This is a genomic window from Streptomyces sp. NPDC126503, from assembly GCF_040302405.1.
GTDB lineage: Bacteria > Actinomycetota > Actinomycetes > Streptomycetales > Streptomycetaceae > Streptomyces > Streptomyces gulbargensis.
This window is the reverse complement of record NZ_JBEORS010000013.1, coordinates 1-54,086: the sequence shown is the minus strand read 5'-3', so window position 1 is coordinate 54,086 and position 54,086 is coordinate 1. Positions and strand designations below refer to the sequence as shown.

60 protein-coding genes and 1 rRNA gene are annotated in these 54,086 nt (G+C 72.6%); 33 read left to right on the top strand and 28 right to left on the bottom strand.

The genetic code is table 11. From position 1 onward, the window contains the following. Positions 1-128: 128 nt before the first annotated feature. On the bottom strand, positions 129-758 hold the full coding sequence (locus ABTY40_RS18440; protein ID WP_345278892.1) for an RsiG family protein: 630 nt from the start codon (positions 756-758) through the stop codon (positions 129-131). Between the two features lie 127 nt (positions 759-885). Here ABTY40_RS18440 and dtd point away from each other — a divergent pair, with 127 nt between their 5' ends. Beyond that, complete coding sequence (gene dtd / locus ABTY40_RS18435; RefSeq protein WP_309050907.1) at positions 886-1,311, top strand: D-aminoacyl-tRNA deacylase; 426 nt, start codon at positions 886-888, stop codon at positions 1,309-1,311. 81 nt (positions 1,312-1,392) lie between these two features. Here the strand turns inward: dtd and ygfZ are convergent, their stop codons facing one another. The 6 genes from ygfZ to ABTY40_RS18405 all read right to left on the bottom strand — a co-directional run bounded on the left by ygfZ (position 1,393) and on the right by ABTY40_RS18405 (position 6,145). Next, positions 1,393-2,358 carry a CAF17-like 4Fe-4S cluster assembly/insertion protein YgfZ gene (gene ygfZ / locus ABTY40_RS18430; RefSeq protein WP_352060471.1) on the bottom strand — a complete coding sequence of 322 codons (966 nt, stop codon included), beginning with the start codon at positions 2,356-2,358 and terminating at the stop codon, positions 1,393-1,395. Between the two features lie 10 nt (positions 2,359-2,368). Next, entirely contained in the window at positions 2,369-2,863 is a 495-nt protein-coding gene (locus tag ABTY40_RS18425) for a Fur family transcriptional regulator (RefSeq protein WP_352060470.1), read from the bottom strand. A 63-nt stretch (positions 2,864-2,926) separates the two neighbouring features. Further along, entirely contained in the window at positions 2,927-3,499 is a 573-nt protein-coding gene (locus ABTY40_RS18420) for a heme-binding beta-barrel domain-containing protein (RefSeq protein ID WP_309050910.1), read from the bottom strand. A gap of 224 nt (positions 3,500-3,723) precedes the next feature. Further along, positions 3,724-4,575, bottom strand: a complete 852-nt coding sequence (locus tag ABTY40_RS18415) for a hypothetical protein (protein WP_352060469.1) — start codon at positions 4,573-4,575, stop codon at positions 3,724-3,726. Next, the gene (locus ABTY40_RS18410; RefSeq protein ID WP_352060468.1) at positions 4,572-5,381 is read right to left on the bottom strand and encodes a hypothetical protein; all 810 of its coding nucleotides are present in this window, start codon (positions 5,379-5,381) and stop codon (positions 4,572-4,574) included. Before ABTY40_RS18410 ends, ABTY40_RS18415 begins: the two co-directional genes overlap by 4 nt. Continuing rightward, positions 5,378-6,145, bottom strand: coding sequence for a hypothetical protein (locus ABTY40_RS18405; protein ID WP_352060467.1), 768 nt, complete (start codon positions 6,143-6,145; stop codon positions 5,378-5,380). The genes ABTY40_RS18410 and ABTY40_RS18405 overlap by 4 nt, the downstream gene beginning before the upstream one ends. Positions 6,146-6,297: 152 nt before the next feature. On the opposite strand from ABTY40_RS18405, the gene ABTY40_RS18400 reads away from it, so the two are divergent. Next, positions 6,298-6,660, top strand: coding sequence for a DsrE family protein (locus ABTY40_RS18400; RefSeq protein ID WP_345278900.1), 363 nt, complete (start codon positions 6,298-6,300; stop codon positions 6,658-6,660). Positions 6,661-6,675: 15 nt separating this feature from the next. On the opposite strand, the gene ABTY40_RS18395 is transcribed toward ABTY40_RS18400, so the two are convergent. From ABTY40_RS18395 to ABTY40_RS18360, 8 genes are all read right to left on the bottom strand, one after another. Next, complete coding sequence (locus ABTY40_RS18395) at positions 6,676-7,011, bottom strand: DUF3099 domain-containing protein (protein ID WP_502990618.1); 336 nt, start codon at positions 7,009-7,011, stop codon at positions 6,676-6,678. A 61-nt stretch (positions 7,012-7,072) separates the two neighbouring features. Further along, a complete protein-coding gene (locus ABTY40_RS18390; RefSeq protein WP_309050912.1) occupies positions 7,073-7,363 on the bottom strand; it encodes a DUF1416 domain-containing protein in 291 nt (96 codons plus the stop codon). 45 nt (positions 7,364-7,408) lie between these two features. After that, positions 7,409-8,254, bottom strand: coding sequence for a sulfurtransferase (locus tag ABTY40_RS18385; protein WP_345278904.1), 846 nt, complete (start codon positions 8,252-8,254; stop codon positions 7,409-7,411). A gap of 163 nt (positions 8,255-8,417) precedes the next feature. Beyond that, positions 8,418-8,498, bottom strand: a complete 81-nt coding sequence (locus ABTY40_RS18380) for a putative leader peptide (RefSeq protein WP_350497993.1) — start codon at positions 8,496-8,498, stop codon at positions 8,418-8,420. Positions 8,499-8,684: 186 nt separating this feature from the next. Beyond that, the gene (locus tag ABTY40_RS18375) at positions 8,685-9,371 is read right to left on the bottom strand and encodes an LmeA family phospholipid-binding protein (protein WP_352060466.1); all 687 of its coding nucleotides are present in this window, start codon (positions 9,369-9,371) and stop codon (positions 8,685-8,687) included. Positions 9,372-9,525: 154 nt separating this feature from the next. After that, positions 9,526-10,806, bottom strand: a complete 1,281-nt coding sequence (locus tag ABTY40_RS18370; protein WP_352060465.1) for a hypothetical protein — start codon at positions 10,804-10,806, stop codon at positions 9,526-9,528. A gap of 10 nt (positions 10,807-10,816) precedes the next feature. Next, positions 10,817-11,071, bottom strand: coding sequence for a MoaD/ThiS family protein (locus ABTY40_RS18365; protein WP_345278910.1), 255 nt, complete (start codon positions 11,069-11,071; stop codon positions 10,817-10,819). Positions 11,072-11,116: 45 nt separating this feature from the next. Further along, positions 11,117-11,992 carry an alpha/beta hydrolase family protein gene (locus ABTY40_RS18360; protein ID WP_352060464.1) on the bottom strand — a complete coding sequence of 292 codons (876 nt, stop codon included), beginning with the start codon at positions 11,990-11,992 and terminating at the stop codon, positions 11,117-11,119. A gap of 223 nt (positions 11,993-12,215) precedes the next feature. On the opposite strand from ABTY40_RS18360, the gene ABTY40_RS18355 reads away from it, so the two are divergent. Beyond that, positions 12,216-13,055 carry a response regulator transcription factor gene (locus ABTY40_RS18355; protein ID WP_352060463.1) on the top strand — a complete coding sequence of 280 codons (840 nt, stop codon included), beginning with the start codon at positions 12,216-12,218 and terminating at the stop codon, positions 13,053-13,055. A 24-nt stretch (positions 13,056-13,079) separates the two neighbouring features. Next, positions 13,080-14,108, top strand: coding sequence for a LacI family DNA-binding transcriptional regulator (locus tag ABTY40_RS18350; RefSeq protein ID WP_345278916.1), 1,029 nt, complete (start codon positions 13,080-13,082; stop codon positions 14,106-14,108). Between the two features lie 57 nt (positions 14,109-14,165). Here ABTY40_RS18350 and ABTY40_RS18345 read toward each other — a convergent pair whose 3' ends face one another. Then, the gene (locus ABTY40_RS18345; protein ID WP_352060462.1) at positions 14,166-14,513 is read right to left on the bottom strand and encodes an FG-GAP repeat domain-containing protein; all 348 of its coding nucleotides are present in this window, start codon (positions 14,511-14,513) and stop codon (positions 14,166-14,168) included. Between the two features lie 262 nt (positions 14,514-14,775). On the opposite strand from ABTY40_RS18345, the gene ABTY40_RS18340 reads away from it, so the two are divergent. The 4 genes from ABTY40_RS18340 (at position 14,776) to ABTY40_RS18325 (ending at position 19,031) form a co-directional block, all read left to right on the top strand. Continuing rightward, positions 14,776-15,852, top strand: coding sequence for a S1C family serine protease (locus ABTY40_RS18340; RefSeq protein ID WP_352060461.1), 1,077 nt, complete (start codon positions 14,776-14,778; stop codon positions 15,850-15,852). A gap of 32 nt (positions 15,853-15,884) precedes the next feature. Further along, positions 15,885-16,619, top strand: a complete 735-nt coding sequence (locus tag ABTY40_RS18335) for a response regulator transcription factor (protein ID WP_352060460.1) — start codon at positions 15,885-15,887, stop codon at positions 16,617-16,619. Continuing rightward, on the top strand, positions 16,616-18,028 hold the full coding sequence (locus ABTY40_RS18330) for a sensor histidine kinase (RefSeq protein ID WP_352060459.1): 1,413 nt from the start codon (positions 16,616-16,618) through the stop codon (positions 18,026-18,028). Before ABTY40_RS18335 ends, ABTY40_RS18330 begins: the two co-directional genes overlap by 4 nt. Positions 18,029-18,161: 133 nt before the next feature. Next, positions 18,162-19,031: a nucleotidyltransferase domain-containing protein gene (locus ABTY40_RS18325; protein ID WP_352060458.1), complete on the top strand. Its 870-nt coding sequence runs from the start codon at positions 18,162-18,164 to the stop codon at positions 19,029-19,031. Here the strand turns inward: ABTY40_RS18325 and ABTY40_RS18320 are convergent. Together ABTY40_RS18320 and ABTY40_RS18315 are read right to left on the bottom strand one after the other, a co-directional pair. Next, the gene (locus ABTY40_RS18320) at positions 18,996-19,850 is read right to left on the bottom strand and encodes a phosphatidylinositol-specific phospholipase C (RefSeq protein ID WP_352060457.1); all 855 of its coding nucleotides are present in this window, start codon (positions 19,848-19,850) and stop codon (positions 18,996-18,998) included. The two genes, ABTY40_RS18325 and ABTY40_RS18320, sit on opposite strands and share 36 nt — an antisense overlap. A gap of 91 nt (positions 19,851-19,941) precedes the next feature. Continuing rightward, complete coding sequence (locus tag ABTY40_RS18315; protein WP_352060456.1) at positions 19,942-21,768, bottom strand: bifunctional metallophosphatase/5'-nucleotidase; 1,827 nt, start codon at positions 21,766-21,768, stop codon at positions 19,942-19,944. Between the two features lie 149 nt (positions 21,769-21,917). Between ABTY40_RS18315 and mshD the strand changes: the two genes are divergently transcribed. From mshD to pstB, 11 genes are all read left to right on the top strand, one after another. Next, entirely contained in the window at positions 21,918-22,844 is a 927-nt protein-coding gene (mshD, locus tag ABTY40_RS18310; RefSeq protein WP_352060455.1) for a mycothiol synthase, read from the top strand. A 101-nt stretch (positions 22,845-22,945) separates the two neighbouring features. Further along, the gene (locus ABTY40_RS18305) at positions 22,946-23,338 is read left to right on the top strand and encodes a GntR family transcriptional regulator (protein ID WP_352060454.1); all 393 of its coding nucleotides are present in this window, start codon (positions 22,946-22,948) and stop codon (positions 23,336-23,338) included. Beyond that, on the top strand, positions 23,335-24,174 hold the full coding sequence (locus tag ABTY40_RS18300; protein WP_352060453.1) for an ATP-binding cassette domain-containing protein: 840 nt from the start codon (positions 23,335-23,337) through the stop codon (positions 24,172-24,174). The genes ABTY40_RS18305 and ABTY40_RS18300 overlap by 4 nt, the downstream gene beginning before the upstream one ends. Continuing rightward, positions 24,171-25,151 carry an ABC-2 membrane transporter-related protein gene (locus ABTY40_RS18295; RefSeq protein WP_352060452.1) on the top strand — a complete coding sequence of 327 codons (981 nt, stop codon included), beginning with the start codon at positions 24,171-24,173 and terminating at the stop codon, positions 25,149-25,151. The genes ABTY40_RS18300 and ABTY40_RS18295 overlap by 4 nt, the downstream gene beginning before the upstream one ends. A 237-nt stretch (positions 25,152-25,388) precedes the next feature. Then, positions 25,389-27,632, top strand: coding sequence for an RNA degradosome polyphosphate kinase (locus tag ABTY40_RS18290; protein ID WP_352060451.1), 2,244 nt, complete (start codon positions 25,389-25,391; stop codon positions 27,630-27,632). Continuing rightward, positions 27,619-28,605 (top strand): CHAD domain-containing protein, encoded by a 987-nt coding sequence (locus ABTY40_RS18285; RefSeq protein WP_386336761.1) that lies wholly within the window; start codon positions 27,619-27,621, stop codon positions 28,603-28,605. Before ABTY40_RS18290 ends, ABTY40_RS18285 begins: the two co-directional genes overlap by 14 nt. Then, complete coding sequence (locus tag ABTY40_RS18280) at positions 28,602-29,084, top strand: NUDIX hydrolase (protein WP_502990614.1); 483 nt, start codon at positions 28,602-28,604, stop codon at positions 29,082-29,084. The genes ABTY40_RS18285 and ABTY40_RS18280 overlap by 4 nt, the downstream gene beginning before the upstream one ends. Positions 29,085-29,283: 199 nt before the next feature. Next, complete coding sequence (gene pstS / locus ABTY40_RS18275; protein ID WP_352060450.1) at positions 29,284-30,423, top strand: phosphate ABC transporter substrate-binding protein PstS; 1,140 nt, start codon at positions 29,284-29,286, stop codon at positions 30,421-30,423. 111 nt (positions 30,424-30,534) lie between these two features. Further along, the gene (gene pstC / locus ABTY40_RS18270; protein ID WP_352060449.1) at positions 30,535-31,509 is read left to right on the top strand and encodes a phosphate ABC transporter permease subunit PstC; all 975 of its coding nucleotides are present in this window, start codon (positions 30,535-30,537) and stop codon (positions 31,507-31,509) included. Next, positions 31,506-32,579, top strand: coding sequence for a phosphate ABC transporter permease PstA (gene pstA, locus ABTY40_RS18265; RefSeq protein ID WP_352060448.1), 1,074 nt, complete (start codon positions 31,506-31,508; stop codon positions 32,577-32,579). The genes pstC and pstA overlap by 4 nt, the downstream gene beginning before the upstream one ends. Before the next feature lie 25 nt (positions 32,580-32,604). Further along, positions 32,605-33,381, top strand: a complete 777-nt coding sequence (gene pstB, locus ABTY40_RS18260) for a phosphate ABC transporter ATP-binding protein PstB (protein ID WP_309049555.1) — start codon at positions 32,605-32,607, stop codon at positions 33,379-33,381. A gap of 331 nt (positions 33,382-33,712) precedes the next feature. Here pstB and ABTY40_RS18255 read toward each other — a convergent pair whose 3' ends face one another. Then, a complete protein-coding gene (locus ABTY40_RS18255) occupies positions 33,713-34,711 on the bottom strand; it encodes an inorganic phosphate transporter (protein WP_345278958.1) in 999 nt (332 codons plus the stop codon). Positions 34,712-34,716: 5 nt separating this feature from the next. Beyond that, the gene (locus ABTY40_RS18250; protein ID WP_309049553.1) at positions 34,717-35,337 is read right to left on the bottom strand and encodes a DUF47 domain-containing protein; all 621 of its coding nucleotides are present in this window, start codon (positions 35,335-35,337) and stop codon (positions 34,717-34,719) included. Positions 35,338-35,529: 192 nt separating this feature from the next. Here ABTY40_RS18250 and ABTY40_RS18245 point away from each other — a divergent pair, with 192 nt between their 5' ends. Next, complete coding sequence (locus tag ABTY40_RS18245; RefSeq protein ID WP_352060447.1) at positions 35,530-35,907, top strand: metal-sensitive transcriptional regulator; 378 nt, start codon at positions 35,530-35,532, stop codon at positions 35,905-35,907. A gap of 34 nt (positions 35,908-35,941) precedes the next feature. On the opposite strand, the gene ABTY40_RS18240 is transcribed toward ABTY40_RS18245, so the two are convergent. Further along, positions 35,942-36,133, bottom strand: coding sequence for a hypothetical protein (locus tag ABTY40_RS18240; protein ID WP_352060446.1), 192 nt, complete (start codon positions 36,131-36,133; stop codon positions 35,942-35,944). Positions 36,134-36,263: 130 nt separating this feature from the next. Further along, complete coding sequence (locus ABTY40_RS18235; RefSeq protein ID WP_352060445.1) at positions 36,264-37,103, bottom strand: SCO4651 family lipoprotein; 840 nt, start codon at positions 37,101-37,103, stop codon at positions 36,264-36,266. A 131-nt stretch (positions 37,104-37,234) separates the two neighbouring features. On the opposite strand from ABTY40_RS18235, the gene ABTY40_RS18230 reads away from it, so the two are divergent. Continuing rightward, complete coding sequence (locus tag ABTY40_RS18230; RefSeq protein WP_345278965.1) at positions 37,235-37,429, top strand: hypothetical protein; 195 nt, start codon at positions 37,235-37,237, stop codon at positions 37,427-37,429. Positions 37,430-37,451: 22 nt separating this feature from the next. Here the strand turns inward: ABTY40_RS18230 and ABTY40_RS18225 are convergent, their stop codons facing one another. From ABTY40_RS18225 to ABTY40_RS18215, 3 genes are all read right to left on the bottom strand, one after another. Further along, complete coding sequence (locus tag ABTY40_RS18225) at positions 37,452-38,168, bottom strand: phosphatase PAP2 family protein (protein WP_352060444.1); 717 nt, start codon at positions 38,166-38,168, stop codon at positions 37,452-37,454. 222 nt (positions 38,169-38,390) lie between these two features. Then, positions 38,391-39,392, bottom strand: coding sequence for a C40 family peptidase (locus tag ABTY40_RS18220; protein WP_345279053.1), 1,002 nt, complete (start codon positions 39,390-39,392; stop codon positions 38,391-38,393). A gap of 237 nt (positions 39,393-39,629) precedes the next feature. Further along, positions 39,630-40,553, bottom strand: a complete 924-nt coding sequence (locus tag ABTY40_RS18215; RefSeq protein ID WP_352060443.1) for an NAD(P)-dependent oxidoreductase — start codon at positions 40,551-40,553, stop codon at positions 39,630-39,632. Positions 40,554-40,691: 138 nt separating this feature from the next. Between ABTY40_RS18215 and ABTY40_RS18210 the strand changes: the two genes are divergently transcribed. The 7 genes from ABTY40_RS18210 to ABTY40_RS18180 all read left to right on the top strand — a co-directional run bounded on the left by ABTY40_RS18210 (position 40,692) and on the right by ABTY40_RS18180 (position 48,672). Further along, positions 40,692-41,273, top strand: a complete 582-nt coding sequence (locus tag ABTY40_RS18210; RefSeq protein WP_352060442.1) for a TetR/AcrR family transcriptional regulator — start codon at positions 40,692-40,694, stop codon at positions 41,271-41,273. Between the two features lie 261 nt (positions 41,274-41,534). After that, positions 41,535-41,843 carry a DUF8827 family protein gene (locus ABTY40_RS18205; RefSeq protein WP_024757447.1) on the top strand — a complete coding sequence of 103 codons (309 nt, stop codon included), beginning with the start codon at positions 41,535-41,537 and terminating at the stop codon, positions 41,841-41,843. 113 nt (positions 41,844-41,956) lie between these two features. After that, positions 41,957-42,802, top strand: coding sequence for a DUF8175 domain-containg protein (locus ABTY40_RS18200; protein WP_352060441.1), 846 nt, complete (start codon positions 41,957-41,959; stop codon positions 42,800-42,802). Continuing rightward, positions 42,792-44,135 carry a hypothetical protein gene (locus tag ABTY40_RS18195; RefSeq protein WP_352060440.1) on the top strand — a complete coding sequence of 448 codons (1,344 nt, stop codon included), beginning with the start codon at positions 42,792-42,794 and terminating at the stop codon, positions 44,133-44,135. The genes ABTY40_RS18200 and ABTY40_RS18195 overlap by 11 nt, the downstream gene beginning before the upstream one ends. Continuing rightward, positions 44,132-45,685, top strand: a complete 1,554-nt coding sequence (locus ABTY40_RS18190; RefSeq protein WP_352060439.1) for an SCO6880 family protein — start codon at positions 44,132-44,134, stop codon at positions 45,683-45,685. Before ABTY40_RS18195 ends, ABTY40_RS18190 begins: the two co-directional genes overlap by 4 nt. Before the next feature lie 20 nt (positions 45,686-45,705). Beyond that, positions 45,706-47,106 carry an ATP-binding protein gene (locus ABTY40_RS18185; RefSeq protein ID WP_352060438.1) on the top strand — a complete coding sequence of 467 codons (1,401 nt, stop codon included), beginning with the start codon at positions 45,706-45,708 and terminating at the stop codon, positions 47,104-47,106. Further along, positions 47,107-48,672, top strand: a complete 1,566-nt coding sequence (locus ABTY40_RS18180) for a type IV secretory system conjugative DNA transfer family protein (protein WP_352060437.1) — start codon at positions 47,107-47,109, stop codon at positions 48,670-48,672. Here the strand turns inward: ABTY40_RS18180 and ABTY40_RS18175 are convergent. Then, the gene (locus ABTY40_RS18175; RefSeq protein WP_352060436.1) at positions 48,662-49,111 is read right to left on the bottom strand and encodes a YybH family protein; all 450 of its coding nucleotides are present in this window, start codon (positions 49,109-49,111) and stop codon (positions 48,662-48,664) included. The genes ABTY40_RS18180 and ABTY40_RS18175 overlap by 11 nt on opposite strands. Positions 49,112-49,173: 62 nt before the next feature. Between ABTY40_RS18175 and ABTY40_RS18170 the strand changes: the two genes are divergently transcribed. Continuing rightward, positions 49,174-49,593 (top strand): winged helix-turn-helix transcriptional regulator, encoded by a 420-nt coding sequence (locus ABTY40_RS18170; protein ID WP_352060435.1) that lies wholly within the window; start codon positions 49,174-49,176, stop codon positions 49,591-49,593. Here the strand turns inward: ABTY40_RS18170 and ABTY40_RS18165 are convergent. After that, positions 49,590-50,153 carry a GNAT family N-acetyltransferase gene (locus tag ABTY40_RS18165; RefSeq protein WP_345278986.1) on the bottom strand — a complete coding sequence of 188 codons (564 nt, stop codon included), beginning with the start codon at positions 50,151-50,153 and terminating at the stop codon, positions 49,590-49,592. The genes ABTY40_RS18170 and ABTY40_RS18165 overlap by 4 nt on opposite strands. A gap of 127 nt (positions 50,154-50,280) precedes the next feature. On the opposite strand from ABTY40_RS18165, the gene ABTY40_RS18160 reads away from it, so the two are divergent. From ABTY40_RS18160 to ABTY40_RS18145, 4 genes are read left to right on the top strand one after another with little or no spacing between them, the layout of a single operon-like run. Next, the gene (locus ABTY40_RS18160) at positions 50,281-51,195 is read left to right on the top strand and encodes an ABC transporter ATP-binding protein (protein WP_352060434.1); all 915 of its coding nucleotides are present in this window, start codon (positions 50,281-50,283) and stop codon (positions 51,193-51,195) included. Continuing rightward, positions 51,192-51,950, top strand: a complete 759-nt coding sequence (locus ABTY40_RS18155; protein WP_352060433.1) for an ABC transporter permease — start codon at positions 51,192-51,194, stop codon at positions 51,948-51,950. The genes ABTY40_RS18160 and ABTY40_RS18155 overlap by 4 nt, the downstream gene beginning before the upstream one ends. 13 nt (positions 51,951-51,963) lie before the next feature. Then, positions 51,964-53,220, top strand: a complete 1,257-nt coding sequence (locus ABTY40_RS18150; protein WP_352060432.1) for a sensor histidine kinase — start codon at positions 51,964-51,966, stop codon at positions 53,218-53,220. Beyond that, complete coding sequence (locus ABTY40_RS18145) at positions 53,217-53,885, top strand: response regulator (RefSeq protein WP_352060431.1); 669 nt, start codon at positions 53,217-53,219, stop codon at positions 53,883-53,885. Before ABTY40_RS18150 ends, ABTY40_RS18145 begins: the two co-directional genes overlap by 4 nt. A 108-nt stretch (positions 53,886-53,993) precedes the next feature. Here ABTY40_RS18145 and rrf read toward each other — a convergent pair. Beyond that, positions 53,994-54,086, bottom strand: a 5S ribosomal RNA gene (rrf, locus tag ABTY40_RS18140); the annotation flags it as partial.

Sequence of the window (54,086 nt, the reverse complement as noted above, 5' to 3'; positions counted from 1 at the left end):
CCGCCCGAGGGCGGGGCGCGCGCCGGGACCTGAGGCGGCGTCGGACGCCGGGAGGGGAGCCGTACGGACGGACCCGAGGCCCCGGACGGAAGCCGCCCGAGCCACCGACCTCACGCGCCCCGCCGGCCTCACGCCAGCAGGTCGTCGACCTGGGCCTCGCCCTCCCGGTAGCGGCGGGCGATCTCCGCCCCGCAGTCGTCGGCGGTCCGCTGGAGGGACTGCCGGCGGCGGGAGATCTGCTGCTCGTACCCGGCGAGCCGGCCCATCGCCGCGTGCAGTTCCTCGTCCGTCCGCGCCGACAGGTCCGACAGCTCGACCTCCGACAGCATCTCGGTCGCGAGCCGCCGGTACTCCTCGCCCCGGGGCGTCGACAGCGTGACGTGCCGGGCGGAACTGCGGTGCCGGGACGGCACGTCGGCCAGGATCTCGGAGAGCCGGTCGAGCACCGGGGCCTCGGGGTCCGCGCGCCGGCCCGGCGCCTCCGGATCGGCGCGCCGCGCCAGCTCCGCCCGCAGGATGTCGATCCGGCCCTGGAGCATCCTCCGCACATAGCTGAGATCGGCCTCGTCGCCCTGCGCCTCCCGGCGCAGCGCCCGCAGCTCCGGCAGCCGGAGCGTGCCGAGGTCCGGCCGCGCCGCCCCGTCCGGCGGTGCCGGCTCGGCGCTGCGCTGCGCGGGCGGCCGTACGACGGAGGAACCGCCGACGCGGGTGAGCGGTACGGGACCGGACGACATCGGCCCGCTGCCAGGTGCACTCATGAGAATCGTCCCCTCGACCGGTGCGGGGGCGCACCGCCTGACACGCATGGTGCCACCCGCACCCGGGGCGGTGCAGTCGCTCTGCACCCGTTCGGCCCTCCCCAAGTCAGTCGGTAGGTTGGTGCGCATGAGAGCGGTGGTGCAGAGGGTGGACGGCGCGAGCGTCGTCGTCGCAGGGGAGACGGTGGGTGAGATCACCGGTGAGGGGCTGTGCGTCCTGGTCGGGGTGACCCATGACGACACTCCGGAAAAGGCCGCCCAATTGGCCAGAAAACTCTGGTCCGTCCGGGTATTGGAGGGCGAGAAGTCCTGCTCCGACGTGAACGCCCCGCTGCTCGTGATCTCCCAGTTCACCCTCTACGGAGACGCCCGCAAGGGCCGCAGGCCCACCTGGAACGCCGCCGCCCCCGGCCCCGTCGCCGAGCCGCTCGTGGACGAGGTGGTGGCCCGGCTGCGCGACCTGGGCGCGCACGTGGAGACGGGCCGCTTCGGAGCGGACATGCGCGTCTCGCTCACGAACCACGGCCCGTTCACGGTGCTTCTGGAGGTCTGAGCCCCGGGGACCGGGACTCAGGGCTTCGTTCTCCGGGGGATCGGGCGGCTCAGGGCTTCGATCCCCGGGGAATCAGGCGGCTCAGGGCTCGACGACGGTCTCCTGCGCCGCCGCCGTGTTCCCGGCGACCAGCGGCGCGTCGACCGGTACGTTCCGCTTGACCAGGGCCAGGGCGATGGGGCCCAGCTCGTGGTGGCGGACGGCGCTCGTCACGAAACCGAGCTGCCGCCCCTCGGGGCCGTCGGCGGCCAGCCGTACGGGCGTGCCGGGCGCCGGCAGCAGCACCTCGCTGCCGTCCAGGTGCAGGAAGACCAGGCGGCGCGGCGGCTTCCCGAGGTTCTGCACCCGGGCGACCGTCTCCTGCCCCCGGTAGCAGCCCTTCTGGAGGTGCACGGCGCTGCCGATGAGGCCGATCTCGTGCGGGATGGTGCGGTGGTCGGTCTCGAAGCCGAGCCGCGGCCGGTGCCCCTCCACGCGCAGCGCCTCGTACGCGAGGATGCCGGCGGCCGGGCCGTGCTCGGCCGCGAAGGCCTCCAGACCGGCGCGGGGCAGGAACACGTCCCTGCCGTACGCGGTCTCCCGTACGGCCACGCCCCCGGGCACCTCGGTGACCGAACCCGCCGGCAGGTGGACGACGGCGGTCTCGTCCGTCCGGTCGGCGACCTCGACCCGGTAGAAGAACTTCATGGACTCCAGGTAGGCGATCAGCTCGCCCTGGGTGCCGGGCTCCACGTGCGCCCACACCGTCTCGCCGTCGTCGACGAGGTACAGGGCGTGCTCGATGTGCCCGTTCGCGGAGAGGATCAGCGCCTCGGTGGCCCGGCCCGGCGGCAGGTCGCTCACGTGCTGGGTGAGCAGCAGGTGCAGCCAACTCAGCCGGTCGTCGCCGGAGACGGTGACGACGCCCCGGTGGGAGAGGTCGACGAATCCGGTGCCGTCGGCGAGGGCACGCTGCTCGCGGAACAGGTCGCCGTAGTGGGCGGCGACGCCTTCGTCACGGCCTTCGGCGGGGACGGCGCCGGGCAGGGACAGCAGAGGACTCTTCATACAGGAGAGCCTACGACTCGGGCGCGGCGTCCTCCGCCGTACCGCTCCCCTTGCTCGCGTCGCTCCCGTTGTCCCCGTTGCCGTCCGCCTTCGCCGCGCAGTCCCGGCAGCGCCCGAAGATCGCGAAGTGCTTCATGTCGGTCTCGAAGCCGAAGGTCTCGCGGAGCTTGCCGGTGAACTCGGCCGCCACCTCCACGTCCGCCTCGACGACCTCGGAGCAGTCCCGGCAGACCAGGTGCAGGTGATGGTGCCGGTCGGCGAGGTGGTAGGTGGGCGCGCCGTGGCCCAGGTGGGCGTGGCTGACCAGCCCCAGCTCCTCCAGGAGCTCCAGGGTCCGGTAGACGGTGGAGATGTTCACCCCGGAGGCGGTCTTGCGCACCTCACCGAGGATGTCGTCGGGCGTCGCGTGCTCCAGCGCGTCCACGGCCTCCAGGACGAGCTGGCGCTGCGGCGTCAGCCGGTAGCCGCGCTGCCGCAGGTCGCTTTTCCAGTCGGTGCTCACCACGCCCCCCAGTGTAGGAGGGCGCGGTGGCGACCTCGATGGCTCCGGCCGGTCCGGAGGAACCGCCTAGCGGAAGAAGGCGATGCCGTCGTCGGGCATGTCGGGGAGGTTGCGCGCCATCTCGGCGACCTCTTCCGGGGTGACGACCTTCTTGAGGTGTGCCGACATGTAGGGGCGCAGCGGGACCTCGGGGGTCGCCTTCTCGCCGACCCACATGAGGTCGCTCTTGACGTAGCCGTACAGCCGCTTGCCACCGCTGTACGGGCCGGAGGCCGCGGTGCGGGCCACGGCGTCCGTCGCCAGGTCGATCTGCGGCTTCTGGTCGGCGAGCTCGCCGTACCAGATCTCGACGACGCCCTGGTCACGGACCATGACGACCTCGACCTTGCGGTCCTTGTCGATCCGCCAGTAGCCGCTCTCGCTCTCCAGCGGGCGGACCTTGTTGCCCTCGTTGTCCAGGACCCAGGAGTGCGAGCGGTACTCGATGAAGTCCCGGCCGTCGTGGCTGAAGGTCACGGACTGGCCGAAGTTGCACTTCTCGGCGCCGGGGAAGTCGGAGACACCCGCGCCCTCCCACGTCCCGAGCAGGAAGGCGAGGGGCACGAGGCCGGGGTTGAGGTCGGACGGGATCTCGATCATGAGCAGCTCTGAGGTTCTCTCGGTGGGATTACCGCTGGCCCTGGTACAGCTTCTTCACGGTCAGCCCGGCGAAGGCGAGCACGCCGACGCAGACCAGGACGAGCAGAGCTTCGAAGAAAATGATCACGGGGTGCTCCTCGGCTGAGCGGTGAAGGCGGAACGGGCCGGACCCCAGCTTAGTGGGCGGGGGCCCGGCGCACTCCGTGAGGTGGGTCTCGCGACGATCAGCCGAGCAGCTGCGCCTGGAGGGCCACGGTCTGCTGGAACGGGACGGTGAGCGCCTCGCCGGCGCGGGACTGGGTGACCAGCGCGAGCGTGTCGCCGGCCTGGACGTAGGCCCAGCGGGTCCGCTCCGGGCCGTACGGCTTCTTCTCCTGGTACACGTACGCGGCCACGCCGGGCACCTGCACGTCGCCGGCCGCGCTCTCCTGGATCTCCCCCTCGGTCACCCCCTCGGGCAGCGCCTCTTCCGGGTCGCCCGACCGCACGGACTCGATCCTGAACTCCTCGGCGAAGGCGACGGAGGTGAACCTCAGCAGATGTATACGGGTCGTGGTGCCGTCCGGTGTCGTCCACCCGCGGGCCGTGATGTGGCGCAGGGCCGAGTCGCGCAGGGCCTGCTTCAGGGGCGCACGCCACTCCTTCCCGTAGGTCGCGAGGTAGGCGTCGTCGGACACCCAGCCACCGTTCAGCTCCGCGTCCGGGGTGGCGCCCGCCGGTGCGGGGAGGAGCAGCTGCCGCACGTCGGCGTGGTGGATCTCGCCGTCGTTGCCGCCGGCGGTGAAGGGGCGCGGCCGGTCCGCCGGGAGTGCCGGGAGCCGGAGCGGTGGGTAGGACCACCGGCCGTCGCTCCGGGTCTCGAGTCCGGGGACGTCGGCCCGGTCGAGCGCGGTGATCCCCAGGGCGGTCCCGGTGCCGACCCCGCCGCACACGACGACGGCGGCTGTCCAGCGGGCCACGGCCCACCGGGCGCGCCGGGGCCGGCGGGAGGCCGCGGGGGCGGGTCCGGTGGGCCCGGGCGTCACCGGGGCGGGTGCCTCCGCTTCGGCGGCTCGCGCGGTCGTCTGCTCGGTCATACGTATTCTCCCGGGGACTGGATGTGGTCGAGCTGCTTCTTCACCAGCTCCGCCACGCCCTTCGAGTCGAAGGGGTCGGCGCCGAACGCCGCGACGGTGACCATCACCTCGCCGTCGTAGGCCGAGCAGAGCATGCCCTGGAGCGGGGAGCCCGGGTTGTCCCCGGACTCCGCGGACGCACCGGACCCGTCGGAGTCCGTGGCCAGGTAGCAGGCCGCGTTCTCGCCGTGACCCTCGACCTCGGGCCCCTCGGTGAGCTCCTCGGCTTCGAGGAGGCTCGTGCGGAATCCGGAGAAGGCACGGACCGCTTTCCTGTCCTTCATGCGCAGGACGAAGACCTCGATGTGGAGGTCGTTGCCCGCGGTCGCGTACGAACGCGCCGCCATGCCCTGGATGCCGAGCTGGTCGACCCGCTTCTCGTACTCCCGGCGCTTCTTGCCGTAGAGGTCCTCGTCCCTCTGCTTGAAGAAGGCCGCGGCCTGTTCGGCTCCCAGCTCGCCGTCGTTTCCGTACCCCTCGATGTCCGCGCCGAGCTTGTAGCCGTCCGGGACCGGTAGGAGGAGTCTGCTCAGCGGTGTGGAGGCACGGCCCTCGGCCAGGGCGGCGGCCGGGCCCTCGGGGTGCGCGGTGGCGGTCGGGTCCGCCCACGCCACGGTGGGTGCCGTCCGGTCCGCGCCCGCGGCGGTGACGGCCGTGAAGGTGATGCCGCCGCCGACGGCCGTGAGCACGAGGGCCGCGGTCAGCGCGGCCCGGCGCCTCCCGGCGGGCTTCCCGCTCGTTTCTGTCGCCGTACTCGTCCCGCTCACAGGCGCTCCAGCTGCCGCTCGGCCAGGGAGCGGATGTCGCTCCCGGCGATCTTCTGCGTGTCCGAGATGAGGATCTCGATCGCGATGTCCCCGCGCTGGACGTACGCCCTGGCCTCGTACCAGTCCTGGTACCCCGCCTCACGTTGCAGCGGGAGGAGGTAGGCCCGGCCGTTGCCCGAACCCTTCACCCCTTCGCCCGGGGAGGCGGCCGGCGTCGCGCCGACCGTGAAGGCCTGCTGGTTCTCCACGTGCTCAGCAGCGGAGTTCGCGGAGCCGGGCCGGTACTGGACGAGATTGACCGTGACGCTCCGGTGCCCGCCCGAGCGCCACGACCGGCTCGCCACGCGCCGGATGCCCATCTCGAGCTGCAACGCCATCATCCGGGCGGGCGACTGGTACGAGGAGAGGTACTCGGCCAGGGGCACCCATCCGTCCTCGCCCCAGGCCTGCGCCCCCGCCGGCCTCGGCAGCAGCAGCTTCCGCAGGTCCCCCTGCGTCCTGAGCATGCGGTCCTCCGCAGCCGTGAGCGGCTCCGGCTCCTGCCCCTTCGGGAGGGGAGCCGGGTGGGCGAGGTCCAGCTGGTTCAGCGGAGGCAGCGGGGCCGGTTCACGCCGGACCTGGACGCCGTAGCCGACGGCGGTGCCGCCGACGAGGCCGAGGACGGCGGCGACGGCGATCAGCCCGGCGCCGCGCCGGACCGCCCGGCGCGGACGCCCGGCCGGAGCCGCCGCGTCCGCCACGGCCCGTGGAACGGCGTCCGGCACGGGCGGTGATGCCGTGTCCTCGGTCCGGACGCTTTCTTCTGTGTGCACGAGTCCCCCCACGAGACCTGAAGGGCGGATTCCGTTCATCCGCGCACCCAACTGACTTGCGAGTGCCGTCCGAGGTTGCACCGCCTCGCATTACAGTTCGGCCTATGGCGAAGAAGCTCGTGATCAAGGTGACCGCCGGGGCCGACGCCCCCGAACGCTGCTCGCAGGCCTTCACGGTGGCCGCCGTCGCCGTGGCGAGCGGGGTGGAGGTGTCGCTCTGGCTGACCGGCGAGTCGTCGTGGTTCGCGCTGCCGGGGCGGGCGGCGGAGTTCGAGCTGCCGCACGCGGCGCCGCTGCCGGATCTGATCGACTCGATCCTGGCGGCCGGGCGGATCACGCTCTGCACGCAGTGCGCGGCGCGCCGGGAGATCACGGAGAAGGACGTCCTGGAGGGCGTGCGGATCGCGGGGGCGCAGGTGTTCGTGCAGGAGGCCATGGCGGACGGGACGCAGGCGCTCGTCTACTGAGGCCCCGGTCCCGTCTCACCGGTCCTCGCGGCGTCCGCGGCCGTCGAGCTCGTCCCACCATTCGTCCGACCGTGGATCGCCGGAGGGGTCGTCCCACCAGCGGTCGTCGGGGCCCCGGCGGTTGGCGATCACCGCGGCGACCGGGGGGATGACCATGGCGACGACGCACATGGCGACGGCGGCGGGGGTCGAGAAGAGGCGTACGACGGCCCAGGCGCCCACGAACAGCAGCAGGCAGGCACCCATCAGCCAGAAGTAGGCGCGTCGGCGCCGGGCGTACACACCTTCAGCGTACGTCCGGCCGGCCCCGGGCGGATGTACGCGGGCAGACCGGAGGGCCGTGCCTCTCAGTCCTGGTGATGGCGTCCAACCCCCCAGGAGGCACGGCCCTCCGGCCGTTCGGTGTCCCGGGTCAGACCGCGATGGCCACGTCCGTGAGGCTGCCCGCCTCGGTGACGACGACCTTGCGGTCCGCCTGGGCGCCCGGGACGAGGGCCCGCAGGGTCCACTCGCCGGCCGCCGCGTAGAAGCGGAACTGTCCGGTCGCCGAGGTCGGGACCTCGGCGGTGAACTCGCCCGAGCCGTCGAGCAGGCGCACGTAACCGGTGACGGGCTCGCCGTCCTTGGTCACCTGGCCCTGGATGGCCGTCTCACCCGGCTTGAGCGTGCTGACGTCGGGGCCGCCGATCTGAGCTCCACACATGTTCTCTGTCCTGTCCTGGGGAGGGGTGTCGGTCGCGCGACCGGATTACTTGTTGGCGCCGAGCTCGATCGGCACGCCGACGAGGGAGCCGTACTCGGTCCACGAGCCGTCGTAGTTCTTGACGTTCTCGACACCGAGGAGCTCGTGCAGCACGAACCAGGTCAGCGCGGAACGCTCACCGATGCGGCAGTAGGCGATGGTGTCCTTCGCCAGATCGACCTGCTCCTCCTCGTAGAGGGCCTTGAGCTCCTCGTCCGACTTGAAGGTGCCGTCGTCGTTGGCGTTCTTCGACCACGGGATGTTGCGGGCGCTCGGCACGTGGCCGGGGCGCTGCGACTGCTCCTGCGGGAGGTGGGCCGGGGCGAGCAGCTTGCCGGAGAACTCGTCGGGCGACCGCACGTCGACCAGGTTCTGGGCGTTGATGGCGGCCACGACGTCGTCGCGGAAGGCGCGGATCGAGGTGTCCTGCGGCTTGGCCTTGTACTCGGTCGCCGGGCGGGACGGGACCTCGGAGCCGTCGACCAGGTCGCGGGAGTCGAGCTCCCACTTCTTGCGGCCGCCGTCGAGGAGCTTCACGTCCTGGTGGCCGTAGAGCTTGAAGTACCAGTAGGCGTAGGAGGCGAACCAGTTGTTGTTGCCGCCGTAGAGGACGACCGTGGTGTCGTTGGCGATGCCCTTGGCCGAGAGGAGCTTCTCGAAGCCCTCCTGGTCGATGAAGTCACGGCGGACCGGGTCCTGCAGGTCCTTCGTCCAGTCGATCCGGATGGCGTTGCGGATGTGGTTCTTCTCGTAGGCCGAGGTGTCCTCGTCGACCTCGACGATGGCGACCTTCGGGTTGTCGAGGTTGGCCTCGACCCAGTCTGCGTCGACCAGGACGTCGCTGCGAGCCATGCTGTTTCTCCTCCGGGGCAGTGTGCGGCGGTGTCGTGCGGGGGTGGTGCGGATACGCGTCGTGGGGTGCGTACGACGGCGTACGGCTACACAGGGGGTGGCCCCGACACTCGAGTCGAAGGGCCTGAGGAATACGGGAGCCGGTGAGGGCCCGGCGCCCCGCTCAGACGGAGCGACAGAGCATGGCGGCGACGCGGCACAGGTCGACTGCCCGCCGCTTCGTGAGGTCCGCCTGTCGCTTCATGCCGACGATCGTAGGGACGCAGACGCGACCGTGTCACCGGCGTGTCATATTTCGAGACGCGATCGTCCACCATGCGGGACGCGCAAGCCGCTGACCAGGGCTTCGGGCGCTCCCGTACCGGGTGTTTTCCGTGCGCTTCTGCGGAGCGGACCTCAGCGTCTCAGCATGTGATCCGGGGGGCCGGAATCAGCCTCCGAGGACGATGTCCTTGCCCGAGACGAGGACGGCCAGGCCCTCCGGGCGGGGCTCGACCTTCTCCACCTTCATGCCGGCGACGAGACCGATCGGACGCTCGAAGTCGGTGCGGGTGCGCACCAGTTCCTCCAGGCCCGGGATGCCCTCGCCGGGCACCTCGTCGGCGTGGACGCGGATGGTGCCGCCGTTGACGACGGTCACGGTGGACAGGACCGTACGGGTGAGGGTGCGGCCCATGAAGCTGACGCCGCCCGTGACCTTCACCTTGCCCGGGCCGCCGTAGGCCACGGTCGCCTCGCGGTCGGAGGCGGCCGAGAGATCGGCGTACGAGATCAGGGCCGTGCCGGACGCGGAGGCCGCCCTGGCCCCCGCCCAGTCCCCGGTCACGGTGACGTCCCGCAGATCGGCGGTGAGCTCGCCTATCCGGATCTGGCGGCTGCCGGCCGTCGCCTTCACACCGGTCGCCACCACCTCGACCTCCTCGAACCGCTTGTCCGCGACCTGGGTGAGGAAGGGGAAGCCCTTGATGTCGATCTCCAGGGACTCGCTCCCCGCGCCCGAGAGCTTGACCCGGCTCGCCGCCTCCGACTCGGCGTACGCCACCGCGAGCCGGTCGATCCCGACGAGAGCTCCGCCCAGCACGACGGCCACGATCAACAGAATCCGCAGTGCGCGCATGGGCTGTGCGTCCCCCTGGGGTCAGGCCGACGAGAGCGGGCCGATGAGTGCGGGCGCGTGGAACAGGTGAACGAAACGGCCCTCCGACACGAAGATCGACGTGTCGGAGGGCCGAATGGTTCCCGGGGCGGGCCGGACCCGGTGTCCGCGCCGGTCAGACCAGGGCGCGCCCGAGCAGGTACACGGCGGGCGCCGCGGCCGTGAGCGGCAGCGCGATCCCGGCCGTCATGTGCACGAACCGCGACGGGTAGTCGTAGCTGGCCACCCGCAGGCCGATTAGCGCGCAGACTCCGGCCGCCAGGCCCAGGAGCGCCCCGGAGGCGCCGAGCCCGGTCAGCTCGCCGGCCGCGACGCCGCCGCCCGCGGCGGCGAGCAGCGCGACGACCAGGGAGACCGGGCCGGGCAGCGGCAGCGCCCGGGCGAGGACGGCGGCGGCGACCGCGACCCCGCCGACGGTCACCGCGTCCGCCTCGGAGCCGAGGTGCCCGGTGGCGACGATCGTCAGGGCCGCCGAGGCGACGGTGGCCATCAGGCCGTACACGCGCTCGTCCGGGTCGGCGTGGCTGCGCAGCTGGAGGACCAGGCAGAGCAGGACCCACACGCCGAGGGTGCCCAGGATCGCGGCGCCCGCGTGCTCCCGTCCGGCGGCGAGCAGCACCGCGTCGGAGACGAGCCCGCCGAGGAAGGCGAGGGCGATGCCCTGCCGGGCCGGCCACATGCCGTTGAGCCGGAACCAGCCGGCGGCGGTGAGGCCCTGCAGCAGGACGAGCGGCACGAGCGGCCCGTACGTGCCGAGGGTGGCGCCGCCGGCCAGGAGCAGGGAGAGCACGGCGGTGAGCGCGGCGGGCTGCATGCCCGGCTCGATCACGGGCGAGCGGCCCTCGGCCCGGGCCCGCTGGGCGTCGGTGACCCGCAGGTTCCCGGAGGTGGTGGGCGCCGAGTACGCCGGGCCGGCCCCGGGCGCCGGAACCGGCGCGGGGGCCTCCGCGTAGGGCTGGGCGGGGGTCTGCGGCTGCGGCTGCGCGGGGGCGGGGGTCTGCGGCTGCGGCTGGGCGTGGCCCGGCGCCTGCGGGTACCCCTGCGCCTGCTGGTACGGCTCGGCGTACCGCTCCGCGTACGGCTCGTACTGCTGCCCGTACGTCTGCGGCGCGTACCCCTGCCGGGGCTGCGGATGCCCGTACTGCTGCGGCGGCAGAGCCGCCGTGTCGTACGAAGCCGGGGCCGGGGTGTGCGTCGTCCCGTACGGGGCCGGGGCGGGCTCCCCGTACGCGGCGGAGGTCTCCGGCGGCGCCGGGGCGGGCTGCTGCGGGCGGACCGCCGGCTGGTACTGGGTGTCCCAGGTCTGGCCCTCCCAGGTCTGGGTGACCTCGGCGGGGTTCTCCGCCCCGTACCCCTGACCCCGCCCGTACGGGTCGTACTGCTGCTCGTTGCTCATGCTCTGGGGTTCACCCTCCTGCGAACGGGGGGAGCACCTCGACCGTGCCGCCCTCGGCAAGCCGTACCGTCTCATGGCTCCGGGTCCCGACGGGGTCGCCGTCGACCAGGAACGAGCAGCGCTGGAGGACCCGGACGAGCTCGCCCGGGTGCTTCGCGCGGGCCGCGTCCAGCGCCTCCGCCAGGTTCTCGGCGGTGTACGGCTCCTCGGCGACACCGGCGGCGGCCTTGGCCGCGGCCCAGTAGCGGATGGTTCCCGCTGCCATAGCGGCGCTCCCTTCGTTCGTGTGCGCGCCGCCCCCCATGATGGGCTATCGGCGCGTGAGCCAGTTTCCGAGGCGGGCCAGCAGCTCCGGGCCCGCCGCGTTCTCCGCGTGCCCCATGCCCGGCTCCAGCCACAGCTCCGCCGCGCCCTCCCCGGCCGCCGCGGCCAGCGCCCGGGGGTGGTCGAGCGGGAAGTACGGGTCCCGGTCGCCGTGCACGATCAGGAGCGGGGTCGGGGCGATCAGCCGCACGGCTTCCACCGGCGGGAGCGGGACGGGGTCCCAGGCGCGGTGGTCGATCCGGGTGCCGAGCCCCAGACGGCCCACGAGCCGGCCCTCCGGACGGGTGATGACCCAGTGCACCCGGCGCATGGCCGGGGTCCCCCGGTAGAACCAGCGCGCGGGGGCGGAGACGGCGGCCACGGCGTCCGGGCTGCCCGGCGTCCCCCGGTCCAGCGCGGCCTGCCGCAGCACCACCGAGCCGCCCATGGAGAAGCCGACGGTCGCCACGCGCGCGTGGCCCTGCTCGCGGGCCCAGCGGACGGCCGCCGACAGGTCGAGGACCTCGCGGTCACCGACGGTGGAACGGCCCCCGGAACCGCCGTGGCCGCGGAACGAGAAGGTGACGACGGCGGCGGCCCCGTGCCCGGCGAGGATCCGGGCGGCGCGGCGGACGGAGGGCCGGCCGGCGGAACCGGTGAAGCCGTGCGCCAGGACCACGGCGGTGTCGGTCGCCGCCGGGTCCCGCACCGCCGTGCCCGTCACTCCCGTGTCGGTGACACTGGCCGTGGCGGGTTCGTAGACCGCCTCGATCGGGACGCCGTCCTCCGTGCGGAGCATCGCCCGGCGCGGCACGCGGTGATGGACGGAAGTGAGCGAGAAAACATCCACCATGTGAAATCGGCCCTCTGCCGCGGAAGTCATGTGGGCTATTCTGCTGGCAGAGGATCCGGGCGAAGCAGCCCCCGGGTCCTTTTGCGTTTTCCGGCCGTTGTTACGACCGGGTGAACAAAAGCTCTCAGGGCGCGAGAGCCGGCAGTGATCCGTACGAAGCAGTGCCACGTCCTCGCAGGGACCGAGGAGGAACCGACGTGATGAGCGAGTGCACGAAGCACGACCCAGCGACGACCCGGGCAGGTGGCGCGCGATGAGTTCACTGCTGCTCCTGACCAATGCCCTCCAGCCGTCGACCGAGGTGCTTCCCGCACTCGGCCTGCTGCTGCACAACGTCCGGGTGGCCCCCGCCGAGGGTCCGGCCCTCGTGGACACCCCCGGCGCCGACGTGATCCTGGTCGACGGCCGCCGCGACCTCCCGCAGGTCCGCTCGCTGTGCCAGCTGCTCCGCTCCACCGGACCGGGCTGCCCGCTGATCCTGGTCGTCACCGAGGGCGGTCTCGCCGCCGTCACCGCCGACTGGGGCATCGACGACGTCCTCCTGGACACGGCGGGCCCCGCCGAGGTCGAGGCGCGGCTGCGGCTGGCGACCGGCCGCCAGCAGATCGTCGCCGACGACTCCCCCATGGAGATCCGCAACGGTGACCTGTCGGTGGACGAGGCCACGTACAGCGCCAAGCTCAAGGGCCGGGTCCTCGACCTCACCTTCAAGGAGTTCGAGCTGCTGAAGTACCTGGCCCAGCACCCGGGCCGGGTCTTCACGCGCGCGCAGCTCCTCCAGGAGGTGTGGGGCTACGACTACTTCGGCGGCACCCGGACGGTCGACGTCCACGTGCGGCGGCTGCGGGCGAAGCTGGGGCCCGAGCACGAGTCCCTCATCGGCACCGTCCGTAACGTCGGGTACCGGTTCGTCGCCCCGGAGAAGGTGGAGCGGGCCGCCGAGGAGGCCCGCGCGAAGGAGGAGGCGCGGACCCGGAAGGCGGGCGAAGACGGAGGCCGCGGGGCTTCCGGCGTCAAGGCCGCCACGCGTACCCTCACCCCGTCGGGCGACCCGGATGTGGCGGACGCCACAGTACGGCCCGCCGGGAGGTAGGTCACCCCGCGTAGACTGCCGCGCGTGGCCAAGGTGACGCGGGATGACGTAGCGCGACTGGCGGGTACTTCGACCGCGGTCGTGAGTTACGTCATCAACAACGGACCCCGGCCGGTCGCCCCGGCCACGCGCGAGCGTGTCCTCGCCGCCATCAAGGAGCTGGGGTACCGGCCCGACCGGGTCGCCCAGGCCATGGCGTCCCGCCGCACGGACCTCATAGGCATGGTCGTCCCCGACGCGCGCCAGCCGTTCTTCGCGGAGATGGCGCACGCGGTCGAGCAGGCCGCCGCCGAGCGCGGAAAGATGGTCCTCGTCGGCAACTCCGACTACCGCACCGAGCGCGAGATCCACTATCTGCGCGCCTTCCTCGGCATGCGGGTCTCCGGACTCATCCTGGTCAGCCAGGGCATGAGCGAGCAGGCCGCGAGCGAGATCGAGGCCTGGGACGCGCGCGTGGTGCTGCTCCACGAGCGCCCCGAGGCCATCGACGACGTCGCCGTCGTCACCGACGACATCGGCGGCGCCCAGCTCGCCACCCGTCACCTCCTGGAGCACGGCCACCCGTACGTGGCCTGTCTCGGCGGCGTCCCCAACACCCCGGCGGTCGGCGACCCCGTCGCCGACCACGTGGAGGGCTGGCGGCGCGCCATGCTGGAGTCCGGCCGCTCGGTCGAGGGCCGCCTCTTCGAGGCGCCGTACAACCGCTACGACGCCTACCGGATCGCGCTGGAGCTGCTGGCCGGGCCCGACCGGCCGCCGGCCATCTTCTGCTCCACCGACGACCAGGCCTTCGGCGTGCTGCGGGCGGCGCGCGAACTGCGCATCGACGTGCCGACCGAGCTGGCCGTGGCGGGCTTCGACGACGTGAAGGAGGCGGCGCTCACCGACCCGCCGCTGACCACCGTCCACTCGGACCGCCCGGCGATGGCCCGCGCGGCCGTGGACCTGGTCCTGGACGACTCCCTGCGGGTCGCGGGCTCCCGCCGGGAACGGGTGAAGCTCTTCCCCTCCGCCCTCGTCGTCCGCCGCTCCTGCGGCTGCCACGGCGGCTGAGCCCGTACGCGGCGCGGCACGGGCTCAGCTCGGGCCCGGCTCAGGGCCCTGCCGGGCTCAGAAGACGCCGTTCTGCTTCCACCACTGCCCGCCGTTGAGCTCCTGGACCGGGCGGAGGACGGCCGGAGCCGTGCCGGAACCCCGGTAGCCGAGGAGACGGCCCGGGAATCCGCCCTGGTACAGCTCGTTCGTCGAGGCCAGGAGGTCGTTGAGCCCGTCTCCGTCGTACGAGCCGACGGCGATCAGGTTCTCCATGACGTGCCAGCCGGTGCCGACCGACTTCCGGGCGGCGAAGGTGCCGTTGCCCCGACCCGGGTAGAGCCACAACCGCCCTGCCCCGTCCCGGGCCACGAGGTCCTCACGGCCGTCGCCGGTGAAGTCGCCGTGCCGGGTCAGGGCCGTCATGCCGTTCCAGCCGGAGCCGAGGTAGCGGCCCGTGCCGTCGCCCGGGAGGAACCAGAGGCGGCCGGCCAGGTCGCGCGAGAGCAGGTCGGCCCGCCGGTTGTTGTCGAGGCTGGGTGCACGGTAGACCCGGGCCGGGAAGGGTCTCCCGCCGGGGAGACCCCGGGGCGCCCACCCGGAGTTTTATATCGGGCATACAGGGTTCTGTCGGGCTTCTCAGCCCTTCCTCAGACGGTTCTCATGGACGGCTCCGAGAGTCGTTCCCATGACGGACTTCGCGCACCAGCAGCAGCCCCCGCAGCCGCCCCACCCTCCGAGGCCGCCGTACGAGCCGGCCGCGCCGTTCGCCGCCGGGCCGGGTACCACCGTGTGGCCCGCCGGTTCCGGTGGGCACCTTCCGCCGCCGGCCGGGCCGGTGGCGGAAGGGGCGACGGGCGGCGCGCCCGTTCCGCGGCGGCGGGCCCGGCGCGGGACCGGACTCGTCGTGGCCGTGGCGATCGCCGCCGCGGCGGTCGGCGGCGGCACCGCGACCCTGGTGCAGCGGTTCGCCGCGGAGCCGGCGGCCGTCTCGGCGGCGCCGGCGGTGGCCGGCACCAACGTCTCGACGGGTGGCCGGGGCACGGTCGCCGGGGTGGCCGCGGCCGTCTCGCCCTCCATCGTCGAGATCTCCGCGGACTCGGCCGCCGGCGGCTCCACGGGCTCGGGTGTGATCATCACCCCGGACGGCGAGATCGTCACCAACAACCACGTGATCTCCGGGGCCTCCTCGGTGACCGTACGGCTCGGGGACGGTCGTACGTTCCCGGCGGAGGTGGTCGGCACGGACCCCGACAAGGACCTCGCCCTGATCAAGCTCAAGGGCGCTCCCGGGAAGCTGAAGGCCGCCGTCCTCGGCGACTCCTCGAAGGTGCGGGTCGGTGAGGAGGTCGTGGCGATCGGCTCCCCCGAGGGCCTGACCGGCACCGTCACCAGCGGTATCGTCTCGGCGCTCGACCGGGACGTCACCGTCGCCAAGGACCAGGACCAGGGACAGGGCCGGGGGCAGCAGTGGGATCCGCGCCAGGGCTGGCCGTTCGAATTCGGCGGGCAGCGGTTCAACGGGGACACCGGCTCCTCGAAGACCACGTACAAGGCGATTCAGACCGACGCCTCCCTGAATCCGGGAAATTCCGGCGGCGCGCTGATCAATATGAACGGTGAGATCATCGGAATCAATTCGGCCATGTACGCGCCGAGTTCCGCGAGCGGTTCATCGGCCGGAAGCGTGGGCCTCGGATTCGCCATCCCCGTCGACACCGTCAAGGCCGACCTGCCGAGTCTGCGCGCGGGCGGCGACAGCTGAACGGCGCACCGGACGCGTGCGAGTCTTGGGCCATGACGGCACAGACGGGACAGCAGAACGAAGCCGAGCGCATCCTCGTCGTCGACGACGAGCCGGCCGTACGGGAGGCCCTGCGCCGCAGCCTCGCCTTTGAGGGGTACGCGACGCGGGAGGCCGCCGACGGGCTCGACGCGCTCGCCGCCATGGAGTCGTACGGCCCCGATCTCGTCGTCCTGGACGTGCAGATGCCCCGCATGGACGGGCTCACCGCGGCCCGGCGGATCCGGGCCTCCGGCTCGACCGTGCCGATCCTGATGCTGACGGCCCGGGACACGGTCGGCGACCGGGTCACCGGGCTCGACGCGGGCGCCGACGACTACCTGGTGAAACCGTTCGAACTGGACGAGCTGTTCGCCCGGATCCGGGCGCTGCTGCGGCGCAGCGCGTACGCCGCGCCCGCCGCCGCCCCGGCCGGGGACGGCGTCCTCGCCTTCGAGGACCTGCGGATGGACCCGGTGACGCGGGAGGTCACCCGGGGCGGGCGGCCGGTGGAGCTGACCCGCACCGAGTTCACCCTCCTGGAGATGTTCCTGACCCACCCGCGCCAGGTGCTGACCCGCGAGCAGATCCTGAAGGCGGTGTGGGGCTTCGACTTCGAACCGAGCTCGAACTCGCTCGACGTGTACGTGATGTACCTGCGGCGCAAGACGGAGGCGGGCGGCGAGCCGCGCCTGGTCCACACGGTGCGGGGCGTCGGGTACGTGCTGCGCGGAGGGGGCGCGGAGTGAAGGGACGGGACGCGCGCGGTCCCCTCGCCTGGTTCCGGTCGCGGCCGCTGCGCTCGCGGCTCGCGCTGCTCACGGCGTTCGCGGTGGCGGTGGCGGTGGCGGCGGTCTCGGCGGCCTGCTGGTTCGTGACGCGGGCCCAGCTGGAGGCGGAGCTGGACGCCTCGCTGCGCAACGCACGGCTGGACACCGAGGCGATGACGGAGCTCCTCTCGGACTGCCGGCAGGGCCGGAGACCGGCGGCCACCGTGGAGCCGTACACCGTGCAGGTGATCCTCGCGAACGGTGCCGTGTGCACCTCGGGGCAGGCGCCGCTGCCGGTCGGGAGCGAGGACCTCCAGGTCGCGCGGGGTGAACTGGCCTACGTGCTCCACACGGTGACGGACGCGGACGGCCGCGAGATGCGGGTCTCGACCTATCCGCAGGACGGTCCGCCGGGGATGGCGGTCTCGCTCGCCCGCTCGCTCTCCGAGATCGACAACTCGATGTCCACCCTGCGCTGGGTGCTGCTGCTGGTCTCGGGGATCGGCGTCGTCGGCGCGGGGGCGGCCGGGTTGTGGGTGGCGCGCACGGGCCTGGAGCCGGTGGACCGGCTGACCGGGGCGGTGGAGCACGTGGCGGCGACCGAGGACCTGACGGTGCGGATCCCGGTGGAGGGCGAGGACGAGATCGCCCGGCTGTCGCGGTCGTTCAACGCGATGACGGCGGCGCTCGCGACCTCCCGGGACCGGCAGGCGCGGCTGATCGCGGACGCGGGGCACGAGCTGCGGACGCCGCTGACCTCGCTGCGGACGAACGTGGAGCTGCTGGCGCGCAGCGAGGAGACCGGGCGGGCGATCCCGGCGGAGGACCGGCGGGCCCTGATGGCCTCGGTGAAGGCGCAGATGACGGAGCTGGCGTCGCTGATCGGCGACCTCCAGGAGCTGGCCCGCCCGGACACGGCGCGGCCGGGGCCGCTGGAGGTGGTGCCGTTCCACACGATCCTCCGCTCGGCCCTGGACCGGGCCCGGCTGCGCGGCCCGGAGCTCACCTTCACGACGGACCTGGCGCCCTGGTACGTACGGGCGGAACCGGCCGCTCTCGAACGGGCCCTGGTCAACGTGCTGGACAACGCGGTGAAGTTCTCGCCGCCGCGCGGCACGGTCGAGGTGACCTTGATGCGGGGCGAGCTGACGGTACGGGACCACGGTCCGGGCATCGCGCCCGACGAGCTGCCGCACGTCTTCGACCGTTTCTGGCGCTCGCCGTCGGCCCGCAGCCTGCCGGGCTCGGGCCTGGGCCTGTCGATCGTGGCCCGCACGGTCCAGCAGGCGGGCGGCACGGTCGCGCTCGCCCCGGCGGAGGGCGGCGGCACCCGCGTCACCCTGCGCCTCCCGGGCGCCCCGACCCCGCCGCCGGAGACGGCGCTCTGACGGGCCGGGGGCCCGACGCCGTAGGGGCGGAAGCCCGGAACCGGGGGGCCGAAGCCGTGGGGCGCCCGTGGTCCCCGCGCGCCGGGCGGAAAACCGGTCGCCCGGGGCGGGCGCGGCGGGCCAGGGTGGACGTATGGACTCTCCCGTGCCCACCGGACTCGCGCCCGACGGGACGATCGCGCGCGAGGGCTCCCTCGACCGCGTGCCGTCCCCCTTCCTCCCCGTGGTGGAGGCGGCACGGGCGCTGATCACGGGCGCGTTCGGCCCCGACCGGCTGCACAGCGCGTATCTGTACGGCAGTCTGCCGCGCGGCACCGCCGTCGCCGGCGTCTCCGACCTCGATCTGCTGCTCGCCCTCCGCCACGAGCCGGAGGAGGCGGACCGGGAGGCCGCCCGGCGGATCGAGGCAGAGCTCGACGCGCGGTTCCCGCTGATCGACGGCGCGGGTGTGCTGCTGTACAGCGGTCGCGAGCTGCTGAGCGAGCGGGAGCGCCACGACATGGGCTTCTTCGTCGCCTGTCTCTGCACCCCGCTCCTCGGCCCGGACCTCGGCGAGCGGCTGCCCCGCTACCGCCCCACCTCCCTGCTGGCCCGTGAGCTCAACGGCGACCTCGGGCCGCTGATCCCCGGCTGGCGGGCCCGGCTCGCCTCGGGCGCGGACCGGCGGCTCCTCGCCCGGCACGTGGGCCGCCGGCTCGTGCGGACCGGTTTCACCCTGGTCATGCCCCGGTGGGGCGGCTGGACCAGCGACCTGGACCGGTCGGCGGAGGTCTTCGGCGCCCACTACCCGGGGCGGGCCTGGCAGATGCGCCGGGCGGTCGCGGCCGGGAGGTCGGCGGAGACGGGCCGGAGGGCCCTGGAGGAGCTGATCGGGGACCTGGCGCCGTGGCTGGCGGCGGAGTACGAGGCGGTGCACGGCCGGAAGGCACCGCGCGGCGGGGCGGGCGCGCCCGTCCAGGCGCCGGTGTCAGTTGTGGCGGAGGAGCGCGTCGACGAGGCCTGAGCGGGTGTTCGGGTAGTCCATCGGGACGATGCCGAGCCCGGTCCTGCCGGCCGCCTCCGTGCCGTCGAGCCAGGAGTGGACGCGGGGGTTGAGCCGGTCGGCGTTCCAGCGGGGCGGCAGGTAGGCGGCGGTGCTGACGAAGTTGACGTACAGCTTCCCCGGCTGCTGGTAGGCGGCGCGGAAGTGGGTCTCGATCTTCGGGTACTTGGCGTCGGGGAGGGCGTTCCAGTCGTCCTGGACCGCGAAGACGGCGGGGTCGGCCCAGCGCGGACCCGGCAGGCCGGCGTTGTCGGCGAGGAGGACGACACGCCCGCGTGCCTCGCCGAGCAGCGGCAGCCGGTCGGCGATCCGGAAGAGGGGCCGCCAGCCGCGCCGGTCGAGGTAGTCGTCGAAGACGGCGCGGAAGGCCGCGTCGGACTCCTCGGAGTACTCCTGCTTGACCCGCATGAGGACGGTCTCGGTGGGGTGCGCGGCGAGGAAGTCCCGGCAGGCGGTCAGCACGTCGCCGAACATCATGTTCTGGTACGAGGCGCCGTGGTGGATGGCGAAGGACCCGCCGGTCACCCGGCACCTGATGTCCAGGAACCGGATACCGCTGTCCAGCTGCTGGGCGATGGTGGTGTTCTGGCACTCGCTCCACGGGCCGCCGAAGCGGGCCCCGGAGTCGTGCGTGCCGGGGATGGTGAGCCGCTGGAGCGGCGTCCCGTCCGCGTGTGCGGCCATCCACGCCCGTACGTCCACGGCCGAGGCGGCGGGTGCCCCGACGAGCAGCGCGGCCCCTGCGCCCAGCGCTCCCACGAGAAAGCGTCGTCGCTCCATGGGCGGCACTATGGCAGGTGCACGACAAGCGCACCAGGGGAAGGGCGGCTTCCCCTCACGCCGGAGAGCGCGGGGGAAGCCGCCCGGGGTCCTACTTGATCACCGTGATGCGGTCCGCCGCCGGCACCGGCAGCGGGTTCGCGGCCGAGGAGTGCGCCGCCAGGTAGGCGTTGAACACGTCCAGGTCCGAGGCGCCGACCAGCTTGTTCGTGCCGGTCGCCAGCGCCGGGAAGCCGTCGCCGCCGCCCGCCAGGAACTCGTTCATCGCGACCCGGTAGGTCTTCGCCGGGTCGATCGGCTCTCCGTTCAGCTTGATCGTGCCGTCGACGACGCGGTCCGCGCCCGTCTTCGTCATATCCAGCGTGTAGGTGAGGCCCTTCGAGACCTGGAGGATCTTCACCGATTTCAGGTTCGAGCCGCTGACCTGCTGCTTCAGCGCCTGGATGAGGTTCGCGCCGGAGAGGTCGACCACGTTCATCATGTTGGTGAAGGGCTGCACGGTGAAGGACTCGCGGTAGGTCACCACACCGTCGCCCTCGGAGCCGGAGGCCTTGTGCACGAGGTCGGAGCGGATGCCACCCGGGTTCATCAGGGCCAGCTGCGCGCCGCCCTTGTCCGCCGGGGCCAGGCCCTCCAGCTGCGCGTCCGCGATCACGTCGCCGAGCGGCTTCTCGTACGCCGTGGAGCCGCGGCCGTTGATGTCGGCGGCGATCCAGCCCTGCGGGCGGTTGGCGATCGGGGCGGCCAGCACGTTCCAGTCGTCGATCAGCCTGGTCATGTCCGCGGCCTTCGGCACGTCACGGGTGACGACGCGGTTGGCCGAGTCGACCGCGGTGCGGACGATGTCCTTGGTGCGGCGGTCGTAGGTCAGCGTCGTGTCGGTGTACAGCTTGCCGATCGAGGACGCCGAGGTGACCAGGCGCGGCTTGCCGGCCGGGTCGGGCACGGTGCACACGTACGCCTGGTGCGTGTGGCCGGTGACCAGCGCGTCGACCTGCGGCGAGACGTTCTTGGCGATCTCGGTGATCGGACCGGAGATGCCGTCGCCCGGGCCGGGGCTGTCGCAGTCGTAGTTGTACGACTCCGAGGCCGGCGCGCCGCCCTCGTGGACCAGGGCGACGATGGACTTGACGCCCTTGCGCTCCAGGATCTTGGCGTACTTGTTGATCGTCTCGACCTCGTCACCGAACTTCAGGCCCTTGACGCCCTCGGCGGTGACGATGTTCGGGGTGCCCTCCAGGGTCACGCCGATGAAGCCGATGCGGACGCCGTCCTTCTCCCAGACGAAGGTCGGGTCCAGGATCGGCCGGCCGGTCTTCTCGTCCGTCACGTTGGCCGCGAGGTACGGGAAGTCGGCGCCCTCGAACTTCTCGCCCTTCACGAAACAGCCGGCCGTCGGGTGGCAGCCGCCGTTCTGCATGCGGGCCAGCTCGCGCGCGCCCTCGTCGAACTCGTGGTTGCCGACCGAGGTGACGTCCAGGTCCAGGCCGTTCAGGGCGTGGATCGTCGGCTCGTCGTGGAAGAGGCCGGACAGCAGCGGGGAGCCGCCGATGAGGTCGCCGGCGGCCGCCGTTATGGAGTAACGATTCCCCTGGCGGGCCTGGCGCAGGTGCGTCGCCAGGTACTCGACGCCGCCGGCGTCGATCTTCTCGACGCGGCCGTCCGGGTGGGTGTGACTGACCTGGCCGGAGGAACCGGCCGGCGGCTCCAGGTTGCCGTGGAGGTCGTTGAAGGAGAGGAGCTGGACGTCGACCATCCGCCCCCAGCCCTTGCCGTTGGTGCCGGACGCCGCGGTGTCCGCGACGTCCTGCGACGCCCCGGCGGGCAGCGCGGCGACGAGCGCCCCGGCGGTCGCGAGCCCCGCGCCGACGGCGAGAATGCGCCGCCCCGCCTTGTTCTTCCTCGGTGTCGTTCCCATCTCTCCCTGGTCCCTCTGCCCCGGCACGCGGCCTCGATCATCCCCCGTCTGCGCACGCAGCCTAAGGTCAACGCGCGTAGCGCAACAGGGGTCGGCCGGTTACAAGACAGTTGCCCTTGGCTGACGAAGTGTCGCCGTAGGCTCGTCCCATGACTTCCGACGCGGCGCCGGCCCTCGAACCGGGACGGCAGATCCACACGTATGACGAGCTCTCGCCCGAGCAGGTCCAGGACGTACTGGACCTGCTCGAGGCCGCGGACCGCGCCGACGGCGTGCACGCCGTCTCCGAGCAGGGGCGGCTCTACCTGCGCAACGGCCGGCGCGAGGGCGTCCGCCACTTCCTCCTGACGGTGGGCCCCGCCCTGTACGGCTACGCCCAGCTGGAGGAGACCGACCCGGTCGAGGCCCCGGCCGCCGAGCTGGTCGTCCACCCGGCCCACCGCGGGCGCGGCCACGGCCGGGCCCTCGGCTCCGCCCTGCTCGCCGCCTCCGGCAAGCGGCTGCGCGTCTGGGCGCACGGCGGCCGGTCGGCGGCCCGCCACCTCGCCCAGGTCCTCGGCCTGACCCTCTTCCGCGAGCTGCGGCAGCTGCGCCGCCCGCTGAGCCCGCTGGACATTCCGGAGCCGGTGCTGCCCGAGGGCGTCACCGTCCGCACCTTCGTCCCCGGCCAGGACGACGCCGCCTGGCTCGCGGTCAACGCGGCGGCCTTCGCGCACCACCCGGAGCAGGGCTCGCTCACCCAGCGGGACCTGGACGACCGCATGGCCGAGCCCTGGTTCGACCCGAAGGGCTTCTTCCTCGCCGAGCGCGACGGCCGGATCATCGGCTTCCACTGGACGAAGACCCACGCCGAGGAGCAGCTCGGCGAGGTGTACGTGGTCGGCATCCTGCCCGAGGCCCAGGGCGGCGGCCTCGGCAAGGCGCTGACCGCGATCGGCCTGCGCCACCTGGCGGCGCAGACGCTGCCGACGGCGATGCTGTACGTGGACGCCGACAACACGGCGGCGGTACGGGTCTACGAGGGGATGGGCTTCACCACGCACGAGGTGGACCTGATGTACCGCGCGGAGTCGTAGGAGCGCGGCCGGACTCCCGGGAGACAGGGGGCGGTTGACACCGCCCCCTTCTTTCCACCACCCTTTCACTACTTGATTAGTGAAAGGGTGGTGGAACGAACGTGGTCGAGTACCGCATCGACCGGCGCAGTGGCGTCGCCACCTACCTCCAGATCGTCCAGCAGACGAAACAGGCCCTCCGCATGGGCCTCCTGGAGCCCGGCGACCAACTGCCCACCGCGCGCGAGGTCGTCGAAGCCACGGCGATCAACCCCAACACGGTCCTCAAGGCCTACCGGGAGCTCGAACGCGAAGGCCTCGTCGAGGCCCGCCGCGGCCTCGGCACCTTCGTCCGCGCCACGCTCGGCACCGCTGCCACCGCCGACACGGCCCTGCGCGGCGAGCTCGCCGACTGGGCGCGCCGGGCCCGCGCCGCCGGACTGGACCGCGAGGACGTGGCCGCGCTCTTCACCGCCGTACTGAAGGAACACTTCGAGGGGGACGACGACCGATGACACGAGACGCCGCTCTGGCGGCCGGGCTCCTGGGCCTGCGGTACGGGGGACGACGGGGCGGCTGGGCCCTGCGGGGGTGCGACTTCACCCTCCCCGCCGGCCGCGTCTGCGCCCTCGTGGGCCCCAACGGCGCCGGAAAGTCCACCCTCCTCGCCCTCGCCGCCGGCCTCCTGCGCCCCACCGAGGGCCGGATCACGGCCCCGGACCGGGAGCGGATCGCGTACGTCGCCCAGGACAAGCCGCTCCACCCCCGGCTCAGCGTCGCCGACACCCTGCGCATGGGCCGCGAACTCAACCCCCGCCGCTGGGACGAGTCCGCCGCCCGCCGCGTCCTGGCCGACACGCTCGACCCGCGCTCCCTCGTACGGGACCTCTCCAGCGGTCAGCGCACCCGCGTCGCCCTCGCGCTCGCCCTCGGCAAGCGACCCGAACTGCTGCTCCTGGACGAGCCGATGGCCGACCTCGACCCGCTCGCCCGCCACCAGCTGATGGGCCTGCTCATGGCCGACGCCGCCGACCACGGCACCACCGTCGTCATGTCCTCGCACATCCTCACCGAGCTGGAGGGCGCCTGTGACCACCTCCTGCTCCTCGCCGGCGGGCGCGTCCGCCTCGACGGGCCCGTCGACGACCTCCTCGCCGCCCACACCCTCCTCACCGGCCCGGTCGCCGACCTCGCCCCGCACACGGTGGTCGAGTCCCGCACGACGGGCCGTCAGCTCACCGCGCTCGTCCGCCGCGAGGGCCCGGTCGAGGGCCCCTGGGAGACCACCGCCCCGTCCCTGGAGGACCTCCTCCTCGCCCACCTCCGCACCACCGAAGGAGCCCGTGCATGAGCGGCCTCGCCCTGAAGGGCACGACCTGGGTCACGGTCCGGCAGTACCGGCGGACGCTGTGGCTGGCGGGAGCGGTGGTGGCGCTGGTGGGCGCGGTGCTGGGAGCGCTGTGGATCTGGGACGCCCGGGTGCCCGACACGTACACCCAGGGCGGCCGGACCCTGCCCGCGCAGACCGACACCGGCCGGCACCTGCTCGACCTCGCCGTGGGCGAGGTGGCCAACGGCATGCTCCTCCTGCCGGTCCTCCTCGGCGCCTTCGTCGCGGGCCCGCTGATCGCCCGCGAGTACGAGTCGGGCACGTACAGGCTCGCGCTCACGCAGTCGGTCGGGCCCGCCGCCTGGCTCCGCGCCAAGCTCCTCACCGTGACCGTCGCGGCCCTCGTCGCGGCCCTCGCCCTGACCGTCCTGTACCGGCTGTCGTCGGGCCACCTCACCGACACCCGGCTGCGGGACTTCGATCTCGGCCCGTACGAGGTGACCGGCCCGGTCCTCTTCGCCCAGCTCCTCGCCGCCGTCGCCGTCGGGGCCCTCCTGGGCCAGCTCGTCCGCCGCACCCTCCTGGCCATGGCGGCCACGGGCGCGGTCCTGGGCCTGGTTCTGCTCGTGATCGGCGCGCTGCGCTGGTCGCTCGTACCGGTGCGGACGATCACCGGTCCGAACGGGGACGTGCTGATGCCCCGGGACAACGGACTGCTCGTGGATACCGGGCTGCTCACCTCCACCGGCGCCCGCTTCGACCGGGCGATCTGCTGGCAGGAAGCCAACACGACGCCGGGCGTGGACGCGGACCACGATCTGTGGACCACGGCGCACGAGCGGTGCCTGGCCCGCCACGACGTCACCGGGCAGTACGTCGACTACCACCCCCAGTCCCACTTCTGGCCCACCCAGTTCATCGAGACCGGCATCCTCCTCGCGCTCGCCGCCCTCGCCCTCTTCGCCGCCTTCCGGGTGCTGCGCGCCCGGCACCCGTAAGGGGTCCCGGGACCCTCACGGGGGCTCCCCGGGGGAGGGGCCGGGCACTCGCCCGGCCCCTCCCCCGATTCCGTCACGTCACGTCCCCGTTACCGACCATTCAGACGCGCTTGCGACGCTCACGCAATGAAGCGCTCCGTGCCCGCGCCCTTCAGGGCCCTCCCCAAAGGGAGACTTCCCTCCACCACGGCCCGCTCCGACGCGCCCGACCACCCGTTCGCGCGGAAGAATGGGGCCATGAGCCAGCAGCCCGCCGAGGTCCCGGTCCAGCCCTCCGCCGCCCCGTCCGCGCAGCCGTCCGTCGGCTCCATAGCCGCGCACCGTCCCCAGGTCGTTCACCCGAACGGCGTAGGGGGCATCGATTCCGGTCTGGACTCCGATCCCGACGCGTACGAGGACGGCGGCGACGGTCACGGCGAGCTGCCCCCGGGGCGCTTCCTCGACCGCGAACGCAGCTGGCTCGCCTTCAACGAGCGCGTCCTCGAACTCGCCGAGGACCCGACCACTCCCCTCCTGGAGCGGGCCAACTTCCTCGCGATCTTCGCCTCGAACCTCGACGAGTTCTTCATGGTCCGCGTGGCCGGCCTCAAGCGCCGCATCGCCACCGGCGTGGCCACCCGCTCCGCCTCCGGCCTCCAGCCCCGCGAGGTCCTCGACCTCATCTGGACCCGCTCGCGCGAGCTCATGGCCCGGCACGCCGCCTGCTTCCAGCAGGACGTCGCGCCCGCCCTGGCCGACGAGGGCATCCACCTGATCCGCTGGCCCGAGCTGACGGAGAAGGAGCAGGCCCGCCTCTTCACCCTCTTCCGGCAGCAGATCTTCCCCGTCCTCACCCCGCTCGCCGTCGACCCGGCCCACCCCTTCCCGTACATCTCCGGCCTCTCGCTCAACCTCGCCGTGGTCGTCCGCAACCCGGTCAGCGGCCACCGCCACTTCGCGCGCGTGAAGGTGCCGCCGCTGCTCTCCCGCTTCCTGGAGGCCTCGCCGCAGCGGTACGTCCCGCTGGAGGACGTCATCGCGGCGCACCTGGAGGAGCTGTTCCCCGGCATGGAGGTGCTCGCGCACCACATGTTCCGGGTGACCAGGAACGAGGACCTGGAGGTCGAGGAGGACGACGCCGAGAACCTGCTCCAGGCGCTGGAGAAGGAGCTCATGCGGCGCCGCTTCGGCCCGCCGGTGCGCCTGGAGGTCGAGGAGTCGATCGACCCGTACGTGCTCGACCTGCTGGTCCGCGAGCTGAAGGTCTCCGACGCCGAGGTGTACCCGCTGCCCGGCCCGCTCGACCTCACCGGCCTCTTCGGCATCGCCGGGCAGGACCGGCCCGAGCTGAAGTACCCGACGTTCGTCGCCGGCACCCACCGGGACCTCTCCGAGGTGGAGTCGGCGTCCGCGCCGGACGTCTTCGCCGCGCTGCGCGAGCGGGACGTGCTGCTGCACCACCCGTACGACTCCTTCTCGACGTCCGTGCAGGCCTTCCTGGAGCAGGCGGCGGCCGACCCGGACGTCCTCGCGATCAAGCAGACGCTGTACCGCACCTCGGGCGACTCCCCGATCGTGGACGCGCTCATCGACGCGGCCGAGTCGGGCAAGCAGGTGCTCGTCCTGGTCGAGATCAAGGCCCGCTTCGACGAACAGGCCAACATCAAGTGGGCGCGGAAGCTGGAGGAGGCCGGCTGCCACGTCGTCTACGGCCTCGTCGGCCTCAAGACGCACTGCAAGCTGTCCCTGGTGGTACGGCAGGAGGGCGAACTGCTGCGCCGCTACTCGCACGTCGGCACCGGCAACTACCACCCGAAGACGGCCCGGCTCTACGAGGACCTCGGCCTGCTCACCGCCGACCCGCAGGTGGGCGCCGACCTGTCCGACCTGTTCAACCGGCTCTCCGGCTACTCCCGCCGCGAGACCTACCGGCGTCTCCTCGTCGCCCCCAAGTCGCTGCGCGACGGGCTGGTCTCCCGGATCACCAAGGAGATCGTCCACCACCGGGCCGGGCGCCCCGCCTACGTCCGGATCAAGGTCAACTCGATGGTCGACGAGGCCGTCATCGACGCCTGCTACCGGGCTTCGCAGGCCGGGGTGCCGGTCGACATCTGGGTCCGCGGCATCTGTGCCGTACGGCCCGGCGTCCCCGGCCTCTCGGAGAACATCCGGGTCCGGTCGGTCCTCGGCCGCTTCCTGGAGCACTCCCGGATCTTCGCCTTCGGCAACGGCGGCGAGCCGGAGGTCTGGTTCGGCAGCGCCGACATGATGCACCGGAACCTCGACCGCCGGATAGAGGCCCTCGTCCGGGTCTCCGACCCCGCCCACCGGGCGGCCCTCACCCGGCTCCTGGAGACCGGGATGTCCGACACCACCTCCTCCTGGCACCTCGGCCCCGACGGCAACTGGACGCGCCACGCGACCGACGCCGAGGGCAAGCCGCTGCGGCACGTCCAGGAGATGCTCATCGACGCCCGGAGGCGCCGGCGTGTCCAACCCTGACCACTACTCCCAGGACGTCATGGCGGGCGAGGTCCTGGCCCCGTACCTGCACGCCCGGGCCGCGGACTTCCTGCGCGGCCTGCGGCTGCACCGCGAGAGCGGCGCCGACACGGCCGGGGCGGAGGAGGCCGCCCGTACGCTGCGGGCCGCCGCGCGCCGGATCAGCGGCACCCTGCACACCTTCCGGCCGCTGCTCGACCCGGTCTGGGCCGACCAGCTCCGCGCCGAGCTGGCCTGGCTCTCCGGGACCCTCGCCCTGGAGCAGGCCTGCACCTCGCGGCTCGTCCGCCTGGTGGACGCCCTGTCCCGGCTGTCGAGCGGCAGCGGGCCCGTCCCGGCCGCCCGCGGCGAGCGGAGCGCCGGCCTCACCGTCGGCGCCGCCCGGGCCGGCGCGCTCCTGGAGCGCCAGCTCACCCTGGCCCGCACCCGGGCCCACTCGGCGGCCCTGCAGGCGCTCGGCTCCTCCCGCTTCCACGCCGTCGCCGACGCGGTGGCGCTCCTCGCCTCCGAGGTGCCGCTCGGCCCGGCCGGGACCGCCCCGGCCACCGAGGTCCTGGACGGCCCGGCCGCCGTCGCCGAGCGCCGCCTGCGGGAAGCGGTCGCCGCGCTCCCGCTGACCCGGGCCGCCCACCCGTACAACGCCGAGGCGCTCGCCCTGTCCGCCGGGGAGACGCAGGACGCGCCCTGGCACCACACACGGCTCCTGCTGCGGCTCCACCGGTACGCCTCCGAGGTCCTGCACACCGGCGGCGAACCCGACACGGTGCTGTACGAGGCGGCCCGGGCGCTCGACCGGCACCGGGACGCCGCGGAGGCCGCCACCGCCGCCGCCACGGCCGCCCGCACCCCGCGGATCGCCCCGGCGACCGCGTACGCCCTCGGGGTCCTCCACGCCGACCAGCGCCACGAGGTGGAGGCGGCCCGCTTCGCCTTCCAGCGGGCCTGGCGGAACGCGACGGCCCCGGTCCCGTGAACGCCTTCCCGGCCCGGCGGGGCCCCGGGCCCGGTGACGGGACCGGGGCCGGGGCCGTCACCCCGGTCCTCGCGGCCGGATGCGTCCTGTGGCGCCCGGCGATTTCCGGCCACCCCGGCGACCCCACCGGGATCGAGGTGGCCGTGATCCACCGGCCCAAGTGGGACGACTGGTCCCACCCCAAGGGGAAGCGGAAGAAGGGCGAGACCGCCGAGGAGTGCGCCCTGCGCGAGGTCCTGGAGGAGACCGGCCAGGACTGCGCGCTGGGCGCCCGGCTCCCCACCGTCCGCTACACGGTGTCCGGCCGCCCCAAGGTGGTCGACTACTGGGCCGGCCGCGCCCTGAGCGGCACCTTCGTGCCCACCCGGGAGGTCGACGCCCTGCTCTGGCTGCCGCCGGCCGAGGCCCGCGCCCGCCTCACCCGGCCCGAGGACCGGGCGCTCCTGGACGCCCTGCCGGTGCCGCCGGCGCACCGGTGACCTCGACCGCACCCGGGCTTACGGCACGGTTCACTTCCCGTTCACCCTCCTCCGCCGACCGCTTCACCTGTTCTGCCTAATTTCGGCCTTACGAGGTGCTCGGAGCACGACGATGCACCCACAACCCCGATACGCGCCGCCCTCGAACGTCCGGACACCAGGTCCACGGCATGGCGGCTTCTGGAAGGAACACCCGAAAGTGAAGCTTTCGCGCAAGAACGGGCTTCGCGCCTCCGCGATCGGTGCCCTCGTCGTCTCCGGTGCGCTCGTCCTCTCGGCATGTGGTTCGGACAACAACACGGAGCCCACCAAGGGCGGCGGCCAGAGCAGCAACGCCGCCTCCTCCAGCATCAAGTGCGACGGCGCCAAGGGCCAGCTGCTCGCCGCCGGCTCCAGCGCCCAGAAGAACGCGATGGACCTGTGGGTCAAGAACTTCCAGGCCGCGTGCGAGGGCGTCGAGGTCAACTACCAGGGCATCGGCTCCGGTGGTGGCATCACCAAGTTCAACCAGGGCCAGGTGGCCTTCGCCGGCTCCGACTCCGCGCTGAAGGAGGAGGAGGTCGCCGAGTCGCAGAAGATCTGCAAGGGCGGCAAGGGCGTCAACCTCCCCATGGTCGGCGGCCCCATCGCCATCGGCTACAAGCTGGAGGGCGTGGACAACCTCGTCCTGGACGCCTCCACCCTCGCCAAGATCTTCGACACGAAGATCACCAAGTGGAACGACCCGGCGATCGCCAAGCTCAACCCGGGCGCCAAGCTCCCCGACACCACCATCCAGGCCTTCCACCGCTCGGACGAGTCGGGCACCACCCAGAACCTGGGCAAGTACCTTTCGACCGCGGCTGCCGCAGACTGGAAGTACGACCCGAAGTCCAAGTCGTGGCCCGCCCCGGGTGGTCAGGCCGCCAACGGTTCCTCCGGCGTCGCCACCGCCGTCAAGGACGCCGAGGGCTCCATCGGCTACTTCGAGCTCTCGTACGCCACCTCCAACAAGATCTCCACGGTCAGCATCAACACCGGTGCCTCCGCCCCGGTCGCCGCCACCACGGAGAACGCCTCCAAGGCCATCGCCGCCGCCAAGGTCAAGGGCACCGGCAACGACGTGGCGCTCTCCCTCGACTACGCCACCAAGGCCGAGGGCGCCTACCCGCTGGTCCTCGTCACCTACGAGATCGCCTGCGACAAGGGCAACAAGGCGGAGACCCTGCCGACCCTGAAGGCCTTCCTGAACTACGCGATCAGCGAGGAGGGCCAGAAGGTCCTCGCCGAGGCCGACTACGCCCCCATGCCGGTCGAGATCGCGGCCAAGGTCCGCGCGATCGTCCCGACCCTGTCCTGATCCCCGGCCGGGGGCGGCCCCTCACCTCCCGTGGAGGGGCCGCCCCCGGCATCCGGTGCACCGCCGCCAGGAGCCGTACACCCGTACCGGCCCCGCAGACCGGAGAAGCCGATGGCTACCACCACACCCGACATCCCCAGGAGCCGGCGCCCCAAGGGCGCGGCCCGCCCCGGAGACCGCATCTTCAGCGGCCTCTCCCGGGGCTCCGGCATCACGCTCCTCGTGATCATGGCCGCGATCGCGGTCTTCCTCACCTACCGCGCCGTCCTCGCGATATCCCAGGACAGCACCAACTTCTTCACCACCTTCGAGTGGAACCCGGCCGGGAACCCGCCGGTCTTCGGCATCGCCGTCCTCGCCTTCGGCACGGTCGTCTCCTCGATCGTCGCGATGGTCATCGCCGTACCGATCGCCATCGGCATCGCGCTGTTCATCTCGCACTACGCGCCGCGCAAGCTGGCCAAGCCGCTCGCGTACGTGGTGGACCTGCTCGCCGCCGTGCCCAGCATCATCTACGGCCTCTGGGGCGCGATCTTCCTCGTCCCGTACCTCGACGGCCTCAACCAGTGGCTCGACACGTACCTGGGCTGGACGTACATCTTCGACAAGTCCAGCGACGGCGTCGCCCGCAACCTCTTCACCGTGGGCATCCTGCTGGCGATCATGATCCTCCCGATCATCACCAACGTGACCCGCGAGGTCTTCCTCCAGGTCCCGAAGATGCACGAGGAGGCCGCCCTCGCCCTCGGCGCCACGCGCTGGGAGGTCATCCGCATGTCGGTGCTGCCCTTCGGCCGCTCCGGCATCATCTCCGCCTCCATGCTCGGCCTCGGCCGCGCGCTCGGAGAGACCATGGCCGTCGCCGTCGTCCTCTCCCCCAGCTTCCTCATCTCGGGCCACCTGCTCGACCCGGGCGGCGGCACTTTCGCCCAGAACATCGCCGCGAAGTTCAACGAGGCCGACGAATTCGGCCGGGACGCCCTGATCGCCTCCGGTCTCGTCCTCTTCGCCATCACCCTGCTGGTCAACGGCGCGGCCCGGTGGATCATCGGCCGCCGCAAGGAGTACTCGGGGGCAGCGGCATGAGCCACGCCATTCAGGAACGTCCGGTCGCCGTGACCCCGCGCCGCGGAACCCTCGCCCACGCCCGCCTCCCGCGCTGGACGCCCGCCGCCGTCGCGGCCGGCTCCATCGCCGCCAGCATCGGCATCGGCGCGGGCGCCGGCTGGCACAGCAAGATCCAGTGGGGTCTGATCGCGGCGCTGGTCTTCGTCGCCGCCACCTACGCGATCACCTCCAAGGTGGAGGGCTCCCGGCAGGCCAAGGACCGCGTCGCCACCAGCCTCGTCTGGGTCTGCTTCGTCCTCGCCGTCGTCCCGCTGCTCTCCCTCGCCTGGGTCACGGTCAGCAAGGGCATCACCGTCCTCGACGGCTACTTCCTCACCCACTCGATGAACGGCGTCCTCGACGCCGAGGCCGGCGGCGGCGTCTACCACGCCCTCCTCGGCACCGTCGAGCAGGTCGGCATCGCGACCCTGATCGCCGCGCCGATCGGCCTCCTCACCGCCGTCTACCTCGTCGAGTACGGCGGCGGAAAGCTGGCCCAGGCCGTCACCTTCTTCGTCGACGTCATGACGGGCATCCCGTCGATCGTCGCGGGCCTCTTCATCCTCGCCACCTGGAACCTGATGCTGGGCTTCGGCCCCTCCGGGTTCGCCGGCGCGATGGCCCTCGCGATCCTGATGATGCCGGTCGTCGTCCGCTCCACCGAGGAGATGCTCAAGCTCGTCCCGAACGAGCTCCGCGAGGCCTCCCTCGCCCTCGGCATCCCGAAGTGGCGCACCATCCTGAAGGTGGTCCTGCCCACCGCGATCGGCGGCATCACCACGGGCGTCATGCTCGCGGTCGCCCGCATCACCGGTGAGACGGCCCCGGTCCTGCTCCTCGTGTTCGGTACGAAGCTCATCAACCCGAACCCCTTCGAAGGCGCCCAGTCCTCCCTGCCGCTCTACGTGTACGAGCAGTACGCGGTCGGCACCGACGCCGCCGTGGCCCGCGCCTGGGCCGCCGCGCTCGTCCTGATCGCCTTCGTCATGATCCTCAACCTGGTGGCCCGCGGCATCGCCCGCTGGAAGGCCCCGAAGACCGGCCGCTGACCGCGGTCGATTGGAAGTGATTCACATGGCCAAGCGGATCGACGTCAGCGGCCTCTCCGCCTACTACGGCACCCACAAGGCGATCGACGACATCTCCATGACCGTCGAGCCCCGCTCGGTGACGGCCTTCATCGGCCCCTCCGGCTGCGGCAAGTCCACCTTCCTGCGCACCCTGAACCGCATGCACGAGGTCACCCCGGGCGGCCGCGTCGAGGGCAAGGTGATGCTGGACGACGAGAACCTGTACGGCTCCCACGTCGACCCGGTGGCCGTCCGCCGCACGGTGGGCATGGTGTTCCAGCGCCCGAACCCCTTCCCCACCATGTCGATCTTCGACAACGTGGCGGCGGGCCTGCGGCTGAACGGCTCGTACAAGAAGTCCGAGCTCAACGACATCGTGGAGCGCTCCCTCAAGGGCGCGAACCTCTGGAACGAGGTCAAGGACCGCCTGAACAAGCCGGGCTCCGGCCTCTCCGGCGGCCAGCAGCAGCGTCTGTGCATCGCGCGGGCGATCGCGGTCGAGCCGGAGGTCCTGCTCATGGACGAGCCGTGCTCGGCCCTGGACCCGATCTCGACGCTCGCCATCGAGGACCTCATCGGCGAGCTGAAGGAGCGCTTCACGATCGTCATCGTGACGCACAACATGCAGCAGGCGGCGCGCGTCTCGGACCGGACGGCCTTCTTCAACCTGGCGGCCGTCGGCCAGCCCGGCAAGCTGATCGAGCTGGACGACACGGAGCGCATCTTCTCCAACCCGAGCGTCCAGGCGACCGAGGACTACATCTCGGGCCGCTTCGGTTAGACCGACCTCCGTACGAGGTGACCACCCTGGGCCGGAAGCAACCACAACGCCCCCGGCCCGGGGCCACCACGTGCGGGGCAACCCCTTCCCCACGAGTGAACCCACCCCCGGGAGCAACCACAACGCCCCCGGCCCGGGGTCACCACGTGCGGGGCAACCCCTTCCCCACGAGTGAACCCACCCCCGGGAGCCACCACAACGCCCCCGGCCCCGGGCCACCACGTGCGGGGCAAGTTCGTCTGCGGTGCTGCATGGCGGTGCCACCGTACGACGAAGGGCCCGGCTCCCCCAGGGGAGCCGGGCCCGACCATGTTCCGGCCCGCCGTGGCCGTCAGCCGAAGACCAGTTTGACCACGAAGTAGCTCACCGCGGCGACCGCCGCCGCCGCCGGCATGGTGATGAACCAGCCGAGGATGATGTTCTTGGCGACACCCCACCGCACCGCGTTGACCCGCTTCGTCGCGCCCACGCCCATGATCGCGGAGGTGATGACGTGCGTGGTCGAGATCGGCGCGTGGAAGAGGAACGCCGAGCCGAACATGATCGACGCGCCGGTGGTCTCCGCCGCGAAGCCCTGCGGCGGGTCCAGCTCGATGATCTTGCGGCCGAGCGTCCGCATGATGCGCCAGCCGCCCGCGTACGTACCGAGCGACAGCATCACCGCACAGGCGATCTTGACCCACACCGGGATCTCGTCACCGGACTGCTGGACGTCGGCGATGACCAGGGCCATCACCACGATGCCCATCGTCTTCTGCGCGTCCTGGAGACCGTGACCGAGGGCCATGCCGGCCGCCGAGACGGTCTGGGCGATGCGGAAGCCGCGCTTGGCCTTGTGCGGGTTGACCCGGCGGAAGATCCACATGATGGCGCACATCACCAGGTAGCCGGCCACGAGGCCGACGACCGGCGAGATGAACATCGGGATGACGACCTTCTCGAGCACCCCGGACCAGATGACCTCGGTCCCGCCGGCCAGCGCCGCGCCCACCATGCCGCCGAACAGGGCGTGGGAGGAGGAGGACGGCAGTCCGAAGTACCAGGTGACGAGGTTCCAGATGATCGCGCCGACGAGCGCGGCGAAGAGGATGCCCATCCCCTTGTCGCCGACGGGGGTGGCGATCAGCCCCTCGCTGACGGTCTTGGCGACGCCCTGCCCGAGGAAGGCGCCGACGAGGTTCATCACCGCCGCCATCGCGAGCGCCGCCCGGGGCGTCAGGGCCCGGGTCGACACCGAGGTCGCGATGGCGTTGGCGGAGTCGTGGAAGCCGTTCGTATACGTGAAGCCGAGCGCGACACCGATGGTCACGATCAGAGCGAAGGTGTCCACGAAGCTCAGGACTCCTTGACCGCGATGGTCTCCACCGTGTTCGCCACGTGCTCGAAGGCGTCGGCCGCCTCCTCCAGCACATCCACGATCTGCTTCAGCTTGAGCACCTCGATGGCGTCGTACTTGCCGTTGAAGAGGTGGGCGAGCAGCTTGCGGTGGATCTGGTCCGCCTGGTTCTCCAGCCGGTTGACCTCGATCCAGTACTCGGTGAGGTGGGACATCGTCCGCAGGTTGGGCATGGCCTCGGCGGTCAGCTCCGCCGCCCGGGCCAGGACCTCGATCTGCTGCTCGACGCCCTTGGGGAGTTCCTCGACGTTGTAGAGGACGACCAGGTCGACGGCCTCCTCCATGAAGTCCATGATGTCGTCGAGGCAGGAGGCCAGCGAGTAGATGTCCTCGCGGTCGAAGGGCGTGATGAACGAGGAGTTCAGCTGGTGGAAGATCGCGTGGGTGGCGTCGTCACCGGCGTGCTCCGCTGCCCGCATCCGCTCCGCGATCTCGCCCCGGGCGGAAGGCTCCGCCCCGAGCAGTTCCATCAGGAGCTTCGAGCCCGTGACGATGTTGTCCGCGGACGCGGCGAACATGTCGTAGAAGCTCGTCTCCCTGGGGGTCAGACGAAAGCGCACGTGGGGTCCTCGGGGTGCTGGGTTTCGGTCAGGCTGATGCTAGGCGCATCATCCGGCCACGGCTAACCGGCGTCTCTCAGTGTCGCCCATCAGGCACAGTGATCTGCACGTGCCCCCGCCCGGATCGGCGGGGATCGGTACCATATACCCACGAGGGGTATACGCCCCCTTAACGGACAGCGGGAGGACGCGATGACGACCACCGAGACGGACCAGGTCACCCCCGAGACCGTCGAGGCCGTCCAGGCCGTCGAGGCGGCCGGCCACGCCCAGACCGACCACGCGCACGGGGTCCACGGCTACCACAAGCAGAAGGACGAGCACCTGAAGCGGCTGCGCCGCATCGAGGGGCAGATCCGCGGCCTGCAGCGGATGGTGGACGAGGACGTCTACTGCATCGACATACTCACGCAGGTCAGCGCGTCCACGAAGGCGCTCCAGTCCTTCGCCCTGCAGCTCCTGGAGGAGCACCTGCGGCACTGCGTCGCGGACGCGGCGGCGACCGGCGAGGGCGTCGACGAGAAGGTCGAGGAGGCGACGAAGGCGATCGCCCGGATGCTGCGGACCTGAGACGGGTCCCGGCGCCCGCTCCGTGGGCTGCGGGTCAGCGGCCGCGCGGACCGCGTTCGGCCCCGACCCGCAGCACCTCGTCGATGCGGTCGGGGCTGAGCCGCTCCCCGTCGGCGGTGGCTGCGGCGATCATCAGCTCACCGCAGAGTTCTATCTCGGCGAGGGCCACGCACTCCGGGTCCGGGGATGCGGTCGCGTTCGCTGTCGCTGTACCGGGCGGGGCCACGCGCCATCACCTCTTCCTGCCGGAGTCGGTATCCCAGCGTAGGGAGCGCGCCACACAGCGCGCATGACACGTCCGGACCATTTGCCGATGGTCCGCACCATGGCCCGGTGACCGGGCCCCGGCGGTCGGTTCAGGCCTTGATCTTCCCGGCGTAGATGTCCTCGCGGTCGGGCAGCGTGACCTCGACGGCGGTGCCGAATCCGTACAGAAGGGTGGTCGACGCGACCGCGACCGTACGGCCCTGGTTGCTGAAGCTGAACTGGTGGCGGACCTTCCGCAGCCGCCCTTCCGCGTCCAGGTACGCGTCGAACGGAACCGTGTCCGTGGCGAACCCCCGCGCCGCCGCGGCCAGGGCCCCGCGCAGGTGCGGCGAGGCCGCGCGGGCGGCCTGCGCGAGGTCGGCGACACCTCGGTAGTGGCCGACTTTCACCCCCGCGAGGTCGGTCTCGCCGAGGTACGTGACGTCCCGGGCGCCCCGCAGCAGCTCGGCCGCCGCGCCGGGGTCGGTGGCGCCGCCCGTGACGAGGTTGCCGTCCTCCAGGGTGGTCGTGTCCACGCGGACCCACTTGTCGGCGGGGACGCCCGCCCCCCGGTTCTTCATGTAGAGCGCGCCGGGGGTGAGGAGTTCGGTGATCGGCCGGTGCTCGCTCGCCCCGGCCGCGGCGTGCGGGAGCACCACCTGGAGCCGGCCTGTGCGGCGCCGGAAGTCGTAGCCGCCCTCGCCGCGGATGGTGACCCGGGTCCCGCCGGTGGCCATTTCCATGGAGGTGGTGGCCTTGGCACTGCCGGCCTTCGTCAGGACGTCGGCGGCGTTCCGTACCGTCCGGGCCGGGTCGGGCACCGGCTTCGGGTCGACGGAGGCGGCGCACCCGGCGAGCGCCGTGGCGCCGAGGGAGCCGACCAGGGCCGCGGTGGCGGCGAGGCTCCCGCTCCCGTGCCCGCGCGGGCGCCCGTACCGCTGCTCCACCATCGCCTGTCAACCCCCAACGCCTCACCGCTGTTTGCCCGGGCCCCGCGCTTCCCCGGGGCCTGTGGATCCGGGGATTCCCGATCCGCATAACGACGGCACCGGCGACCCGTCACGCGCAGTACGGTGGTGGGGTGCACGAGCAGTCCCCGCATGAGACGACCACGACGGAGCGCGGCGCGTTCGCGCTGGCGCGCTGCGCCTGCGGCTGGACGGGTCCGGCGCGCAGATCCCGGGACCGCGCCCGTACGGACGCCGCCGACCACCTCCGTACGGCGTCCGGCGCCCCGTGCCCGGCCCCTGCGGGCCCGGCGGAGTCCCTCGGCTAGTTCCCGCGTGCCGGGAGGGCGTTCAGGCGGCCAGGTCGCTGTGACCGGTGGCCGGGCCGCCGATCCGGGGTTCCGGGATGCCGACCGTCTCCGCCCGGTGCGGGTTCACCGCACGCCGGGAGCGGACGAGGCGGGAGCACCGGCCGGAGCGGGCCACGGCGGAGACGACGGGCGTCAGGAGCGCGAGGGCGACCGGGGCGAGGAGCAGCGCCACGGCCGTGCCGAGGGCGAAGCCGCCGATGACGTCGGTCGGGTAGTGGACGCCCATGTAGACGCGGGCGAAGCCCTCGGCGAGGGCCAGCCCGATGGCGGCGAGGCCGAAGCGGCGGTCGGCGACGAAGAGGGCGACGCCGAGCGCCATGGCGAGGGTGGCGTGGTCGCTGACGAAGGAGAAGTCGGTCTTGCCGTCGACGAGGACTTCGAGGTTCTTGTGGTCCTTGAAGGGCCGGGGGCGTTCGACGAAGTCGCGGATGGGGATGTTGACGAGGAGCGCGATGCCGGCGGCGAGGGGGGCCCAGACGATGCCGGCCACGGCCGTGACGGAGTCGGCGGGGGTGCCGCGCCGGCGGGCGCTCCACCAGCACCAGAGCACGACGAGGACCGTGCCGAGCAGGAGGCCGTACTCGCCGACGAAGCCCATGACCCGGTCGAACCACGGCGGGGCGGTCTTCGCCAGCCCGTTGATGTCGTGGAGCAGGCTGACATCGGGGTTCGAAGCGTCCGATGCGAGTCCAGCCATTGCTGCGGCCCCTTGCTCTCGTGTCTGGTTTCCAACCCCCGTGGTCAGAGCGGTCGGATCAGGGAACGAACCGCCTGAGGCTCACGTTCCGCTGTCTCCGGTGGATCATGCCGACGTTATCGAAGAGTGACGGTCCGCCGCAGCTCAGGGGCCCCGTCCGACGGAGAGTTCCAGCCATGTCCGGTACGCCCCGGGCGGTGTCCGACGCTCCGTCCGTTCCGCTCACGGCTGCGCGGGACGGGTGGGCAGCGCGGCGGCGCCGTCCGCGGTGACACGGGTGGCGCCGAAGTAGTCCGGGGTGTCGATCCTGTCGAAGCGGATCACCGCGCCGGTGCGCGGGGCGTTGATCATGTAGCCGCCGCCGACGTAGATGCCGACGTGCCGGATGGCCCGCGAATTGGTCAGGTCGTCGGAGAAGAACACCAGGTCGCCGGGGAGCAGTTCGTCGCGGCCGGGATGCGGGCCGGCGTTGTACTGGTCGTTGGCGACGCGCGGCAAATGGATGCCGACGCTCGCGTACGCGGCCTGGGAGAGACCCGAGCAGTCGAACCGGCCGCCCTGTTCGGCCGTGCCCGTACCGCCCCACAGATAGGGGGTGCCGAGCTTCTGCTGGGCGTAGTAGATGGCTCCGGCGGCCTGCTTGGAGGGGGAGACGCGGCCGGTGGGGCGGGCGAAGCTCTTCTCCAGCGAGCGGATGATCCGGACATAGTTCTGGGTTTCCCTGTACGGCGGCACTCCGCGGTACTGGATGACCCGGTAGGCGCCCGCGTTGTACGCGGCCAGCATGTTGTTCGCCGGGTCGCCGGGGACCTTCTTCACGTAGCCGGCGAGCGCGCAGTCGTACGAGGCGGCCGAGGGAATGGCGTCCTGCGGGTCCCAGATGTCGCGGTCGCCGTCACCGTCGCCGTCGATGCCGTGGCTCGCCCAGGTGCCGGGGATGAACTGGGCGATGCCGCGGGCGTTGGCGGGGGAGACGGCCCGGGGGTTCCAGCCGCTCTCCTGGTAGAGCTGGGCGGCGAGCAGGGCCGGGTTGATGGCGGGACAGAGGTTGCCCCAGCGCTGCACGAGTCCCTGGTAGAGGGCGGGGACGGCGCCCTTGGCCAGGGACACGGTGCCGTTCTTGCCGCTGCCGGCGCCGCCGAGGAGTCCGGCGGCGGCGGAGTACGTGCCGACGACGAGCAGCAGGAGGAAGCCGAGGCACAGGCCGAAGACCCCGCCGGCCATCAGCCACGCCCGGCCCGCCCCGCCCGCCCTGCCCGCCTTACGCACCGTCAACCACCCCTCGGCTCCCGGCAGTACGTTCCGGGGCGCCAGTCTAGGGCGGGAGGGGACTTCGCGGGACGGTGCGCGACACGCGGTCGCGGCGGGAGACGGGGCGGCGGGGGCGCACCGGGCGCTCGGGCGGGGGCACGCGGCACGTGGCCGGGGCACGTGCCGGGGCCGCACCCCGGCCCGCTCCTGTCACTGCTTCCTGAGGACCTCCACCAGGCTGGAGCTGCTGTCGCCGCCCCGGCCCGCCTCGACCCCGCGCCGGAACAGTTCGACGACGGCGGCCGGCAGGGTGCCGTCCACGCCCGCGTCGGTGACGGTGTGCAGGACGTGCTCGGTGCTGGCCAGGCCCATGGTGAGCCGGTCCACGTCCCCGGCGTGGTTGCCCGCGTCCACCCGGGGCGCGTAGAAGTCGAGGAACCGGCCGAGGTCGAGGGCGCCGTGGGCGTAGGGCAGGAGCTCGGCGGCGCTGATGCCGTGGGCGCCGGCGACGGCGAGCGCCTGCCAGTAACCGGAGAGCGCGGTCCAGAACATGACCATGTTGAGCTGGTAGTACAGCGCGGCGAGGCCCGGGTCCTCGCCCCGGTGGTCGGTCTTGCCGGTGATGACCGAAAGGGTCTCCCGGTGGGCCTCGAAGGTGTCCAGGGGGCCGCTGTAGAAGGTGGCGGACTCCGGGTCGCCGACGCCGGACGGCGGCACGAGCACGCCGCCGGTGAGCTGGACGGCACCGCGCTCGGCCAGCCAGGCGGCTCCCTCGCGGGCGCGCTCCGGGGTGTCGGAGCTGAGGTTGACGATCACCCGGCCCTTGAACGCGGCGGGGTCGACGGTGCCGAGGATGCCGTGGACGGCGTCGTAGTCGGTGAGGCTGAGGACGACGACCTCATTGGCGGCGATGGCCTCCTCCGGGCCGGCCGCGAGGACGGCGCCCCTGTTCACCAGCTCCTCGGCGCGGCTCGCGGTGCGGTTCCAGACGGTCACCGCATACCCCCGGTCGAGGTAGGCGGCGGCCATGGCGCGGCCCATGGGGCCGAGGCCGATGACGGTGACGGAGTGGCTGTTCTGCGGGCTCGTCTGCACGGGGTACCCCCATCGGTGGGCGTGGGCGCGAAGGCCCACGCGGACGGACACACGGAGCCGGACGGAGCCCGGCCCGTGAGTGAGGCGGACTAAAACGAACGCTCTACTCAGTGCTCGCACCGACCGTAGCACGTTCTAAAACGAGCGCTCTACTCAATCGATCGGTAGACTCTCCCCATGCAGACGCGGACCAGCAGCAGCACGCGCGACCGGATCGTCGTCGCCGCCTCACGCCTCATCCAGCGTCAGGGCTACGTCGGCACCGGCATCAAACAGATCGCCCAGGAGGCGGACGCCACCCTCGGCTCCGTCTACCACTTCTTCCCGGGCGGCAAGGAGGCGGTCGCCGTCGCCGCCATGGAGCACGGCCGCGAGGAGTTCACCGACCTCCTGCGCTCCGCCCTCGACGCCGAGCGCGACCCCGCCGCCGCCGTGGACGCCTGCGCCCGCGCCCTGGCCGACGCGCTCCGCGCCTCCGACTGGACCGAGGGCTGCCCCGTCACCGCCGCCGCGCTGGAGACCCTCGGCGAGGAGAACCCCATCCAGCAGGCCTGCGCCACCGCCTACCGCTCCTGGCAGAACCTCGTCGCCGAGAAGCTCCTCGACTGCGGCCTCCCCGCCCCCGAGGCGCGCGACCTGTCCGTCACCGTCATCAGCACCCTCGAAGGCGCCGAGGTGACCGCCCAGGTCACCCGCACCGCGGCCCCCCTCCTCCTGGCGGGACGTCACCTCGCGCGCCTGATCGCCTCGTACGCCTGACGCCGCCCCAAGAGTGCAACAACGACAATCATTGCCCGGAGTCACCCCCCGTGATACACAGAGTGACCGTACGCTTCTTCGCGTGAGCCCGACCGCACAGCCGCAGGTCAAGACGGTCAGATCGGTCAGATGTGCGGGGATCGGGTAAAGAGAGCCGCCAAGCCGTCACACGCAGGCGGTTTCATCGGCGAAGATAGGGCGATGACCCATGCCGTCCGGCAGGGGCAGCAGCTAACTACCCATACAGGGGCGGTGAGTTACATGTACCTGGCGGCTGAAAAGGGCGACATCACCACCATCATCGGTGGAATCGCCCCCAACTGGGGACCCTTCGGGAGCCTCGGCAACGAAGCCAAAGTGATGATCGAGGTCGTGATGGCCGTGGCCATCCTGCTCTGCCTCGGCATCGCCATCTGGGGAGCGGCCAAGCAGCGCATCGGCGCGACCGCGCTCCGCGACACGTTCAGCGCGGAACAGGGCAAGGGCCTGATCGTGGCCGGCCTCACCGGCGTCTTCATCATCGGGTCACTGGGAACGCTGTTCACCATCGTGTACGGGATGGCCGTCTGACCGACCGTCGGACCCCGCACCCGTCCTCCGAGGCCTGCTGAAATGCGTTCCCTGATGCCCAGTCATGTTGCAGCACTGTCGTACCCGCGAACGAGTGAGGGGGCGTACCCGGCATGAGCCTCGGCGACGAGCACGACGGCTTCGGCGGCGTGGGCGGCTCGGGCCAGACCCGTACCCGCCTGCCCGAGGGCAACAGCGGTGACGTCTACGGCGGCGCCCGCCGCCCCGTACGGAGCTCCCGCTCCCTCGTCACGGTCGTGGGCGTGGTGGTCCTGCTCATCGCCGCCATCGCCTTCGCCAACCGCGGCGACGGCGACCACGCGGACACGGCCCCCACCGCCGGCACCGCCGCCCCCCGCGGCGACGCCGGCGCCCCCACGGCCGCGACGGGCGTCCGCCCGGTCACCGCCAAGAACGGCACGATCCCGACGGGCTTCGCGCACGACGAGCAGGGGGCGCAGAGCGCGGCGGCGAATTACGCGGTGGCGCTCGTCTCGGCGGACATCCTGAAGCCGGATCACCGCCGGGAGATCGTCCGGCAGGTCTTCGCCCCCGACAAGGCGGATGCTCTCGCGGCGAGCCTCGACAAGGCCTACAGCGGCGAGTTCCTCGAGAAGCTCGGCCTCGACGCTCAGGGCAATGCCGCACCCGGCATGACCTACGTGTCCCGTACCGCTCCGGTCGGCACCAAGGTCACCGCCTTCTCCACCGACACGGCCACCGTCGAGGTCTGGTGCACCGGGGTGTTCGGCACCGCGGGCGTGAGCTCCACGAACCCGGTGACGAACGACTGGTTCACCATGACGCTCGCCCTGCGCTGGGTCGGTGGTGACTGGAAGGTCGAGAGCTTCTCCCAGAAGGAAGGCCCGGCGCCCGTGCACACCGACCGCACCGCCTCCGATGCCGAAGCCATCACCAAGGCCGTCCAGGAGTTCGGGGGCTTCACCTATGCCCGCTAGCCTTCGCCCATCCCTGCGGATCGCCGGCGCCCTCGCCGGCCTGCAGGCTGCGGCCGTACTGTTCGCGACGCGCGCCTACGCCGACCCCACACCTCCCGCCAGCCCGTCGGCGACGCCGTCGCCGAGCCCGTCCGGTGCCGGGGACTGCGACCTCATCGTCGGACCCGCCCGCGACTACTGCGAAACCGGCCAGCCCAGCGGCACCCGCGCCCCCGTCGCCGACCCCGCCGCCACGCTCGACCCGCTGTCGTCGCTCGCGCGCGGCTGCGCCGACGCCGCCGTGAAGATCATCGACGAGCTGTCCTCCGCCGTGAAGGAGACCGCCGACGTCGACTTCACCAACATGGAGTTCCTCGGCCGCTACGCCATCGTCTTCGCCGCCGCCACCTTCCTCACCCTCCTCCTCTGGCTCCTCGCCGTCGCCAAGCGCGCCATCCGCGGCGTCCCCCTCACCACCGCGATCTCCGAGGCCATCGGCTTCCTCTGGCTGACCGTCCTCGCCTCCGCCTTCACCCCGCTGATCCTCTACACGGTCGTCAACGCCACCGACGCCGTCACCGAGGTCATCGCCTCCGGCACCGGCCGGCAGACCGACGTCTTCTTCGGCAGCTTCAAGGAGGCCCTGCAGAAGGGCGACAGCATCGGGGGCGGCCCCATCATGCTGATCATCGTCTCGCTGGTGACCGTCCTCGCCGCCGGCGTGCTCTACCTGGAGCTGTTCCTCCGCGCCGTCCTGCTCTACGTCGGCGCGCTCCTCGGTGTCGTCGTCTACGCGGGGCTCGTGGACAAGAACATGTGGGGCCACGTCCGCCGCTGGGCCGGCATCATGATCGCGGTGATCCTGGTCAAACCGGTCATCGTGATCGTCCTGGGCCTGGCCGGCGCGCTCTCCTCCGACACCGGCCCGAACGCCTTCTCCGCCGTCGTCTCCGGCCTCGCGATCATCCTCCTGGCCATCTTCGCCTCCGCGATGATCTACCGCTTCGTGCCCGGCTTCGGCGACGAGATCGTCGCCTCCCGCAACAACCGCCTGCACCGCGCCGGCGAGAACGCCGCCGCCGCCGTCATCTCCTCCCCCGCCTCCCTCGTCTCCCAGGGCATCAAGACCCACAGCACCCGCGACAGCGGCGGCGGCGCGCCCGCCCAGGCCACCGCCGCCCGCGCCGCCAACCCGCTCGCCGGCGGCGTCGCCGCCCACAGCAGCCGCGGCGGCGAGGCCCGGGGCGCCGGCGGCGGGGGCGCGGCCGGCGCCACGCCCCCGCCCCGTAGCAGCAGCCCCACCGCAGGAACCCCGCACAGCAACCGCAAGCACTCTGGAGGTGGAGGGCGTTGACGACCCAGTCCCAGCCGGTCGCGCCCCGCCGCACGTATCTCATCGGCCGTGCCCGGCCGAACGCGATCGTCGGCAAGAACCGGGAGACCGGTGAGATCGCCCTGATCATCGCCGGCGCCTTCCTCGGCATGATTAGCGGCCTCCTCGTCCCCCTCCTCCCGCTCCGCATCGCGCTCCTCGCCGGCCTCCCCATGCTCGCGCTCGCCGCCGTGTACGTGCCGTACAAGCACCGCACCTTCTACAAGTGGTTCGAGATCAACCGCAGCTACAAGCGGATGCTCAAGCGCGGCACCGCCTACCGTTCCGGCGTCGCCGAGGCCGGCACCCGCCTCGACGGCCGCGAGGTCGAGGTCGGCCCGCCGCCCGGCATCGGCCGCGTCGGCTGGCTCTCCGCCCCCTTCGGCCCCGACGAGATCGCCGTCCTCCTCCACGCCGACCGCCGCACCGTCACCGCCGCCATCGAGATCGAGGGCCCCGGCGTCGGCCTGCGCGACAGCGAGGACCAGGAGGCCCTGGTCGACCGGTTCGGCACCCTCCTCAAGCACGTGGCCAACGGCGACGGCTTCGTCACCCGCCTCCAGATGCTGGCCCGCACCCTCCCCGCCGACCCCGACGCCCACGCCAAGGACGTCGGCCAGCGCGGTGACCCGCACGCGCCCGCCTGGCTCCGCGAGTCCTACGAGCAGCTCCAGTCGATGGTCTCCACCTCCAGCGAGCAGCACCGCGCCTACCTCGTGGCCTGCATGCACTACACGCGCGAACTGGCCGCCGAGGCCAACGCCATGGCCCGCGCCGCCCGCCACGCCTCCGGCGCCCGCCGCCTCGACCGCGACGCCGGCCTCGCCGTCGTCATGGCCCGCGAACTCACCGACATCTGCGCCCGCCTCGCCGAGGCCGACATCCGCGTGCGCCAGCCCCTCGGCCAGTCCCGCCTGGCCTCCCTCGTCCACTCCATGTACGACCCGGACCACCCCATCGACCACATCCAGGCCATGACCAAGCGCAACGCCTGGCCCGCCGAACTGGACGCGATGGAACCGACGTACCTCCAGGCGAAGACCCGCGAGTCCTCCACCCGCGCCCCCTGGTGCCACGCCACCGCCTGGATCAAGGAGTGGCCGATGACCCCGGTCGGCGTGAACTTCCTCGCCCCGCTCCTCGTCCACACCCCCGACGTCATCCGCACGGTCGCCGTCACCATGGACCTGGAGCCCACGGAGGTCGCCATCGAGCGCATGCTCACCGAGAAGACCAACGACGAGGCCGACGCCAGCCGCGCCGCGAAGATGAACCGCACCGTCGACCCGCGCGACATCGCCGCCCACGGCCGGCTCGACCAGCGGGGTGAGGACCTCGCCAGCGGCGCGGCCGGGGTGAACCTCGTCGGGTACATCACCGTGTCGTCGCGTTCGCCCGAGGCCCTCGCCCGGGACAAGCGCACGATCAGGGCCTCCGCCGGCAAGTCGTACCTGAAACTGGAGTGGTGCGACCGCGAGCACCACCGGGCCTTTGTGAACACTCTGCCGTTCGCGACCGGCATCCGCCGCTAGGGCCGAAGGGGCACAGACCGATGCGAGATCCGCTGTCCGTCCTCACCGAAGCCTTCACCTCCTTCCTCTTCGGGAAGGTGGAGACGACCCGCCTGCCCGTCCGCACCTCCACCGGGCAGGCCCAGGCCGTCTACCTGCCGACCGCCGCGCCCGGCCTCGGTGACTCCGGCGTGATCATCGGCCGCGAGGTCTACAGCGGCAAGGGGTACATCTACGACCCCTTCCAGCTGTACGGCCAGCAGCTCCCCGCCCCGCACTGGCTGGTCCTCGGCGAGTCCGGCAACGGCAAGTCGGCCCTCGAGAAGACGTACGTGCTCCGCCAGTTGCGCTTCCGCGACCGGCAGGTCGTCGTACTCGACGCCCAGGGCGAGGACGGCGTCGGCGAGTGGAACCTCATCGCCCAGGAGCTGGGGATAACCCCCATCCGCCTGGACCCGATGGTCGCCAACGACGCCGGTATCCGCCTCAACCCGCTCGACCCCTCGATCACCACGACGGGGCAGCTCGCCCTGCTCCGTACGATCATCGAGGTGGCGATGGGCCACGGCCTCGACGAGCGCTCCGGTTTCGCGCTCAAGGTCGCCCACGCCCACGTCAACGAGCACATCACCGACCGCCAGCCGATCCTCACCGACATCGTGGAGCGGCTGCGCCACCCGGAGCCGGAGTCGGCGGAGGCGATGAACGTCGACAGGGACGACGTACGGGCCTGGGGCCTGGACGTCGCGCTCGTCCTCGACCGGCTCGTCGACGGCGACCTGCGCGGCATGTTCGACGGCCCGACGACCGTCGGCATCGACCTCGACGCGCCCCTGATCGTCTTCGACCTCTCCCACATCGACCGCAACTCCATCGCCATGCCCATCCTCATGGCGATCGTCGGCGTCTGGCTGGAACACACCTGGATCCGCCCCGACCGGAAGAAGCGCATCTTCCTGGTCGAGGAGGCCTGGCACATCATCAACAGCCCGTTCGTGGCGCAGCTGTTCCAGCGGCTGCTCAAGTTCGGCCGCCGGCTCGGCCTCAGCTTCGTCGCCGTCGTCCACCACCTCTCCGACGTCGTGGACGGGGCGGCCGCCAAGGAGGCCGCGGCGATCCTCAAGATGGCGTCCACCCGCACGATCTACGCCCAGAAGGCGGACGAGGCCCGCAACACCGGGCGGGTCCTCGGTCTGCCCCGGTGGGCCGTCGAGATCATCCCGACCCTCACCCCCGGCATCGCCGTCTGGGACGTCAACGGCAACGTGCAGGTGGTCAAACACCTCATCACCGAGAAGGAACGGCCCCTCGTCTACACCGACCGCGCCATGACCGAGTCGTCCGGCCCCCCCACCGACCCCGAGCTGGAATGGGAGACGGAGCAGCGGGCGATCCTCATCGAGCAGCAGATGAACGGCTCGTCCCAGTCGACGGTGGCCTAGATGGAGCGGGTACGGAAGGAGGGGGGCGTCTCCGACGGGCTGCTGCTGAGCCTGTTCGCCCTGCTCCTCGGCCTCACGGTCCTGGTCTGGTCGGCGACCGGCCTGTCGGGCCTCCTCGCGCACGGCGGCTGGCCGGACGGGGTCGTCTTCACCCGCACCCCGTCGGCCCTGCGTTCCCTCGCCACCGCCCCGACGGACCTCGCGGCGGCCTGGCCCGGCACCCCGCCGGGCGAGCTGTCGGGGTACGGGCTGTTCTGGGGCCTGGTGATCGGCGAGGCGATGATCCTGGCCGTCCTGGCGGTCTTCGTCCTGGGCACGCTCGCCCGCTGGCGCGCGGTCCGCGCCCACCGGAAGCAGGGCCGGTACGACTCCGGTACGGCTCCGGCGGCCGGGCCGGCCGTACGGGAGACGGCCCCGGCGCCCGCCCCGGCACGGGGGCCCGCGCCCCCGGCACCCCGGCGCCCGGCGGAGGCGGCACCGGCCCCCGAGCCGACCCCGGCGCCGCCTCCCGCCGCCCCCCTGGCGGGCACCGCCCCCCGCGCGGAACCGGCCCCGTACGGGACCGCCGCGGAACCGGCCCCCTCCGGAACCCCCGCGATCCCCCCGGTTCCCGCGGCACCCGCCCCGGCCCCCTCCCCCGCCCCCCGGCGCCTGGTCTACGGCCCGCCCGAGGCCCGCCGCCCGCTCGCCGTCCAGGCGATCCGGGACGCCGACGGCCCGGTCCTCGTCGTCACCTCGGACCCCACCGTGTGGGCCGACACCAAGGACGCCCGCGGCAAGCTCGGCCCCGTCCTCGTCCACGACACCGGCCACCTCTGCGACACCCCCGGCCGCCTCCACTGGTCCCCCTGCGAGGGCTGCGAGGACCCGGACACGGCGCAGGCGCGGGCCGTCGCGCTGCTCGCCCCCGTCCGCCCCCACTCCCGCCTGGACGCGGCCACCGCCGACACCGCCGAAACCCTCCTGCGCTGCTGGCTGCACGCCGCGGCCGTCGACGGCCGCCCCTTCCGGCAGGTCCACCGCTGGGCCCAGGGGACCGGCGCCCACGAACCCGTACGGATCCTCCGCAGCCACCCCAAGGCCGCCTCCGGCCACGCGGGCCTGCTCGAAGCGGCCCTCACCGCCCACCCCGAAAGCCGCCGCCTCGCCCAGGAACTGACGGCCCGTGCGCTCGGCGCGCTGTCCTCCGTCCACATCCGCGAGGCCTGCACCCCGAACCGAACGGATTCGCTGGCCCTGGCATCTTTCCTCGCCGAAGGGGGCACCCTCTATGTGGTGGGTGAACCGCGCGAGGACCCCCGCACCCACCCCGGCGCGATGCCGGTCCTCACGGCCCTCGCCGCAAGCGTGGTCGAGCACGGCCGCCGCATGGCCGCACGGTCATCCGACGGTCGGCTCGACCCACCACTCACCCTCGTCCTCGAGGACGTGGCGGCCGTGGCACCGATCCCCCGCCTCCCGGACCTCCTGGCCACCGGCCACACCCACGGCCTCCCCACCCTCGCGCTCCTCCGTTCCCCCGAACAGGCCCGTGCGCGCTGGCCGGAGGACGCCCTCACCCCCTGAGCCCGCCCGCGCCCGGCAGGGCGTCCGGCGACGCGTCCGGGAGGGCGCCCGGCCGCGGCCCGAAGGGGTTGTCGATGACGTACCGCCACCGCCCGTCCGCCCCCCGCCGCACCACATCCGTGGCGGTCCCCCCGAAGCGCACGGCCGCGCCGTCGCGGCCCGGACCCTCGACGGCCCAGTCCACGACGAGCAACGCCAGATCCCCGTTGCGGTACGTCTGCCGGGGCCGCACCACGATCGGTACGCCCAGCTCCCGCAGCCGTCCGTTGGCCGCGTGCAGCGCGGCCCCGGACACCGCCTCCCCGGGGCGGACGGCCAGCACCGCCGACTCCTCGTAGACCTCGGCGAGCAGCGCCGCGTCGCCGCTGTTGAACCGCTCCGCGAACACCGCGGGCACGTCCTCGGGGCGGGTCGCCAGCTCACGCAGCCACACAGACATGATCGACAGCCGTCCTTCCGTGCCGGGACAATCGGACACCCGACACGCTAGGAGACGCTTCCGTGACTCACCGAACGGTTGGCCACCCGCCCGGCCTTCCCGACGACGCCCACGCCCGGGTCACCGCGCCCTCGCCGGACTGCCCGGTCGAGATCGCGCTCGCCGCCCTGCGCGGCCGGTGGACCACCCTGGTCGTCCGGGAACTGCTGCGCGGCGACCGCTCGTACACCGAACTCCGCCGGGCGCTCCCGACGCTCTCCGACAAGGTCCTGTCCGAGCGCCTCGCCCAGCTCGCCGCGGCGGGCGTCCTCACCCGCGACCGCCACCCCGGCTGGCCCCCGACCGTGCGCTACGCCCTCACCCCCCGCGGCCACCGTCTCGGCCCCGTCCTCCAGGCCCTCTGGAACTGGGGCGCGGACAGCCCGCCGGACGAACAGCCTGACCCGGATCCGAATCCGGGCCCGGCTCCGGCCCCCTCCTAGGCCCCCGGCCGCGGCAGCTCGTACTCCAGCTCGTGGGCGTCCGTGGCGCCCGGCAGCGCGACCGGGACACCGTCCGTCTCGAAGCCGATCCGCCGGTAGACCGCCCGGGCCCGCGCGTTGTCCACGTGCGCGTAGAGCCGTACGCGCTCGATCCGCGGGTCCGTCAGGGACCACGACCACTCCGCCGCCGTCGCGAACAGCGCGTCGATCACACCGGAGCCGCGCGCCTCGTCCCGTACGTACACGCCCACGACATGCGTCTGGTCGGTCTTCGGCACGTCCCCGAAATAGGTCTCCGTACCGGCCCGCTCCAGCAGCACCGTCGCCGTGCCGACCCACCGGCCGTCCGCCGCCTCGGCCACGAACTGGCGCACCGCGCCAGGCCCGTCCTCGGCCGCGTTCGCCGTCCGCTCCTTCCAGAAACTGTCGGGGCGCGCCAGGCCCTCCTCGTACGTCTCCAGGAAGGCCAGGTGCGCCAGGGGGTCGCGCAGGGCGGCCAGCCGCAGCTCCCGCACCTTCTCCCACTCGTCGGCGCGGACGACTCGCATCACATAATCCATGGCCTGATCTTTGCGGTCCCGCACTCCCTCGCACAAACGCATTGTCGTACCCGGGTACGACGCCCACCGCCCGGCTCCCGTCCTCGGGAGGACGTCCGGCGCCCGCCCGCTCCCTAGCGTCGGAGACATGATCCGCGCAGAGAACCTCACCAAGCGGTACGGCGACAGGACCGTCGTCCAGGACCTCGGCTTCACCGTCCGGCCCGGGGCCGTGACCGGCTTCCTCGGCCCCAACGGCGCCGGCAAGTCCACCACCCTCCGCATGATCCTCGGGCTCGACGCCCCCACCCGTGGCCGCGCCACCGTCGCCGGCCGCCCCTACGCCGCCCACCCGGCCCCGCTCACGCAGGTCGGCGCCCTCCTCGAAGCCCGCTCCGTGCACCCGGGCCGCACCGCCCGCCACCATCTGACCTCCCTCGCCCACACGCACGGCATCCCCCGCTCCCGAGTCGACCGGGTCCTCGCCCTCGCCGGCCTCACCGAAGCCGCCGACCGCCGCGTCAAGGGCTTCTCCCTCGGCATGGGCCGGCGACTCGGCATCGCCGCCGCCCTGCTCGGCGACCCGGCGGCCGTGATCCTCGACGAGCCGGTCAACGGCCTGGACCCGGAGGGCGTCCTCTGGATCCGCACGCTCCTCAGGTCCCTGGCCGCCGAAGGCCGTACCGTCCTCGTCTCCTCCCACCTGATGAGCGAGATGGCCCTCACCGCCGACCATCTGATCGTCATCGGACGGGGCCGGCTCCTCGCGGACACCACGGTCGAGGAGCTCGTACGGTCGGCCGGCGGCGCCACCGTGAAGGTCGTCACCCCCGAGCCCGGCCGACTGCGTTCCCTGCTCCCCTCGGCCCGGTTCACCGAGGAAACGCCCGGCACCCTCCTCGTCAGCGGCCCCGGCGCCCCCGAGATCGGCCGCACCGCCACCGCGCACGGCGTCCCGCTCCACGAACTCACCCCACACGCGCCCTCCCTGGAGCAGGCGTTCATGGACCTCACCCGCGACTCCGTCGAACACCAAGCCGAACACCTGGGAGCAGCAGCGTGATCACCCCCGCCCGCCTCGTCCGTTCCGAGTGGCACAAGCTGTGGACGGTCCGCTCCACCTGGATCACCGTCCTCTCCGCCGTCGCCCTCGTCCTCGCCGTCGGCGTCCTCATGGGCGCCACCTACACCTCGGGCGGCGGCGACTCCGACGTCGACACCGTCGTCCTCACCCTGTACGGCTCGCAGCTCGGCGCGGTCTGTCTCGCCGTCCTCGGCACCCTGGTCACGGCGGGCGAGTACGCCCACGGCCTGATCAGGGCCTCGCTCACCGCCGTCCCGCGCCGCCTCCCCGTCCTGTGGGCGAAGGCGGCCGTGTACACGGCGACGGTCCTCACCCTCTCCCTCGTCACCGCCGTGGTCACCTTCCTCACCGCGCAGGTCTTCCTCCACGACACCGACCAGGCCGCCTCCCTCACCGACGACGGCGTCCTGCGCGCCCTCGCGGGCAACGCGGCCGGTGTGACCCTCCTCGGCGTGATCGCCCTCGGTCTCGGCGCGGCGCTCCGCTCGGTCCCGGGCGCGCTCGGCGCGTTCGTCGGCGGGGTGCTGCTCCTGCCGGAGGTCCTCGGCATGCTTCCGTACGAGCCGGTGGAGACGGCACTCCGGTACTTCCCGACCCAGGCGGCCGGTGTCCTCGGCTCGGCGACTCCGCTCCCGGACGCCCCGTCACCGGGCGCCGCCCTGCTGGCGCTGACGCTGTGGGCGGCGGCGGCCCTGGCCGTACCGGCCTTCCTGCTCACGCGCCGGGACGTGTGAGGATGATGACGGCATGACCACCCGGACACCGGAGACGACGAGCGACGCCACGGGCCTGAGCGGGTACGTCCAGCGGGGGCTGTCCCGGGTGCGGGCGTTCGACGCCCGGCGGCCCTGGGTGTGGGACGCCGCCCTGACCCTCTTCTGGACCGCCGCCGCACTCGTGGACGCGGCCGGCGGCTGGCGGACGATCGCCCGCGATCCGTCGGTCCCGGTCTGGCTGGTCGTCACGGCGAGTCTCGCGCTCGCCCTGCCCCTGTACGGGCGGCGGCGCCGGCCGATGGCGGTGCTGGCGGTGATGGCCTGCGCGGCGCTGGTCAGCGACGGCTCGGGCGCCTTCCTCCAGGCCGGCTACCTCCAGCTGATCCCGGTGTTCCACCTGGCACTCGCCCGCCCGCCGCGCGCGCTCCTGTGGTCGGTGGCGCTGTTCCTGCCGCCGCTGGTGGTCGGTGCCGTCCGGTTCCCCCTGGGGGCGTGGGACCAGCGGGTCGTCCCGGTGGTGTGGGCGTACGCCCTGGTGGCCCTGCTCGGGATCGCGGTCCGTGCCCGCCGTGACCACACGGCGGCCCTGGTGGAGCGCGCCCGCCGCCTGGAGGTGGAGCGGGACCAGGAGGTCCGGCTGGCGGCGGCGGCCGAACGGGCCCGGATCGCCCGCGAGATGCACGACATCATCGGCCACAACCTGTCCGTCATCACGGGTCTGGCGGACGGCGGCCGGTACGCGGCGGCCAAGAGCCCGGAGCGTGCCGCCGAGGCCCTGGACGCGATCGGCTCGACGAGCCGACAGGCGCTGACGGAACTCCGCCGCCTTCTCGGGGTCCTGAGGACCGACGACGAGACGGCGGCCCGCGACCCGCAGCCGACCCTGGCCGACCTGGACGGTCTCCTGGCAGGGGTCCGCGAGGCCGGTCTGCCCGTACGTCTCGACCTGGCCCCGCCGACCGTGCCGGCGCCGTCCGAACTGTCCCCGGGCGTCCAGCTGACCCTCTACCGGGTGGTCCAGGAGGCCCTGACGAACACCCTGAAGCACGCGGGCCGCGGAGCCCGGGCCTCGGTCCTCCTCACGTACGCGACGCGGGAGGTACGGGTGGAGGTCACCGACACCGGTGGCCGCCGCGGGCCCGGGGCGGAGGCTCCGGGCACGGGCCAGGGTCTGACGGGAATGCGGGAGCGCGCGGCCCTCTACCACGGCACACTCGACTGCGGCCCGCTGCCGGACGGCGGCTGGCGGGTTCTGCTCCGTATCCCCCGGGAGGACACCCCCTCGTGACGACCGTTCTGATCGCGGACGACCAGCCGATGCAGCGCTTCGGCTTCCGCATGCTGCTGGAGAGCCAGGACGACCTGACGGTCGTCGGCGAGGCCGCGAACGGTACGGAGGCGGTCCGCCTCACCGACCGGCACCGCCCGGACGTGGTCCTGATGGACATCCGCATGCCGGGTTTGGACGGCATCGAGGCCACCCGCCGCATCGTCGCCGCCGGTGCCCGCACCCGCGTCCTGATCGTCACCACCTTCGACCTGGACGCGTACGCGTACGACGGCCTGCGCGCGGGCGCGAGCGGCTTCCTGGTGAAGGACGCCCAGCCGGAGGAACTCCTCGCCGGCATCCGGGCGGTGGCGAGCGGCGACGCGGTGGTGGCCCCGAGTCTGACCCGCCGCCTCCTGGACGCGTACGTGCATCATCTCCCGTCGGGCTCCCCGCCCCCGGCGCCGGAGGAGGACCCGCGTCTCGCACCGCTGACGGAGCGGGAGCGCGAGATCCTCACGGTCGTCGGCCAGGGCTGGACGAACACGGAGATCGCCGAGCGGCTGCATCTGGCCGAGTCGACGGTGAAGACCCACGTGGGCCGCATCCTCGCCAAGACGGGCGCCCGGGACCGCGTCCAGGCGGTGATCCTCGCCTACGACACCCACCTGGTCACGCCGGCCTGAACGGCAACAAAAAAGGGGCCCGTAGGGGCCCCTCACATGCCTCGAAAAAAGGCATCCGAACGCAGAAAAGCCCCGCACCAGAAGGTGCGGGGCTTCCCCACAATAATTGTTCGGCGGCGTCCTACTCTCCCACAGGGTCCCCCCTGCAGTACCATCGGCGCTGAAAGGCTTAGCTTCCGGGTTCGGAATGTAACCGGGCGT

Excerpts from the sequence above, each read along its gene's own strand:
- ABTY40_RS18205 (WP_024757447.1), top strand. The coding sequence starts at position 41,535 with ATGTACCTGGCGGCTGAAAAGGGCGACATCACCACCATCATCGGTGGA.
- ABTY40_RS18380 (WP_350497993.1), bottom strand. The coding sequence starts at position 8,498 with ATGAAGCGACAGGCGGACCTCACGAAGCGGCGGGCAGTCGACCTGTGC.
- ABTY40_RS18210 (WP_352060442.1), top strand. The coding sequence starts at position 40,692 with ATGCAGACGCGGACCAGCAGCAGCACGCGCGACCGGATCGTCGTCGCC.
- ABTY40_RS18390 (WP_309050912.1), bottom strand. The coding sequence starts at position 7,363 with ATGTGTGGAGCTCAGATCGGCGGCCCCGACGTCAGCACGCTCAAGCCG.
- ABTY40_RS18340 (WP_352060461.1), top strand. The coding sequence starts at position 14,776 with ATGACGGACTTCGCGCACCAGCAGCAGCCCCCGCAGCCGCCCCACCCT.
- ABTY40_RS18385 (WP_345278904.1), bottom strand. The coding sequence starts at position 8,254 with ATGGCTCGCAGCGACGTCCTGGTCGACGCAGACTGGGTCGAGGCCAAC.
- ABTY40_RS18360 (WP_352060464.1), bottom strand. The coding sequence starts at position 11,992 with ATGACTTCCGCGGCAGAGGGCCGATTTCACATGGTGGATGTTTTCTCG.
- ABTY40_RS18370 (WP_352060465.1), bottom strand. The coding sequence starts at position 10,806 with ATGAGCAACGAGCAGCAGTACGACCCGTACGGGCGGGGTCAGGGGTAC.
- ABTY40_RS18245 (WP_352060447.1), top strand. The coding sequence starts at position 35,530 with ATGACGACCACCGAGACGGACCAGGTCACCCCCGAGACCGTCGAGGCC.
- ABTY40_RS18200 (WP_352060441.1), top strand. The coding sequence starts at position 41,957 with ATGAGCCTCGGCGACGAGCACGACGGCTTCGGCGGCGTGGGCGGCTCG.
- ABTY40_RS18345 (WP_352060462.1), bottom strand. The coding sequence starts at position 14,513 with ATGACGGCCCTGACCCGGCACGGCGACTTCACCGGCGACGGCCGTGAG.
- ABTY40_RS18225 (WP_352060444.1), bottom strand. The coding sequence starts at position 38,168 with ATGGCTGGACTCGCATCGGACGCTTCGAACCCCGATGTCAGCCTGCTC.
- ABTY40_RS18325 (WP_352060458.1), top strand. The coding sequence starts at position 18,162 with ATGGACTCTCCCGTGCCCACCGGACTCGCGCCCGACGGGACGATCGCG.
- ABTY40_RS18315 (WP_352060456.1), bottom strand. The coding sequence starts at position 21,768 with ATGGGAACGACACCGAGGAAGAACAAGGCGGGGCGGCGCATTCTCGCC.
- ABTY40_RS18415 (WP_352060469.1), bottom strand. The coding sequence starts at position 4,575 with ATGACCGAGCAGACGACCGCGCGAGCCGCCGAAGCGGAGGCACCCGCC.
- ABTY40_RS18165 (WP_345278986.1), bottom strand. The coding sequence starts at position 50,153 with ATGGATTATGTGATGCGAGTCGTCCGCGCCGACGAGTGGGAGAAGGTG.
- ABTY40_RS18400 (WP_345278900.1), top strand. The coding sequence starts at position 6,298 with ATGGCGAAGAAGCTCGTGATCAAGGTGACCGCCGGGGCCGACGCCCCC.
- ABTY40_RS18355 (WP_352060463.1), top strand. The coding sequence starts at position 12,216 with ATGAGTTCACTGCTGCTCCTGACCAATGCCCTCCAGCCGTCGACCGAG.
- ABTY40_RS18195 (WP_352060440.1), top strand. The coding sequence starts at position 42,792 with ATGCCCGCTAGCCTTCGCCCATCCCTGCGGATCGCCGGCGCCCTCGCC.
- ABTY40_RS18180 (WP_352060437.1), top strand. The coding sequence starts at position 47,107 with ATGGAGCGGGTACGGAAGGAGGGGGGCGTCTCCGACGGGCTGCTGCTG.
- ABTY40_RS18150 (WP_352060432.1), top strand. The coding sequence starts at position 51,964 with ATGACCACCCGGACACCGGAGACGACGAGCGACGCCACGGGCCTGAGC.
- ABTY40_RS18290 (WP_352060451.1), top strand. The coding sequence starts at position 25,389 with ATGAGCCAGCAGCCCGCCGAGGTCCCGGTCCAGCCCTCCGCCGCCCCG.
- pstA (WP_352060448.1), top strand. The coding sequence starts at position 31,506 with ATGAGCCACGCCATTCAGGAACGTCCGGTCGCCGTGACCCCGCGCCGC.
- ABTY40_RS18335 (WP_352060460.1), top strand. The coding sequence starts at position 15,885 with ATGACGGCACAGACGGGACAGCAGAACGAAGCCGAGCGCATCCTCGTC.
- ABTY40_RS18420 (WP_309050910.1), bottom strand. The coding sequence starts at position 3,499 with ATGATCGAGATCCCGTCCGACCTCAACCCCGGCCTCGTGCCCCTCGCC.
- ABTY40_RS18160 (WP_352060434.1), top strand. The coding sequence starts at position 50,281 with ATGATCCGCGCAGAGAACCTCACCAAGCGGTACGGCGACAGGACCGTC.
- ABTY40_RS18300 (WP_352060453.1), top strand. The coding sequence starts at position 23,335 with ATGACACGAGACGCCGCTCTGGCGGCCGGGCTCCTGGGCCTGCGGTAC.
- mshD (WP_352060455.1), top strand. The coding sequence starts at position 21,918 with ATGACTTCCGACGCGGCGCCGGCCCTCGAACCGGGACGGCAGATCCAC.
- pstC (WP_352060449.1), top strand. The coding sequence starts at position 30,535 with ATGGCTACCACCACACCCGACATCCCCAGGAGCCGGCGCCCCAAGGGC.
- ygfZ (WP_352060471.1), bottom strand. The coding sequence starts at position 2,358 with ATGAAGAGTCCTCTGCTGTCCCTGCCCGGCGCCGTCCCCGCCGAAGGC.
- ABTY40_RS18220 (WP_345279053.1), bottom strand. The coding sequence starts at position 39,392 with ATGGCCGGCGGGGTCTTCGGCCTGTGCCTCGGCTTCCTCCTGCTGCTC.
- ABTY40_RS18235 (WP_352060445.1), bottom strand. The coding sequence starts at position 37,103 with ATGGTGGAGCAGCGGTACGGGCGCCCGCGCGGGCACGGGAGCGGGAGC.
- pstB (WP_309049555.1), top strand. The coding sequence starts at position 32,605 with ATGGCCAAGCGGATCGACGTCAGCGGCCTCTCCGCCTACTACGGCACC.
- dtd (WP_309050907.1), top strand. The coding sequence starts at position 886 with ATGAGAGCGGTGGTGCAGAGGGTGGACGGCGCGAGCGTCGTCGTCGCA.
- ABTY40_RS18440 (WP_345278892.1), bottom strand. The coding sequence starts at position 758 with ATGAGTGCACCTGGCAGCGGGCCGATGTCGTCCGGTCCCGTACCGCTC.
- ABTY40_RS18295 (WP_352060452.1), top strand. The coding sequence starts at position 24,171 with ATGAGCGGCCTCGCCCTGAAGGGCACGACCTGGGTCACGGTCCGGCAG.
- ABTY40_RS18175 (WP_352060436.1), bottom strand. The coding sequence starts at position 49,111 with ATGTCTGTGTGGCTGCGTGAGCTGGCGACCCGCCCCGAGGACGTGCCC.
- ABTY40_RS18185 (WP_352060438.1), top strand. The coding sequence starts at position 45,706 with ATGCGAGATCCGCTGTCCGTCCTCACCGAAGCCTTCACCTCCTTCCTC.
- ABTY40_RS18320 (WP_352060457.1), bottom strand. The coding sequence starts at position 19,850 with ATGGAGCGACGACGCTTTCTCGTGGGAGCGCTGGGCGCAGGGGCCGCG.
- ABTY40_RS18375 (WP_352060466.1), bottom strand. The coding sequence starts at position 9,371 with ATGCGCGCACTGCGGATTCTGTTGATCGTGGCCGTCGTGCTGGGCGGA.
- ABTY40_RS18365 (WP_345278910.1), bottom strand. The coding sequence starts at position 11,071 with ATGGCAGCGGGAACCATCCGCTACTGGGCCGCGGCCAAGGCCGCCGCC.